The following is a 55840-nucleotide window of genomic DNA, read 5'->3' on the forward strand; positions in this document are numbered from 1 at the left end:
AACTCGCTTCGCTCAGACAGCGGACGCTTCTTTATCCGTTTCAGGCACTGGCGACGCGTCGCCATCTAACGGGGATTCACTGCAACGGCAACGGCAACGGCAACGGTAACGGCAACGGCAACGGCAACGGCAACGGCAACGGCAACTGTCGCTACGCGGAACGTCAACAGCAACGGCAACTGTCGCTACGCGCAACGTCAACGGCAACCACAACGGTCGCTGCGCGGAGCTAACTGCAACCGCAACTGTCGCTGCGCGCGCAAGAACGACGTAACGGTCGGCAGTCGTGCGCAGCAAGGTCCAACTAACCACGGGCAGGTGGACCGAAGCGGCCCCGCAGGCCCACTTCCAACACCCCCCGCGACCTAGGCGCGCCCCACCCACCACCCCCACAAAACCACCCCCCAGCACGCAAGCGAGAGCAGCACCGCCAGCATCACCGCCGCGCTGCCGAAATCCTTGGCATTCTTCGACAGCGGATGCCGCTCCAGCGAAACCCGATCCACCACCGCCTCGATCGCCGAGTTCAGCAACTCAACCACCAGCACCAGCACCATGCTCGCCAGCAGCAGCAGCCGCTCCATCCCCGTCACCGGCAGCAGCACCGCCACCACCGCCGCCGGCACGATCACCATCACTTCCTGCCGGAACGCATGCTCATGCTTCCATGCGCTGCGCAGGCCGGCCAGCGAATAACGCATCGCGCCGGCGATGCGCTGCAAGCCGCCGCGGCTCTTGAATGCGCTGAACGCCGGCTCGTCGGGATTCATCGGTAGGTGCCGGGCAGCAGGATATTCTTGTCGACGTTCTGCACGTCGGTCAGGCCGCACAGCGCCATCGTGATGTCCAGTTCCTTGCGGATGATTTCCAGCACGCGGGTCACGCCCTCCTCGCCCATCGCGCCCAGCCCGTACAGGAAGGCGCGGCCGATGTAGACGCCGCGCGCGCCCAGCGCCAGCGCCTTGATCACGTCCTGGCCGGAGCGGATGCCGCCGTCGAGGTGCACTTCCATCTGGCCGCCGACTGCGTCCATGATGGCCGGCAGCGCGCTGATCGACGACTCGGCGCCGTCGAGCTGGCGGCCGCCGTGGTTGGACACGATCAGCGCATCGGCGCCGCTCCGCGCAGCCATACGCGCATCCTCCGGGTCCATGATGCCCTTGATGATCAGCTTGCCGCCCCAGCGCTGGCGCAGCCATTCGACGTCGTCCCATGACAGCCTGGGGTCGAACTGCTCGGCGGTCCACGACGACAGCGAGGACATGTCGGACACGTTGTTCGCATGGCCGACGATGTTGCCGAAGCCGCGCCGCTTGGTGCCCAGCATGCCGAGGCACCAGGCCGGCTTGGTCGCCATGTTCATGATGTTCTTTAGGGTCAGCTTGGGCGGCGCGGTCAGGCCGTTGCGCAGGTCCTTGTGCCGCTGGCCGAGGATCTGCAGGTCCAGCGTCAGCACCAGCGCAGAGCAGTTCGCGGCGCGCGCCCGTTCGACCAGCCGGCTCATGAAGTCGCGGTCCTTCATAAAGTACACCTGGAACCAGAAAGGCGCGGTGGTGTTGGCCGCGATGTCCTCGATCGAGCAGATGCTCATCGTCGACAGCGTGAACGGCACGCCGAATTTCTCCGCCGCCTTGGCCGCCAGGATCTCGCCGTCCGCATGCTGCATGCCGGTCAGCCCGGTCGGCGCGATCGCCACCGGCATCGCCACCGGCAGGCCGACCATGGTGCTGGCCAGGCTGCGGTTTTCCATGTTTACCGCGACCCGCTGCCGCAGCTTGATCTTCGCGAAGTCGTCGCTGTTGGCACGGTAGGTGGATTCGGTCCAGGAACCCGAATCCGCATAGTCGTAGAACATGCGCGGCACGCGCCGCTCGGCCAGTATGCGCAGGTCTTCGATGTTGGTAATGACGCCCATAGTCTTCTTATCCTCTTGTCCGTTGCGATGCAGGCTGCATTATGGCTGTGAATGGTGCTTTCCCGACATGGCCGGCACATGAAAATAATTCGGGCGATCGATGCAGATGACAGCAGCCGCCACGTTTGATAAATTTTCACATTGTGATATAAAGCCTTATTGCATTGCACCAGTTTCCTATGAAAAACACCGACCAGCCGCAGGATTCCGAAAAGACCTCCATTCAGGTCATCGAACGCATGATAGGCCTGCTCGATGCGCTCGCGGAGTATCCCGATCCGGTGAGCCTGAAGCAGCTTTCGGCCGTCACGGGGCTGCATCCCTCCACCGCCCACCGCATCCTGAACGACATGGTGCTCAAGCGCTTCGTCGACCGTGCCGAGCCCGGCACCTACCGGCTCGGCATGCGGCTGCTGGAACTGGGCAATATCGTCAAGAGCCGGCTGAACGTGCGGGAAGCGTCGCTGGACTTCATGCGCGCGCTGCACCGCCGGACCCAGCAGACGGTCAACCTGTCCGTGCGCCAGGGCGATGAAATCGTCTACATCGACCGCTCGTTCTCCGAGCGGTCGGGCATGCAGGTGGTGCGCGCCATCGGCGGCCGGGCGCCGCTGCACCTGACGTCGACCGGCAAGCTGTTCCTGTCAGCCGACGACGCCAAGCTGGTGCGCGCGTATGCGACCCGCACCGGCCTGGCCGGCCACAACAAGAATTCGATCACCGACCTCGCCAAGCTCGAACGCGAACTGAGCCTGGTGCGCGCCCGCGGCTATGCCCGCGACAACGAGGAACTGGAACTGGGTGTGCGCTGCATGGCGGCCGGCATCCGCGACGACAGCGGCAAGCTGATTGCGGGCCTGTCGATTTCGGCGCCCGCCGACCGCCTGCAGGAAGAATGGATCAGCGACCTGCTGCATACCGTGCAGGAAATATCGACGGTGCTCGGCCACGTGCCGCCGGTCGAAGGCGACCCGGCCGCGCGTTAAGCTCAGGAGCTCTCAGGAGCTTTGAGCGGTGATTGCCCTGCTCAAAGCGGTAGGACGGACGTTTTCCAGCCACTTGCGTATCCGGCCGGCGTCGGCCAGGCGCGAGGTCTTGCCCTTGGAATCCAGGAACACCATCACGATGGGGCGGCCCTCGATCTGCGTCTGCATCACCAGGCAGCGGCCCGCCTCGGAAATGTAGCCGGTCTTCTGCAGGCCGATCTGCCAGTCCGGGTTATCGACCAGGTGGTTGGAATTACGGTACTGCAGCATCGGTCCGCCCGGCTCCACCGCGTACTTGCTGTCGGTCGAGTATTGCCTGATCAGCGGATGCTGGTGCGCGGCGACCACCAGCTTGGCGAGGTCGCGCGCCGTCGACACGTTGTTGCTCGACAGGCCGGTGGAATCCACGTAATGGGTATTGACCATGCCCAGCGCGCGCGCTTTCGCATTCATCGCCGCGACGAATGCCGGCAGCCCGCCCGGATAGCTGCGGCCCAGCGCCGACGCCGCCCGGTTTTCCGAACTCATCAGCGCGATGTGCAGCATGTTGGTGCGGGTCAGCTGCGAGCCGACGCGCAGGCGGGAATGGCTGAATTTCTCGCGGTCGATGTCCTCGTTGGTCACAGAGATCAGCTCATCCATGTTCTGGTTGGCCTCGACCACGACCAGGCTGGTCATCAGCTTGGTGATCGATGCGATCGGCAGCGCGACCTGCGAATTCTTTTCGAACAGCACTTCGGCGGTGGACTGGTCCAGCACCAGCGCGGCATTCGATTTCAGGTCCAGCGGGTCGCGCGTCAGGTTCAGGCCGGCCAGGTCGCCGGCGGTCATGACCGGCGGCACCACCGGCAGCGCCGGCATGGGCGCCACGCGCTGGTAGACAAGCTGGCGGCCGCGCCGGCCGCGCACGACCTTGGGCACCAGCCGTTCCTCGGCGACCAGGGGCGCGACACGGCCCCTTGCCTTGCCGATCACGCGCCCTGCCGGGCGGGCGGCCTGCTTCGCCGCCTGCTTTGCCGGCTGTTTCGCGGATGCGGCCGGCCGCTTGGCTGCCGGCGCCTTGGCGACGGCGGCTTTCTTGGCGACTTGCTTGGAGTTGGTTTTGGCCAGCGCTTGGGGCGTAGCAAACATGATCAACACAAAGGACAACATCATGGCTAGCGCTGTTCTGGCCATTGCAACTCCCGGGCTTTTGAAACGTGAAATTCCTTGCAGTGTAGCAAACTGAACAAATATCGCAAGATAATGAACAGCTTAGCGCACTACTTTAAGAAGTTTTCTAGCTTTTGGCAGCGGTTTGCTGCCTGGTCACCACAATCCGGCGGTGCGATCAGCGCATCACCGGATCGTGTTGAACTGGTCGACGAAGGGTTCCGCCTACGCAGCCGCAACCGCTTCGGCAATTGCGCGACCGAGGTCCGACGTACTGGCGGTGCCGCCCATGTCCGGCGTAAACGGCGCATTCTTCGGGCCTGCTTCCAGCACTTTCTCAATGGCCGTGAGCACAGCGGCGCCGGCTTCCGGATGGCCGAGATGCTCCAGCATCATCGAGCCGCACCAGATCTGGCCGATCGGGTTGGCCAGTCCGCGGCCGGCGATGTCGGGCGCCGAGCCGTGGACCGGTTCGAACAGCGATGGGAACAGCCGCTCCGGGTTGATGTTGGCGGACGGCGCGATCGCGATGGTGCCGGTGCAGGCGGGGCCGAGATCGGACAGGATGTCGCCGAACAGGTTGGAGGCGACCACCACGTCGAACCACTGCGGATTGCGCACGAACTGCGCGGTCAGGATGTCGATATGAAACTTGTCGACCTTGACGTCGCCATAGTTCTTCGCCATTTCGACCACGCGCTCGTCCCAGTAGGGCATCGTGATCGAGATGCCGTTCGACTTGGTGGCCGACGTCAGGTGCTTCTTCGGACGGCTCTGCGCAAGGTCGAACGCGAACTTCAGGATGCGGTCGGTGCCGGCGCGGGAAAACACGCTCTGCTGGAACACCACCTCGCGGTCGGTGCCTTCATACATCCGGCCGCCGACCGACGAATATTCGCCCTCGGTATTTTCGCGCACCACGTAGAAGTCGATGTCGCCGGGCTTGCGGCCGACCAGCGGCGACGGGATCCCGGGCATCAGCCGGCAGGGCCGCAGGTTGACGTACTGGTCGAATTCGCGCCGGAACTTCAGCAGCGAGCCCCACAGCGACACGTGGTCGGGCACCGTGTCGGGCCAGCCTACCGCGCCGAAGAAGATCGCGTCATGGCCGCCGATCTGGTCTTTCCAGTCGTCCGGCATCATCTGCCCATGCTTGGCGTAATAGTCGCAGGACGCGAAGTCGAAATGGTCCCACTGCAGATCGAGTGAAAACTTGCGCGCGGCCGCGTCCAGCACCCGCAGGCCTTCCGGGACGGTTTCCTTGCCGATGCCGTCGCCGGCGATGACTGCAATCTTGTTCATGACTTATTCCAGAAATTTGGCGAAGCCGGAGACCGGTTCGCGTTGGGTTACCAGGCTGTTCTCGATCTTGCCCGGGTCTGCATATCCCAGCGCCATGCCGCACACTACCTGCTCGTTGGCAGGCAGCTGCAGCTCGTCGCTGATGATCCGGTGAAACTGGGTGAAGGCCGCCTGCGGGCAGGTGTCCAGCCCGCGCCCGCGCGCCGCGACCATGATGTTCTGCAAAAACATGCCGTAGTCCAGCCAGGAGCCCCGCTCCATGATGCGGTCTATCGTGAAGATCATCCCGACCGGGGCGTCGAAGAACCCGTAGTTGCGCGCATGCTGGGCCTGCATGCCGGCCTTGTCCTCGCGCGTCAGGCCGAGCAGCGAATACAGGTCCCAGCCGACCTTGCGCCGCCGGTCGATGTACGGCGACACCCACTTGGTCGGGTAGTAGCTGTATTCCTCCGCATGGCCGCTGGCCGCCTGCGGGTCCAGGTAGGTGTTCACGATGGCGGCGGACAGGCGGTCGCGCGCGCTGCCGGTCAGCACATAGACCTTCCACGGCTGGGTATTGGTGCCGGACGGCGCCCGCGCCGCCACTTCCAGGATGCTTTCGATGTCCTCGCGGGCGACCGGGTCGGGCAGATAGGCCCGGATCGAGCGCCTGCTGGTGATGGCCTGGTCGACGTGGGCCTGCTGTTCGGTGCGGATCATGCTCATTCTCCTGCTTCGGTTGGCTCGGCTTCGACCAGCACGGTCCGCAGCAGGCGGCGCATCGGGTCGGGTATGCCGGCCGGGCGGCGGCTTTCGCGTCCGACATAGACATGGACCAGGTAGCCGCATGCCGCCGCCTGCTCGTCGTCGTCGCGGAATATCCCGATCTCATAGCGTACGCTCGCATTGCCCAGCTTGGTCACCCGCAATCCGGCGGTGACCCGGTCGGGAAAGGCGACCGAGGAAAAGTAATTGCAATGGGTTTCGACCACCAGGCCGATTACCGGGCTGCGTTCGATGTCCAGTACGTCGTTGACGATCAGGAACTGGTTAACGACCGTGTCGAACCAGCTGTAATACATGACGTTGTTGACATGCCCATACGCATCGTTGTCTGCCCAGCGCGTGGTGATCGGATGGAAATGGCGGTAATCGCTTCTGTTCTTTGTCTCTGGCTTCATTATTTTTTGACGACGAAATAAACACCGATCACGGCCAGCAGCATGCCGGCCGCACCCGTCAGGCTGAACGCCTCGCCGAACATCGCCCAGGCCATCAGCGCAGTCGTTGGCGGGGTCAGGTACAGCAGGCTGGTGACACTGGTCGCGGCGCTCTTTCGTATCAGCGCAAACAACAGGAAAATCGCACCGATCGACAGCGCCAGGATCGACCACATCAGGGCGCCGATAAAACGCGGCGTCCATTGTACTGTCTGCAGCGCGGGCGTGAGTTGCTCGAACGCGATCGCAAACGGCAGCACAACGACGAAGGACGCGGCAAACTGGATCAGTGTGCCGCTGCGCAGGTCGAACTGCGGGCAATGCCGCTTCTGGTACAGCGTGCCGACGGTGATCGACAGCAGCGCCATCAGGCAGAGCGCGATGCTCTGCCAGCTCAGCCCGATCAGCGAAATCTTGTTGGCGACCACCAGCCCGACGCCGGCAATGCCGAACGCCAGCCCCAGCCATTGCTTGCCATATACCCGCTCGCCGATCAGCGGCGCTGCAAACGCCGTCAGGATGGGCTGCATGCCGACGATCAGCGCCGACAGCCCGGCCGGCATGCCCAGCTTGATCGCGCACCAGACGCCGCCGAGGTAACCAGCCTGCACCAGCACGCCAGCCAGCGCGATATGGCCGACCCGCCCGCTGGGCCACGGCGCGCGCATCAGCAGCACGAGCGGGCCGAGCAGCAGCAGCACGCCGGCGAAGCGCAGCAGCAGGAAGGTCAGCGGCGGCGCATACGGCAGCCCGAACTTGGCGACGATGAAGCCCGTGCTCCAGATGATGACGAAAACGAACGGCATGGACGCGACCCACACACTGGCTGGCGCGGGCGCATTGGCAGGGCTTGCAACTTGGGGCATCTGGCGTTCCGTGGTATCTGCCGCATCCGCGCTGCCGGCGGCAACGGGCACGTTGCACCGTGGCAGCGATGACCGTCCGGGGGGCGGCAACAGCGAAGCGCGAGACAAAAAGCGTTCACTGCGGAGAGCGACTGCGAAGGAAAGCGCAGTTTACCATGCCGCCATGCATCCCTTATTGTGGGATTACCGCCTTATAGACCAGGCAGTAAACAGGAAATAGCAGGAATTCGCGATTTTTGACGTAGATCAGGCGCGTCACGAAAATGGTGCAGCGCGAGAGAATTCGCTTGACAAGCAATCTGTGCAAACTAGAATACGCCGTGTTGCAGTGCACAATGACTCGCAGTGATTCGTGGCGTTGCATCCAACACTGACAAATCTTAGGAGAAACATCCATGTCTTCGTTCCAGGAACAATTTTCAGCGGCAACCAAAGCCAATCTCGAAACCCAACTCGCACTGCTGACCGCGCTGACCGGCAAGGCTTTCGAAAGCGTCGAGAAAGTCGTGGAACTCAACATGAACGTCGCAAAGGCGGCGCTCGAGGAAAGCACCAGCAATGCCCGCCAGCTGCTGGCAGCCAAGGATGCACAGGAATTCATCGCGCTGAGCGCCACCCAGGCACAGCCGAATGCCGAGAAGGCCGCGTCCTATGGCCGCGAAGTGATGACCATCATGTCCGGCCTGCAAGCCGAAGTGACCAAGGCGGCCGAAAGCCAGATCGGCGAGCACAGCCGCAAGCTGGCCACGCTGGTCGATGAAGTCTCGAAATCGGCCCCTGCCGGTTCGGAAAACGTCGTCGCCTTCATGAAGACCGCCATTGCCAACGCCAATGCCGGCTACGAGCAGCTGAGCAAGAGCACCAAGCAGGCCGTCGATGCAATGGGCGCCAACATCAACACCGCCGCCGCCCAGATGTCGCAAGCCGCCAGCAAGGCCGGCGCCCGCGTTGCGACCGCTACCGTCGCCGCGAAGAAGTAAGCAAGGAAGCAGGTAGCCGGAGCGGCCCGCCGCTTCCGCAGCATGCTGCAAAAAGCCCCGCCAGTTCGCTGGCGGGGCTTTTTTTACGTCGGGCGGCGGCTGCTTGACCTGCGCCAGACACCTGCGCAACACCGTGCCCGCGTCATGGTTCGGTCACATTCCGTCGCTAGGCTCGGGCGCTTCCTGTCCAGGCGCCGACACCATGATTCCTCCAGTTGTCCACGATCCGGCGGCGATGTATCGCCGGTCCACGCCGTCCGGCGACATCGCCGCGGCGGAACCGTCTTCCCGGCCGTCCGTTTCGACATGGCGCAATGCCGGAACCGCGCTTGGCGCCGCGAAATGGGCAGCCGCGGCCGGGGCCCTGGCCGGCGCAGCGGGCCTGAGCGCCAGCGCGGCAATCGCCTGCGCGGCTGGCGCGGCCGCCTTGGGCGGCGTCGTGTGGACCGCGGAAGCAGTGAGCCTGCGCTACGGCTACCTGCTGCCGCATGCGACGCTGCAGCATGCGCTCTGCAATGAATTGCATACCCTCGCCGGCGGCCTGCTCGGCGCCGCGCCGGTCGCCGCCGGCCTGACGGCCCTGGCCGCCGCGCTGGCCACGCCCGACGCGGACGGCATTCCCCAGGCTGGATACAACGGCCTGGCTTTCCTGACAGCGACCGTCGCCTGCCCGGCCGTGGCGCTGCTGACGGCGGCATGCCGGGCAGCGCCGGTCGACCCCGCGTCCGGCCTGCGGCAGCTGATGGTTTATGGCCTGCCGCTGCTGGCAACCGGTGCGGTGCTGGTGACGCCGGCACTCGCGCTGCAGGCCGCCGTCTCGCCGGAGGCGGCAAGCCGGTTCGTCATCGCATTCGGCGCCGGCATGGCATGCGCGGCAGTCCGGGAAGGCTTGACGCAGGCCACCACCCGGGCCTGGGGCGGGCTGGAACGCGACGGTCATGGCGCCAGCTACGGGCTGAGCCAGGCGCAGGGAGCGGACCGGGCGGCGTCGACCGTGACGGCCACCGCCGCGTCCTGCCTGATGTTTGCCGCCACGACCGGCCTGCTGGTGCACCAGCTCGACGCCTGGTGCGGCCTCGGCATGGCGCCTGCCGGCCAGTCGGTGCTGGCAATGTCCGCCGGCGAAGCGGCGCGCCGGACCGCGCTCCGGTACCTGGTGATGGTGTCGACCAACGAGCTGCTGGAGGGCGTCGCCCGCTGCGTGCCGCTGGCCGTTTATGCAAGGGCGCGCGGCATTACGCTGCGCTACCGGGACAACGGCGCCGGCATCCGGGAAGCGCCGGCGCAGCTGCGGCGCAACCTGCCGGACGCCGGCACCCTGCGCCGCGCGGCCCTGTTCGCATCGGCACGCACGCTGGACGGCGCGCTGGTGAACCTGCTGAGCCAGCTTGCGGCCGCGGCCGCGCCCGGCGTGTTCTGGAACGGCTACCGGGTGGCGGCCGTGCTGGTGCAGGGCGCCACGATGGCGCGCACGCCCATCGTGGCCGCGTGGCTGCTGCCGTCCGCCCCCGGCGAGGGAACGGCGACGGAAGCCGACGTCGCCCGGCTGGCGGGACATGGCGGCGAGGTGACCGTCGTCGTGGCGAATGAGAGCGAAGCGGACAGCGGCAACGACGGCAGCGGCAGCGCCGCGTCCTCCCCCGACCCGCTGTCGGACCCTACCCTGCAGTGGGCTTGAAACGCTGGCCGCTGGCCCGGCTTCAGCGATGCTGGCGTGCGATCGCCCGCGCCAGCGCCAGCACCGGAACGAAGGCGATCATCACGATGGTGAAGGCCGGCAGCGCGGCTTCGCCCAGGCGTTCGTCGGCGGCCAGCTGGTAGGTGATCACCGCCAGGGTATCGAAATTGAACGGCCGGATGGTCAGCGTCGCCGGCAGTTCCTTGATCACGTCGACGAAGACCAGCAGCCCGGCCGTGAGCACGCTGCGCCACAGCATCGGCGCATGCACCCGCAGCAGCATCGAGGCCAGCCCGTGGCCGAGGCTGCGGGCGCTGGCGTCCATGGCGGGCGTGATCCGCGCCAGTCCTGCCTGCACGCCCTGGTAGGAGACGGCCAGGAAGCGCACCAGGTAGGCATAGACCAGCGCGACCAGGCTGCCGGCCAGCAGGAAGCGCAGGCCCTGCCCCGCCAGCCAGTTGTCCACCTGCGACAGCGGGATCAGGATGCCGACCGCGATGACCGCGCCGGGAATCGCATAGCCCATGCTGACGACCCGGTTGGCGGCATCCTGCAGCCGGCTGCGCGACACCCTGGCCGCATAGGCCAGCAGCAGGCAGATCGCGACCGCGAGCAGCGCCGTCACCGCGCCGATGGTGATGCTGTTCTGCAGCCAGCCGAGATAACGGCTGCCCATGTTCAGCGTCGCCTCCTGCCGCATCAGCCGCACCAGGATCGCCAGCGGCAGCACGAAGCCCAGCAGCACGGGCAGCGCGCAGAATGCCGACGCCATCCAGCCGGCGCCGCCCGTCAGCCGCTGCGCGGTGCGCGAACCGCGCGCGCCGACCGCGTAGTAGCGCGCGCGGCCGCGGCTGCGGTGCTCGACGATCATCAGCGCCGTGACCGACACCAGCAGCACCGCGGCGATCTGCGCCGCGCCGGTGCGGTCGGAAAACGCATACCACGACTTGTAGATGCCGGTGGTCAGCGTCGGCACGCCGAAGTACGCGACCGCGCCATAGTCGGCCAGCGTTTCCATCAGCACCAGCGCCAGGCCGGCGACCGCCGCGGGCCGGGCCAGCGGCAGGCTGACCTGGAAAAAGCTGGCCCAAGGCCCCGCGCCCAGCGTGCGCGCCGCGTCCCACATCCGCGGGCTGCGTTCGATGAAGGCGGTGCGCACCAGCAGGTAGACATACGGATAGAGCACCAGCGCAAACAGCAGGCCGGCGCCGCCGGCCGAGCGGATTTCCGGAAACCAGTACTCGCGGGCCTGCCAGCCGGTCAGCGCCCGCAGGCCCGTCTGAACCGGGCCGGCGAACTGCAGGAAATCGGTGTACGCATAGGCGACCACATAGGATGGCATCGCCAGCGGCAGCACCAGCGCCCATTCGAAGATGCGCTTGCCGGGAAAGTCGCAGGCCGCCACCAGCCATGCGCAGCCGATGCCGATGACCGCGGACAGCACGCCGACGATCACCACGATCAGCAGGCTGTTGCCCAGGTATTCGGGCAGCACGGTCGACCACAGGTGGGCGAAGTTGCCCGGCACGCCGCCGGCGCCGGCAAGGTTGGCCAGCACGCCCAGCACGGGCACGCCGACCGCGGCCGCGATGAGCAGCGAGACGAGCAGCAGGGGATGCGGCAGGCGCAGGCGCGGCCAGCGCCGCGGCGCCGGGGGGACGATCGGAGCGCTGACGTTCGAAGCGGGAACGGACATGGACGGGAACAGCCTGTACGGTGGTCTAGATGAGAATTATAATCATTAACTCAACTCTCCAGCATCTTTCCCGCCTACCGATGACTTCCATGCCCGCAGCGCAATCCGCCCAGACCCACCTGATCGTCGACGCGATCCGCGTCGGCTATCCGCTCGGCGGTGACTTCCACGAAATCGTCCATGGCCTGTCCTTTTCGCTGGACCGCGGCGAGATCGGCTGCCTGCTCGGGCCGTCCGGCTGCGGCAAGACCACCGTGCTGCGCGCGATCGCCGGGTTCGAGTCGGTGACGGCCGGCCGCATCGTGCTGGACGGCCGCGAGCTGAGCGGCGGCAGCCATACCGCGCCGCCGGAAACCCGGCAGGTCGGCGTGGTGTTCCAGGATTACGCGCTGTTCCCCCACCTGTCGGTGGCCGGCAATGTCGGCTTCGGCCTGCGCCGGATGAGCGCGGCGGCGAAACGGGCGCGGGTGGCCGAACTGCTGGACCTGGTCGGCCTGGCGGCGCAGGCGGACAAGTATCCGCACGAGCTGTCCGGCGGCCAGCAGCAGCGCATCGCGCTGGCCAGGGCGCTGGCGCCGCAGCCCGACCTGCTGCTGCTGGACGAGCCGTTTTCCAATCTCGATGTCGAACTGCGCGAGCGGCTGGCGCTGGAGGTGCGCGACATCCTGAAGGCGCTCGGCACGACCGCGGTGCTGGTCACCCATGACCAGCATGAAGCCTTTGCGATCGCCGACCAGATCGGCGTGATGCACAAGGGCGTCATCGTGCAATGGGACAATGCGTACAACCTCTACCACCGCCCCGCCGACCGCTTCGTCGCGGACTTCATCGGCCAGGGCGTCTTCACGCCCGGCACGGTCGACCTGCCCAACCAGCGGGTGCAGATCGAACTGGGCAGCCTGCCGCTATGGCAGGGCGTGAATGTCTGCGCCACCGGCGAGCGCGATGCGCGCCAGGTCGACGTGCTGCTGCGCGCCGACGACGTGATCCATGACGACGCCAGCCCGCTGCAGGCCGAAGTGGTGCGCAAGGCCTTCCGCGGGGCCGAGTTCCTGTACACGCTGAAGCTGCCCAGCGGCCAGTCGCTGCTGGCGCTGGTGCCGTCCCATCATGATCATGCGATCGGGGAAAAGATCGGCATACGGCTGGGCGCGGACCACGTGGTGACCTTCCCGGTCGAGGGATGAAGGGAGGCCGGGGTTCATGCGCGATGGCATGAACCCCGGCTTGTCACGACTGCGCCTGCCTGATCAGCCGCTCCACCCGCGCCGCCGCCGCATCGTCGAGCAGCGCCGGCTGCGCGCAGAGCTGCATCAGCATCTGCTGCGGCTCGACCGGCCGCTGGCCTGAACGCAGCGACGACTGCAGCACCTGTATCTGCTGCTTCAGGCGCTCCTGGGACAGCTCCGGCGGGCTTTCGACGCCGAGCCGGATCTCCATCTGCAGGATCTCTTCCATCACCAGGTCACGATTCCTGTGCAATGCATCGCGGCCGGCATCGGTGCCCGCGATCGCGGCCTCGAAGCGGGCGGCCATGATCCGCTCGTTGCCGCCGCCCAGCGCCGGCAGCGCGCGCCATGCTTCCTGCAACGCCTCGCGCCGCGCATCATCGAGCGCGCCGTCGACCAGCGCCTGCTCGGCCTGCCGGCACAACGCAAATTTCTGCTGCAGCAGCGCTGCCTGCGCATCCGCCGCGGCCTGGCGCGCCTGGTCGACGCGCTGGCGCAGCGCAGCGGTGGCCGCGTCGTAGCGGTCGTCGATCTGCTGCTGGGCGGCGCGCGGCACCGGCCCGATCTCCCGCCACGCGGCGGCGCTGTCGCGCAGCAGCTGGCCCAGCGTCGCCACCGGCGCGTCGACCGCCGCTTCCAGCGTCGCACACAATGCCTGGCGTCGTTCCAGGTGCTGCTGGCGCTCGGCGTCGAGCGTGCGGGCCGACTCCTTGCGCTCGGCGAACAGCGCGTCGCAGGCATGGCGGAAGCGCTGCCACAATGCCTGCTCGTCGGCGCGCGACAGCGGCAGCGCGCGCGCCTGCTCCTGCCAGCGTTCCTGGATGGCCTTCAGCGTATCGGTTACCCGCGGAGCGCCGGCGTCGAGCGCCTCGACTTCCGCGATCAGCGACTCGCGCCGCGCCACTTCGCGCTGCTGCTGCGCGGCCAGCGGCTTGCGCAGCAGGTCGAGCGCGGCGCCGAACGCCGCTTCGGCGGCCTTGCGCTCGCGCCGCTCGATCGGGCCCAGCTTCTGCCAGGACTGGGTCGCACGGCTGACATACGCGGCCACGCCCTTCCAGTCCACGGCCGACGGCTCGCCTTCCAGTCCCAGCGATTCGGCATGCGCGCTCACTTCCGCGGTCAGTGCCGCCGCATGGTCGAGGTTCTGCCTGCGCTCTTCGGCCAGCTGCCGGAAGTGCTCGGCCACCGGCGCGTAGGCCTCGGTGCAGGCCGCGTCGAAGCGCAGCCACGCATCGCGGCTGGCGGGACCGGCCGACGCATCGAGCGACTTCCAGCGCTCGCGCAGGCTGCCGACCTTGGTGGCCCGCTCGGCCACCGCCATCTCCTGCGTGGCAAGGTCCTGCGCGGCCTTCAGCAATTCCTCGCGGGACACGTTGCCGCCCCAGCGCGCCCAGCCCTGCAGCCTCGCCAGTTCGGCGCGCAGGCGTGACAGGCGCGACAGCGCTTCCTCGCCCGGCCGCATGGTCTTGAAGTCCATCGCGCGCAATGCGCGGTCCTGTTCGGCGGCCGCCTGCAGCGAGCCCTCTTCCAACGCTGACTCCATGGCGCCCAGCGCGGCATCCATCGCCGCCCTTGCTTCGGCCTGATCCTGCGCCGACACCGGCGCCGGCGCCGGCGTCTTCATGCTGGCAGGCGCCGGCCGCTCGGCTTCGGCCGGGCGACGCGCGGCCCGCACCGTGGCGGCCAGCGCATCGAAGCGCTGGTCGAGTTCCGGCGCGTCCGATACGCCGGGCAGCGATTGCCATGTGACGCGCAGTGCCGCATCGTCCAGCTGCGCCGCATCCTGCCCGGCCTGGGCTTCCCATGCGTCCAGCGCGGCAAGACGTGCCTGCAGCGCTTCCTCGCGCTGCGCCTGCGCGGCCAGCTGCTTCCCGAGCTGCGCCTTCAACTGCGCCGCCTGCTCCTGCACGGCCTGCACGCGCGCCTTCGGCAGCGACCCGGCTTCCGGCGACGCCAGGTGCGTTGCGATAGATGCCTCCAGCGTCTCGAGCTGCTGGCTGGCCTCGGCGGCCGGCATCGCGGGCGCGGCCTCGATCAGGCGGGTCAGCGCAGTGCCGGCGTCCAGCAGCGCGCGCTGCAGTTCGGTCTGCGCCTGCAGCCGCTGGCGCAGCTGCTCGCGGCTGGCGTCGAAGCGTTCGCGCTGCGGGGCCGGCGCATCGCCGATGCGGCGCCATGCATGGTCCAGCTCGGTGACCTGGTTGACCATCAGCAGCGGCAGCTGCACCAGGCGCTCGGCTTGCGCGATCGCGTCGTCGGCCTGCGCGGCGCGCTTCTCTTCCTGGTCCAGCGCATCGAGCCGCTGCTGCATCAGCCTGGCGACGCGGCGGTCGGTGTTGCGCATCGCCTGCAGGACCTGCTCGAGGCAGGCCCGGCTGTGCAGGTGCTGGGCCGCCTGCCGGCGCGCGTCCGGATAGTCGCTCTGCAATATGAACGCGGTGGCGGCGGTTTCATCGTGGGCCAGCGCGATGGCCTGCTCCAGCGCGGCCTGCCTGGCCTGGCGCTGCTGTTCGGCGCGGTCGGCTTGTTCCGCCTTCACGGACTCGGTGACGACGGGTGCTTCGGAAACGGGTTCGCGCTTGAAGACGCGCTTGAGGAAACGAAACATAGGGTGGCTTGGCGATCAGCGGGAAAGCGCCATCATAACAACACTGGTCCATGCTGGCCGGAGTCACCATCATCAGGCAGAAAAGCGCCTCCGCGACACACTTCTGCACCGGCATGAGCCGGTTTTTCTTGTTCGCGATCAAGCAGCACCAAAGACAGCCATCCCCGCACCAAAAGGCAGCACGCGGCTGATAACAGTCCGTCCATACGTCATCTGGCGTATGGCACGCATTCTGCTAACACAGCTATTGCAGCCGAACACCGAAGCAAAACAGTCGATTCACCCTATTCACTTATCCACCCAAATTAGGAGTAGTAACCATGTCACGTCGCAACCTCTTGAAGGCGACCGCAGCCGGCGCGCTGGCGCTGATGGCGTCGTCCTGGATGCAGAATGCGCTCGCCGCCGACACCATCAAGGTCGGCATCCTGCACTCGCTGTCCGGCACCATGGCCATTTCCGAGACCTCGCTGAAAGACGTGGCCCTGATGACCATCGAGGAAATCAATGCCAAGGGCGGCGTAATGGGCAAGATGCTCGAGCCGGTCATCGTCGACCCGGCGTCCAACTGGCCGCTGTTTGCCGAGAAGGCCCGCCAGCTGGTGAGCCAGGACAAGGTCGCCGTGGTCTTCGGCTGCTGGACCTCGGTGTCGCGCAAGTCGGTGCTGCCGGTCTTCAAGGAACTGAACAGCCTGCTGTTCTACCCGGTGCAGTACGAAGGCGAAGAGCTGGAAAAGAACGTGTTCTACACCGGCGCCGCGCCTAACCAGCAGGCCATCCCGGCAACCGAGTACCTGATGTCGAAGGAAGGCGGCGGCGCCAAGCGCTTCGTGCTGCTGGGCACCGACTATGTCTACCCGCGCACTACCAACAAGATCTTGCGCGCCTTCCTGAAGTCCAAGGGCGTGAAGGACAGCGACATCGACGAGGTCTACACGCCGTTCGGCCATTCCGACTACCAGACCATCGTTGCCAACATCAAGAAGTTCTCCGCCGGCGGCAAGACCGCCGTCATCTCCACCATCAACGGCGACTCCAACGTGCCCTTCTACAAGGAGCTCGGCAATGCGGGCCTGAAGGCGACCGACGTGCCGGTGGTGGCCTTCTCGGTGGGCGAGGAAGAACTGCGCGGCGTCGACACCAAGCCGCTGGTGGGCCACCTGGCCGCATGGAACTACTTCCAGTCGGTGAAGAACCCGGTCAACACCGCCTTCATCAAGCAGTGGAAAGAGTATGCGGTCGCCAAGAAGCTGCCGAACGCGAACACCGTCGTCACCAACGACCCGATGGAAGCGACCTACGTCGGCATCCACATGTGGAAGCAGGCGGTCGAGAAAGCCAAGTCGACCGACACCGACAAGGTGATCGCGGCGATGGGCGGCCAGACCTTCAAGGCGCCGTCCGGCTATGAACTGACGATGGACAAGACCAACCATCACCTGCACAAGCCGGTCATGATCGGCGAGATCAAGGGTGACGGCCAGTTCAGCGTGGTCTGGAAAACCAAGGGCCCGATCCGCGCCCAGCCGTGGAGCCCGTACATCGAAGGCAACGAAGCCAAGCAGAAGATGTAAGGACGCGGCAGCGCAGGCTGCAATCGGTAAGCAGTAATCAGTAACCGCGCCGGGGCATGACGCCGCCGTCATGCCCCGGCTCTCATTTATGTCAGCCTGCCGCGCCGTGCAGCGCAGGCAGGAATCCAGGATCATGAACAAATTCATCAAGCTCACAGCAACGGCGCTCCTGTGCTTGCATGCCGCGCTCGCCCATGCGGCGATCGACCCGGCGCTGCTGGCCCCGCTGGCCGGCGACGACCCGGACGCCCGCATCGAAGCGGTCGGCAAGATTGCGGCACTGGCCAATGACGATGCATACAAGGTGCTGTCCGCACTGAAGAACGACACCCTGTATGCAACGCCCGACGGAAAGGTGCTGATCGTCGACGGCGCCAATGCGCTGGACCCGGCGACCGGCGCGACCGCGCCGGCGCCGGAAGGCATCGACAACATCACCGTCAACAACCGGCTGCGCGGCGTGGTCGAAGCCTCGATGGCCGGCCTCAAGCTGTTTTCGCAGGACCGGGACGAACGCCTGGGCGCCGCGCGCGAACTGCAGAAAGGCGCGGACGCCGCGCAGGCGCCGCTGATCGTCAAGGCGCTGGCCGCCGAACAAGACCCCGAGATCCGCCCGCTGCTGGAAAAGGCCGCGGCGACCGCCAACCTGCAGTCGCCCGACCCGGCCATCCGCCGCGGCGCGGTGCAGGCGCTGGCCAGCAGCAGCAACGCCAGCCTGGTGCCGGTATTGCGCGGCATGGTCGACAAGGGCGTCGACGGCAGCTACAGCGAGCCGGATGAAACCGTGCGCGCCGCCGCTACCGCCACGCTGCAGAAGCTGGAACGCCGGCTGGCGCTGACCGAGATCGTCGGCAACCTGTTCTACGGCGTGTCGCTCGGCAGCGTGCTGCTGCTCGCGGCGCTGGGCCTGGCCATCACCTTCGGCCTGATGGGCATCATCAACATGGCCCACGGCGAGCTGCTGATGATAGGCGCCTATGCCACCTACGTCTGCCAGCTGATGTTCCGCAAATATTTTCCCGAGGCGCTCGACGCCTACCTGCTTGTCGCGCTGCCGGCCGCCTTCCTGGCGTCGGCGCTGGTGGGCATCGTGCTCGAGCGCACGGTCATCCGCTGGCTGTACGGCCGGCCGCTGGAAACCCTGCTCGCGACCTGGGGCATCAGCCTGATCCTGATGCAGGCGGTGCGCAGCATCTTCGGCGCGCAGAACGTCGAGGTCGCCAACCCGAGCTGGATGTCGGGCGGCATCACGGTGCTGGGCTCGCTGGTGCTGTCCTGGAACCGCATCGTGATCATCTTCTTTTCGCTGGTGGTGGTGGCCGCGGTCTGGCTGATCCTGAACAAGACCCGGCTCGGCCTGTTCGTGCGCGCCGTCACGCAGAACCGGCGCATGGCCGACTGCGCCGGCGTCTCCACCGGACGCGTCGACATGATGACCTTCGGCCTCGGCTCCGGCATCGCCGGCCTCGGCGGCGTCGCGCTGTCGCAGCTCGGCAATGTCGGCCCCGACCTCGGCCAGAACTACATCGTCGACTCCTTCATGGTGGTGGTGCTGGGCGGCGTCGGCCAGCTGGCCGGCACAGTGATCGCCGCCTTCGGGCTGGGCGAGATCAACAAGTTCCTGGAGCCGTTCTCGGGCGCGGTGCTGGCCAAGATCGCGATCCTGGTGTTCATCATCATCTTCATACAGAAACGTCCGCAGGGACTGTTCGCACTGAAAGGCAGGAGCGTCGAATGAAGACCACCCTGTTCACGCGCCCGGCCTGGGCCGGCATCATCGTCTGCGCGGCGCTGCTGGCGCTGCTGCCCGTCCTCAACCTCTCCTTCCCCGCCAGCCACCCGCTGCACGTGTCGAGCTACATGGTGGCGCTGGTCGGCAAGTTCATGTGCTACGCGATGGCGGCGCTGGCGCTGGACCTGGTCTGGGGCTACACCGGCATTCTGTCGCTGGGCCACGGCGTGTTCTTCGCGCTCGGCGGCTATGCGCACGGCATGTACCTGATGCGCGCCATCGGCCGCGAAGGCGTCTACCAGAGCGACCTGCCCGACTTCATGGTCTTCCTCGACTGGAAGACCTACCCGTGGTTCTGGTCGATGACGGACAACTTCTGGTACAGCATGCTGCTGGTGGTCGCGGTGCCGGGCGTGCTGGCCTTCGTGTTCGGCTACTTCGCCTTCCGCTCGCGGATCAAGGGCGTCTACTTCTCCATCATCACCCAGGCGATGACCTTCGCGTTCATGCTGCTGTTCTTCCGCAACAACACCGGTTTCGGCGGCAACAACGGCTTCACCGACTTCAAGCGCATCGTCGGCCATACCATCACCGCGCCGTCGACCAAGGCGGCGCTCTACCTGATCACGCTGGCCATGCTGCTGGGCGCGCTGCTGCTGTGCCGCTGGATCGTGCGCTCCAAGCTGGGCCGGGTGCTGCAGGCGGTGCGCGACTCCGAGTCGCGGCTGATGTTCATCGGCTACAACCCGCTGTGGTTCAAGCTCTTCGTCTGGACCCTGTCGGCGGTGCTGTGCGGGATCGCCGGCGCGCTGTACGTGCCGCAGGTCGGCATCATCAACCCGTCCGAAATGTCGCCGGCCAACTCGATCGAGATGGTGATCTGGGCCGCGGTCGGCGGGCGCGGCACGCTGCTCGGGCCCATCATCGGCGCATTCTCGGTCAACGGCCTGAAAAGCTGGTTTACCGGCGCTTTCCCGGACCTGTGGCTGTATGCGCTGGGCCTGATGTTCATCCTGGTCACGCTCTTCATGCCGCAGGGCATACTGGGCCTGGCTGCGAAGCTGCGCCGGCAGAAGGAGGCAGCATGAGCGAAGTCCTGAAACCCGGCCAGCGCTACGCCAGCGAGCCCGGCGACGCCGCCACCGCCTACGGCAGGCACAAGCCCGAGGGCGTGGACACGAGCCACGGCGCCATCCTCTACCTGGAAGACATCACCGTGTCCTTCGACGGCTTTCGCGCGCTCAACAAGCTGAACCTCGACATCTCGGTCGGCGAGCTGCGCTGCATCATCGGTCCCAACGGCGCCGGCAAGACCACGATGATGGATGTCATCACCGGCAAGACCCGGCCGACCACGGGCGGCGCCTGGTTCGGCCAGACCATCGACCTGACCCGGATGACCGAGTACGACATCGCGCATGCAGGCATCGGCCGCAAGTTCCAGCGCCCCACCGTGTTCGAGCAGCACACGGTGTTCGAGAACCTCGAGCTGGCGATGAAGATGAACAAGCGGGTCAAGCCCACGCTGTTCTTCCGGCTCAGCTCGGAGCAGAAGGGCAAGATCGACGAGATCCTGAAGCTGATCCGGCTGAACGGGCAGGAACACCGCCCGGCCGGGCTGCTGTCGCACGGGCAGAAGCAGTGGCTGGAAATCGGCATGCTGCTGATGCAGGAGCCGCAGCTGCTGCTGCTCGACGAGCCGGTGGCAGGCATGTCCGACGCCGAGACCGCGCGCACCGCCGAGCTGCTCAACGAGCTGCGCGGCCTGCATTCCATCGTCGTGGTCGAGCATGACATGGCCTTCGTCGAGGAGATCGCGCAGCAGGGCGTGGTCACCGTGCTGCATGAAGGATCGGTACTGGCCCAGGGCACCATGCAGCAGGTGCAGTCCGACGACAGGGTCATTGAAGTGTATCTGGGACGCTAAGGAACAAGCATGCTGCAGGTCGAGAAACTGAACCAGTATTACGGCGCGGCGCACACGCTGCGCGGCGTCTCGCTCAATGTCGAGAAAGGCCAGTGCGTGGCGCTGCTGGGCCGCAACGGCGTCGGCAAGACCACGCTGCTCAAATGCCTGATGGGCGTGCTGCCGGTCGCCAGCGGCAAGGTCATGCTGGAAGGCCGGGAGATCACCCGTCTCAAGCCGCACGAGCGGGCGCGGCTGGGCATCGCCTACGTGCCGCAGGGCCGCGAGATCTTCGCCCGGCTGACCGTGGAAGAAAACCTGCTGATGGGCATGGCGACCAGGCCGGCGCGCCGGGCGGGCGGCATACGCGCCGAAATCTACGAGCTGTTCCCGGTGCTCAAGGACATGCTGGGCCGGCGCGGCGGCGACCTGTCCGGCGGCCAGCAGCAGCAGCTTGCGATTGCCCGCGCGCTGCTGGCCGACCCCAAGCTGATCATCTTCGATGAGCCGACCGAGGGCATACAGCCGTCCATCATCAAGGACATCGAACGGGTGATCCGGCTGCTGCGCGAACGTGGCGACATGGGCATCCTGCTGTGCGAGCAGTACTTCGACTTCGCCCATGCGCTGGCCGACCGGTTCGTCGTGCTGTCGCGCGGCGAAGTGGTCGCGTCGGGCGTGCAGGAAGTCATGCAGGGCGAGGACGTCAAGCGTCACCTCGCGGTATAGTGCCGGGCATGAGACTGCTGGAACATGCTCCCGCCAACGACACCGTCAAGGCCGCCCGCGACCACTGGCGCGCGACGCTGGCGCTGGGCTTCGCCGACGACCGCGGCACGACACGGCTGGTCGAGCGCAGCCACTTCGGCCCGCTGCGGGTGCAGAAGCCGCTCTATCCCGAGCAACCTTCGGTCTGCCATGCGATCGTGGTCCATCCGCCCGGCGGCGTGGTCGGCGGCGACCAGCTCGCCATCGGCGCGAACGTCGGCGCAAACGCGCATGCCTTCATCACCACGCCGGGCGCGGCCAAGTGGTACCGCGCCAACGGCCATGTCTCGCGGCAGGCGCTGAAGCTCGACATCGGCGCCGGCGCCGCCCTCGAATGGCTGCCGCAGGAGACCATCTTTTTCAATGGCGCCGACGTCCAGCTCGACACCGAGGTCAGCATGGATGCCGACGCCAGCTTCATCGCGGCCGACATCCTGTGCTTCGGCCGCACCGCGTCCGGCGAGTCCTTCGACCACGGCCGCGTCACGCAGCGCATGCAGGTCAGGCGCGGCGGCAGGCTGGTGTGGTTCGAACAAGGCGCGCTGCTCGGCGCCGGCGCCGGCATGACCGGCCCGCTCGGCCTGCATGGCCACACGGTCTGCGCCACGCTGCTGGCGGTAGGCCGCCCGGCCGGCGCCGCCTGCGTGCAGGCTTTGCGCGAGGAAGCCGGTCCGCAGTTTGGCGTGACGCAGATGAAGTCGGTGCTGGTCGCCCGCTATATCGGCGACTCCAGCCAGGAGGCGCGGCGGCTGATGCACCGCGCCTGGCGGCTGCTGCGGCCCGCCCTGCTGGACCGCGAGGCCGTGACGCCGCGCATATGGAACACATGAACCAATCCACTCCAGGAACAGGCAAGGAACATACATGGAACTGACCCCAAGGGAAAAAGACAAGCTGCTGATCTTCACCGCCGCGCTGCTGGCCGAGCGCCGCCGCGCGCGCGGCCTGAAGCTCAACTACCCGGAAGCGGTGGCGCTGATCAGCGCGGCGATCATGGAAGGCGCGCGCGACGGACGCACCGTGGCCGAGCTGATGTCCGAGGGCGCGAAGATCCTGAGCCGCGACGACGTGATGGACGGCATCCCAGAAATGATCCCCGACATCCAGGTCGAGGCCACCTTCCCCGACGGCACCAAGCTGGTGACCGTGCATCATCCCATCCCATAGGAGCAGTGCCGTGATTCCAGGTGAAATGCTGATCGAAGAAGGCGAGATCGAAATCAACGTGGGCCGCGCAGGCGCCACCGTCACGGTGGCCAACAGCGGCGACCGGCCGGTGCAGGTCGGCTCCCATTTCCACTTCTACGAGGTGAACCCGGCGCTGACGTTCGAGCGCGAGCAGGCCTACGGCATGCGGCTGGACATCGCCGCAGGCACCGCGGTGCGCTTCGAGCCGGGACAGGAACGCACGGTGCAGCTGGTGGCGCTTGCAGGCGAGCGCATCGTGTATGGCTTCAACGGCCGCGTGATGGGAAAGCTCAAATGACGACCATCACCCGCACGGCGTATGCCGAAATGTACGGCCCGACCACGGGCGACCGGATCCGCCTGGCCGACACCGGCCTTTTCATCGAGATCGAGAAGGATTACGCGATCTACGGCGAGGAAGTGAAGTTCGGCGGCGGCAAGGTGATCCGCGACGGCATGGGCCAGTCGCAGCGCGGCCATGCCGACGTGATGGACACCGTGATCACGAACGCGGTGATCCTCGACCACTGGGGCGTCGTCAAGGCCGACATCGGCCTGAAGGACGGCCGCATCGCCGGCATCGGCAAGGCCGGCAATCCGGACATACAGCCCGGCGTGACGATGGCCATCGGCGGCGCGACCGAGATCATCGCCGGCGAGGGCATGATCGTCACGGCCGGCGGCATCGACAGCCACATCCATTTCATCTGCCCGCAGCAGATCGAGGAAGCGCTGATGTCGGGCGTGACCACGATGCTGGGCGGCGGCACCGGCCCCGCCGTGGGCACCGCCGCCACCACCTGCACGCCGGGGCCATGGCACATCCACTCGATGCTGTCGGCCACCGACGCGTTCCCGATGAACATCGGCCTGTTCGGCAAGGGCAACGTCAGCCTGCCCGGCCCGCTCGAAGAGCAGGTCCGCGCCGGCGCCATCGGCCTGAAGCTGCACGAGGACTGGGGCACCACGCCGGCCGCCATCGACAACTGCCTGTCGGTCGCGGAGAACATGGACGTGCAGGTCGCCATCCACTCCGACACGCTGAACGAAGGCGGCTTCCTCGAACACACGCTGGCCGCCTTCAAGGACCGCACCATCCACACCTTCCACACCGAAGGCGCGGGCGGCGGCCATGCGCCGGACATCATCGCCGCCGTCGGCGAGTCCAACGTGCTGCCCTCCTCCACCAACCCGACCCGGCCGTACACGGTCAACACGCTGGACGAGCATCTCGACATGCTGATGGTCTGCCATCACCTGGACCCGGCAATCGCCGAGGACATTGCGTTCGCCGAGTCGCGCATCCGGCGCGAGACCATTGCGGCCGAGGACATCCTGCATGACATCGGCGCGATCTCGATGATGTCGTCGGACTCGCAGGCGATGGGCCGGGTCGGCGAAGTCATCATGCGCACCTGGCAGACCGCCGACAAGATGAAGTCGCAGCGCGGTTCGCTGGCCGAAGACAACGCCCGCAACGACAACTTCCGCGCCAGGCGCTACATCGCCAAGTACACGATCAACCCGGCGATCACGCACGGCATCTCGCACGTGGTCGGCTCGATCGAGCCGGGCAAGATCGCAGACCTGGTCTTGTGGAAACCGGCGTTCTTCGGCGTCAAGCCGTCGATGATCCTGAAGAGCGGCATGATCGCGGCGGCGCAGATGGGCGATCCGAATGCGTCGATACCGACGCCGCAGCCGGTGCATTTCCGTCACATGTTCGGGGCCTACGGGCGGGCGCTGAAGACGTCGATAACCTTTGTGTCGCAGGCGGCCTTCGATGCGGGCGTCGGGCAGATGCTGGGGCTGCAGAAGACCGTGGTCGCGGTGCGTGGGATGCGCGGGCTGCGGAAGCAGGACATGATCCTCAACGGGGCGACGCCGAAGATGGAGGTGGATCCGGAGACCTATGAGGTCCGTGCAAACGGGGAGTTGCTGGTGTGCGAGCCGGCGAAGGTGCTGCCGATGGCGCAACGGTATTTCCTTTTCTAGAATGGAGGATTGTTAACTGTGGCGGTTCGGATACCGCAGCGGTGGCTGTTATTGTCGTTCCGCGTAGCGACAGTTGCTGTTGCTGTTGCTGTTAGCCCGCGCAGCGACCGTTGTTGTTGACGTTCCGCGAAGCGACAGTTGCAGTTGCTTGTGAAGTGGCAGTTGCCGTTGAAGTGGCTGTTGCCGTTGCTTGTGAAGTGGCTGTTGCCGTTGTTTGTGAAGTGGCCGTTGCCGTTGTAGTGGGTCCCCGTTGATGACGCCACGTCGCTGGTGCCGAAATCGGATAAAGAAGCGTCCGCTGTCTGAGCGAAGCGAGTTTCGGACGCTTCCCGATTTCGGTGCCAGCGGCGTGGGCACCCCGCGCAGCGGGGCGGCATCTCCGGGGTCGCCTTCTCTTGCCTACTTCTCTTGGCGAAGCAAGAGAAGTAGGTCGGCTGCCGGGCCGAAACCCGGCTAGGTCGTCCGGCAGGCCAGCCGGTATTGCTTCACCCGCCAGCAGGCGTACCGTCGCGAAGCCGCTTTTGCAGTTTGCGACGGCTGCACGTTACGAGAACGCGCCACAACGCAAGGCGACAATGCTGCGTCTGCTGGCGGGTGAAACATTGAGGATTCACTGCCGTGGGGAGTAGCCGGGTGTTCGGCCCGGCAGCCGACCCGCTTTTTTGCTTCGCCAAAAAAGTGGGGCAAAAAAGGCGACCCCTACGATGGCGGTCCGCTACGCGGACTGCACGCGCCGCCAGCACCTGAAACGGGAAGCGTCCGAAACTCGCTTCGCTCAGACAGCGGACGCTTCTTTATCCGTTTCAGGCGCTGGCGACGCGTCGCCATCTAACGGGGATTCACTGCAACGGCAACGGCCACTTCAAAGGCAACTGCAACTGCAACTGCAACTGCAACTGCAACTGCAACTGCAACTGCAACTGCAACTGCAACTGCAACTGCAACTGCAACTGCAACTGCAACTGCAACTGCAACTGCAACTGCAACTGTCGCTGCGCGGGCTAACAGCAACAGCAACGGCAACTGTCGCTACGCGGAACGTCAACGTCAACTGTCGCTGCGCGGACAAAAAATATTACTGATCGATAAATCGAACCAACCTTTACTGTCAACCATGCTGACCCTACATACCCGCATCGACACCGCCGATCACACCGACGGTGAACTCATCCTCCCCTACGAACTCCGCGAGAAGAGCCGCCTGCGCGCCACCCTCACCTCCGGCGAGGAAGTCGCCGTCTTCACCGTCCGCGGCACCGTCCTGCGCCACGGCGACCTGCTCCGCGGCGACGACGGCCGCATCGTCCGCATCCGCGCCGCCACCGAAGCCACCTACCGCGTCGATTGCGCCAGCCCCCGCGACCTGCTGCGCTGCGCCTTCCACCTCGGCAACCGCCACACCCAAGCCCAGGTCGGCGACGGCTTCCTCCGCATCCGCCGCGACAGCGTGCTCAGGGACATGCTGCGCGGACTGGGCGCGACAGTGACCGAGGAAGACGCACCGTTCGAACCGGAATCCGGCGCATACGGCGGCGGCCACGGCCACCACGGCGACGATGGCGGCCACCATCCGCTCGCCCCGATTCCGCTGCGCCAGCGCATCCACCGCCCCGGCGACAAGGCGTCCTGACAAGATGAACGCCAGCGCCTTGCTGCACCTGCTGCAGTTCTCCAGCCCGTCCCTGCCCATCGGCGCCTACAGCTACTCGCAGGGGCTCGAGGCAGCGCTCGAATCCGGCTTGGTGCGGGACGAGGCCAGCGCGCGCGGATGGATCGTCGAGGCGCTGCACCAGGTCGTCGCACGCTTCGAAGGCCCGGTGCTGTGGCGGCTCCTGCAGGCATTCGACCGCGTCGACACGGACGCGGTGCAGCTCTGGACCGAACGCTTCCTGGCCGCGCGCGACACCGCCGAGTTCCGCGCCGAGACCGTGCAGATGGGCTACTCGCTGGGCAAGCTGCTGGCGGAGCTGAAGCTGCCGCGGCCCGAACTGCTGGCGCTGCTGCAGACCATGCCCGAGGTGCCCCTGCCCACCGCCCTCGCCTGCGCGGCGGTAGCGCTCGACGTGCCGCATGACGCGGCGCTGCTGGGCATGCTGTTCTCGTGGGCTGAAAACCAGGTGCTCGTCTGCGTGAAGTCCGTCCCGCTGGGACAGGTCGCAGGACAGCGCCTGCTGCTGTCGCTGCGGCCGGCGATCGAGGAAGCGGCGCACACCGCGCAGACGCTGGCTGACGATGAACTCTCCAACTGGTCGCCTGGACTGTCGCTGCTGTCGATGCGGCATGAAGTACAGTACAGCCGGCTCTACCGCTCATGAAACCAGACAAGGAAACACCATGACATCACCTTCCAATCCATTGCGCGTCGGCATAGGCGGCCCGGTCGGCTCCGGCAAGACCGCGCTCTGCGAAATGCTGTGCAAGAGCATGCGCGACCGCTATGAAATGGCGGTCATCACCAACGACATCTATACCAAGGAGGACATGGAGATCCTGATGCGGGCCGAAGCCCTGCCGGCCGAACGCCTGATGGGCGTGGAAACCGGCGGCTGCCCGCATACCGCGATCCGCGAGGACGCGTCGATCAACCTCGAGGCCATCGCCCGCATGAGCGCCGACTTCCCCGACCTCGACCTGATCCTGGTCGAGTCCGGCGGCGACAATCTGGCGGCCACGTTCAGCCCCGAACTGTCGGACCTGACCATCTACGTGATCGACGTCGCCGGCGGCGAAAAGATTCCGCGCAAGGGCGGCCCGGGCATCACCCGCTCGGACCTGCTGATCATCAACAAGACCGACCTGGCGCCGCATGTGGGCGCCAACCTGGACATCATGGCGCAGGACGCCAAGCGCATGCGCGGCGAGCGGCCTTTCCTGTTCACCAACCTGCGCAGCGGCGACGGCGTCGAACAGGTCGTGGCCTTCATCCGCAAGCAGGGCTTGCTGGACGCGGCCCGGCCAGCCTGATCAGACCGGCTTGTACTCGGCCCGGAAGCCGTCCAGGCCGAGCAGCAGCTGCTCGAAGGCCGGCGCCACCTGCGCCGGATCGCCCTTGACGCCCAGCTCGATATGCCGGCGGGTCTGCGCGTCGCCGACGCTGGGCAGGCTGAACACCTTCACCGACGGGAATGCGGCTTCCACCGCTTCCATCAGCGGCGTCAGCGTCGACTCCATCGACTCGTACACGTAGACCGACTTTTCCTGCCAGGCCACCTGGTGGAACAGGTGCGGGTACAGCGTGTCGAGCACCCATTCGACCATCGGGTGCGCCATCACCGGGAAACCTGGCACGAAATGGTGGCCGCCGGCGCCATGCCGGACCGAGAAGCCGGGGATCTTGTTGTAAGGATTGGGGATAATGTCCGCGCCTTGCGGGAACTCGCCCATCTTCAGCCGGTGCTGGTTTTCCGGCGCGTCCAGCCTCGGGTCCTGGCCGGACGCCGCCGCCATCTCGACGATGCGCTGCTCGATCAGGATCCTGGCTTCGGGATGCAGCGCCAGCGGCACGCCCATCGCCGCCGCCGCGCATTGCCGCGTGTGGTCGTCCGGCGTGGCGCCGATGCCGCCGAAGGAAAACACGATGTCGTCGCTGTCCATCGTGCGCTTGAGCGCCGCGGTGATGCGGGCCGGGTCATCGCCCAGGTATTCCGCCCAGCCTAGCTGCATGCCGCGCGCCGACAGCAGTTCGACCGCCTTTGAAAAATGCTTGTCGATGCGTTTGCCGGAAAGAATTTCGTCGCCGATGATGATCAGACCGATAGCCATTTTTGTGCCCGTGATGTGATTGTTGAGTGGTCAGGAAAGCCAGGCCCGCATTATCGCCCAGCCACGACTTCCGCGCGGCCGGCGGCCTGTTCCTGGCGCAGCCGGGCCAGCGCTTCCAGCGCGTAATGCTGGAACCAGAGGCCCGAGAACGTGAAGACCAGCACATAGAGCCAGATCGACACGCCGGCCAGCAGCGGGAACAGGATCACGGACAGCGCGCCGCCCAGCCACAGCAGGGTCGGCGCCGCGCCCATGGCCCCGGCCGCGATGCCGATCGCCATCAGCGGCCAGCGATGCGCGCGCAGCAGCGCGCGCCGTTCGGTGGCGCTGGCATGCTCGGACAGCGCGTCGTAGGCCATGACCCGGTAGGTCAGCCAGCCCCATAGCGCCGGCTGGACCACGAAGGCCAGGAGCGGCACGGCGTTGAGCGGCAGCGTCACCAGCCAGAGCGCCGCGAAGACGGCGAACGCGCCCAGCGATGTCGACAGGCTCCCGGCCAGCGAACCGCCGCGCAGGCGGGCAAGCTGCGGAAAATGGCGGCTCGACACATGATTGACGATGGCCGGCATCGCGATCAGGCCGACGAACACCAGCGCGGTGACCACCATCAGCGGCAGCAAAAGCCACATCGCCACCAGCGGCACCAGCACGGTCTTGATCGCGCCAAGGCCGAACCAGCCCAGCACCGACGCCGCTGACTGGAACAGGTTGTTGTCGACGAAGTAGCCATGCAGCCAGTCGATCATGGGCTGCAGTCCCAGCCACAGCACCACGCCCCACAGCAGCAGCGACAGCACGAAGGGCAGTACGGTCAGCATCAGCATCCGGAAGTGCAGCTGGGACAGCAGCGCCCGGCCGAAGGAGGTCATGACGAGTTGCATGGTTCTGGCTGCAGGCAGCGGGGAACGGAAGGGACGATCATTCTAACCGCTGCCCGCGGCCTGACCCGCGGAACGATTTCCGGCGCGCCGGGTCTGAATTCATGCCTGCCCGCCGCAGGCATGACCGAACTGCCCTTCCTTCCGACGACACCAGCATGCTCCTCTCGCAAGTATCCACTCGGCGCATTGCGCACTGGCTGCGCCAGCGCCTGCGCCTGTTCCTCGTCGCGCTGCTGTCGCTGCCGCTGTTCTTCGCCGGCTGCAGCCAGCTGGTGCAGAAGGAGCGCGAACTGCTGTTTCGCGTCGTGCCAGGCGAAGCCAGCTGGTATGACGGCATGCCGGACGGCGTGGTCGAGGCCAGCCTGCCGGTGCGGGCCGGCAAGGCGACCCAGCATGTCAATTCCTGGTGGTGGCCGGCGGACGACCCGAAGGCGCCGGCCGTGCTCTACCTGCACGGCGCGCGCTGGAACCTGACCGGCCAGCTGTTCCGGATCCAGCAGCTGCATGATTTCGGCTTCTCGGTGCTGGCCATCGACTACCGCGGCTTCGGCAAGAGCGACGGCGACCTGCCGTCCGAAGAGACCGTGTATGAGGATGCCCGGGTCGCATGGCAGGCGCTGGCCCAGCGCCAGCCCGACCCGAAGCGGCGTTTCATCTACGGCCATTCGCTGGGCGGAGCGATCGCGATCGACCTGGCGTCGCACCTCGACCGCAGCGGCGCGGCGCAGGCGCGCGGCCTGATCGTCGAGTCGTCGTTCACCACGCTGGCCGACATCGCCAAGTCGCTCAGCACGCCGTGGCTGCCGCTGCAGCTGATCCTGTCGCAGAAGTTCGACGCGGTCGACAAGATAGCCCAGGTCGGCATGCCGGTGCTGATCGTGCACGGCACCGACGACCGCTACGTGCCGTCGCGTTTCAGCGAGCGCCTGTTCGAGGCGGCGCCGGGGCGCAAGAAACTGCTGCTGATCGAGGGCGGCACCCACAACAACAGCATGCGCATCGGCGCCTCCGCCTACCGTCGGGCGTTCGCGGAACTGTTCGGCCTCAATCCCCGGCCAGCCTAGTGCGCATAGCCTGCTACAATCCCGCATCCCCTTTCACCCCTAGATTGCGAAGGTTCAACCATGTCCACAGTGATGACAGCTTCCGGGCTGCAGTATGAAGATACACAGGTCGGCACCGGCGAAGAAGCCAAGGCCGGCCAGCATGTGACGGTGCATTACACCGGCTGGCTGCAAAACCCCGACGGCAGCGCCGGCAAGAAGTTCGACTCCAGCAAGGACCGCAACGACCCGTTCCAGTTTCCGCTGGGCGCCGGCAATGTGATCCAGGGCTGGGACCAGGGCGTGCAGGGCATGAAGGTCGGCGGCGTGCGCAAGCTGATCATCCCGTCGGCGCTGGGCTACGGCGCGCGCGGCGCGGGCGGCGTGATCCCGCCGAATGCAACGCTGATCTTCGAAGTCGAGCTGCTGGGCGTCTGAGCGTGCTGCGCGTTCTTGCCGTCGTGGCGGCCGCAGCCACCCTGCTCTCGTCCTGCAGCGTGATCTCGACCACCGCATCGGTCGGCGCCGCCGCGGTGTCGGTGGCGGGCACCGCGGTCAATGTCGGCATCGGCGTCGGCAGCGCCGCGGTCAGCGCGGTCGGGACGGTGGCCGGCGCGGCGTTCTAGCACGGTTTCACCGCATGGCCATGGCGCCGGCATCCGCGAGGATGCCGGCGCTTTTCATTCGAATGCCGGGATCAGGCTGCAATGAGGCCAAAATCAGGCGCCGAACACCTTCTGCATCTTGCGCGCGAGCTTGTCCTGCACCATCGGCGCAAATGCCTTCATCATCAGGCCGAGCCTGATTTCCAGCCTGGCGTCGCGCTCGCCGACGACCAGCGTGCCGTCCACGCCGCTGCGCTCGAAGCGCAGCACCGGGCCGTCCCATGCGCATTCCATGCCGAAGTCGGCGGCCATCTTGTCGGCCACCTGCTGCGCCGCGGCGCGGGCTGCGTCCGGCGTCATGTTGTGCGGCTGGGTGATATCGATATCCGCCATGCTCAGGCCCCCGCCCGGACTGCCGGGTTCAGCAGGTTGGGCGGCTCCTGCTGCGTCAGCGCCGCGATCAGGTTGTCGGCGGCGCAATTGGCCATCGCCAGCCGGGTCGCAATCGATGCGCTGGCGATATGCGGGGTCAGCACCACGTTGGACAGCGACAGGAAGTCGGGGTTGAAGGCCGGCTCGTTTTCATAGACATCCAGCCCGGCCCCGGCAATGCGCCGCTCCCGCAGCGCCCGGATCAGCGCGGCGTCGTCGACGATGCCGCCGCGCGCGATATTGACCAGGATCGCGGTCGGCTTCATCAATGCGATCTCGGCCTCGCCTATCGTGTGATGCAGCGCCGGGCTGTACGGCATCACCAGCACGACATGGTCTGCCTGCCGCAGCAGTTCCTCGCGGCCGACGTAGCGGGCATTGTTGGCGCCGGCTTCCAGTTCGGGGGCCAGGCGCGAGCGATTGTGATAGATCACCTGCATGCCGAAGCCGGTCGAACGCCTGGCAATCGCCTGGCCGATGCGGCCCATGCCGATGACGCCCAGCGTCGAGCCGTGCAGGTCGGCGCCGACGAAGCTGTCGTAGCGCCACTTCTGCCACTGGCCGGCGCGCAGCCAGTGCTCGGACTCGGTGATGCGGCGGGCCGCCGCCATCAGCAGCGCCCAGCCGAAGTCGGCGGTGGTTTCATTGAGCACGTCGGGCGTGTTGGTGACCATCACGCCGGCGCCGGTGGCGGCATCGACGTCGATATTGTTGTAGCCCACCGCCATGTTGGCGACCGCCTTCAGGCGCGGGCAGGCGGCGAGCAGCTGCGGGTCCACCCGCTCGCTCATGGTGGCGAACAGGCCGTCCTTGTCCTTCAGCCGCTCGCGCAGCTGGGCCGGGCTGAAGGCGTCGTCGTTCGGATTGTCCTCGACGTCGAAGTGCTGGCGCAGGCGTTCGATCACTTCGGGAAAGATGGCGCGCGCCACGAGTATGCTGGGCTTCATGATGGATAATTTTCAGCGAAAGAAGATGAATGTCATCAGGATGAACAAGGGTACGAGGATAGCGCCCGACCATGCCATGTAACCGAAGAAGGACGGCATGCGGATGCCGCGTTCCTCGGCGATTGCCTTGACCATCATGTTGGGCGCATTGCCAATATAACTGTTTGCGCCCATGAACACAGCACCGCAGGAAATCGCGGCAAGCGTGGTCGCCAGCGTGGTCATCAGCTGCTGCGCGTCGCCGCCGGCGGTGTTGAAGAACACCAGGTAGGTCGGCGCATTGTCGAGGAAGGACGACAGCAGGCCGGTCGCCCAGAAATACATCGCGTCGACAGGCTGGCCGGACGGGCTGGTCACCGCGCGCACCACCGCGCCGAATGCGCCGGCCTCGCCGGCCCGCAACATCGCGATGACCGGGATGATGGTGATGAAGATGCCGGCGAACAGCTTGCCCACTTCGAGTATCGGCCCCCATGAGAAATCATTGCCGGCGCGCGCCGACGCCGGCGTGATCTTCAGCGACAGCCCGATCACGACCAGCAGCAGGAGGTCGCGCAGCAGGTTCTGCAGCTCCACGGGCGTGCCCATCACGTCGAACGCAATGCCCGGCTTCCAGAAGCCGCTCATCAGCACCAGGCCGACGACCGCCGCCAGCAGCGCGAAATTGGCCTTGCCCTCGAACCAGATGCGGCTGTCGGGCGTCGGGTCGACCGGCAGGATCTCTTCGCGCCGGTGATAGTAATAGCTGTCGAGCCCATAAAAAATCAGCAGCAGCGCGGTGCAAAGGAACAGGGTCTCGGGGAAAATATGGCGCACGGTCCAGAAGAAGTCGACGCCCTTCAGGAAGCCGAGGAACAGCGGCGGGTCGCCCAGCGGCGTCAGCGAGCCGCCCGCATTGGCGACCAGGAAAATGAAGAAGACCACGATATGCGCAGCATGCTTGCGGTTGTCGTTGGCGCGGATCATTGGCCTGATCATCAGCATGGCCGCGCCGGTGGTGCCCATGAAGCTCGCCAGCACCGTGCCGATCGCCAGGATGCCGGTGTTGAGCGCCGGCGTGCCATGCAGGTTGCCGCGCACGCAGATGCCGCCCGCCACCACGAACAGCGCAGTGATCAGGATGATGAAGGGGATGAACTCCGCCAGGAACGCATGCACCGCGCCGGAGGCGGCGACCGGCAGGCCGAAAAACAGCGCGCACGGGACCAGGAAAGCGAGGCTCCAGGCCGCCGCGGCCTTGCCGTAGTGATGGTGCCAGAACTGCGGCGTGAGCAGCGGGCACAGCGCAATCGACAGCAGCAGCCCGGCGAACGGTATGCCCCACCAGGCCGACAGGCCTTCGCCCGCGAGTTCCGCAGCCGTGGCCAGTCCAGGCGCGAGGATGGCCAACAGCGCGGCGCCGGCCCGTATTTTTATTTGCACTGCCATCTCCCTGTCTAAGAAAAGCGCCGCCATTCTATCGTGTAAAGAGCGGATCGCCGCACTCTCCCGCGGCCCGCAGCCGGCGTACCGCGCAACGCCGGACGAATTTGCTTATGCCTATTTCGTCTAACCCTGGTTTGTGATAAAGGCGCATTTGTCTTAAAATACAAGGCTTTTTCACCGGTCATGCCAGGTTGCACCGCCGTCCTTGCCACCTTCCACGCATGCCCAGCACGCCCCGATTTTTTACAGATAGGACTGTTATGACCCACGTTGTGACCGAATCCTGCATCCGCTGCCGTTACACGGACTGCGTCGATGTATGCCCGGTAGACTGCTTCCGCGAAGGCCCGAATTTCCTCGCGATCGACCCGGATGAATGCATCGACTGCGCTGTCTGCGTCGCCGAATGCCCGGTCAATGCGATCTACGCCGAGGAAGATGTCCCGGCGGACCAGCAGCAATTCATCAAGCTCAATGTCGAGCTGTCGCGCAAGTGGCCGTCCATCACCAAGACCAAGGCCGCGCTGCCTGAAGCCGAGGAGTTCAAGGACGTGGCTGACAAGCTGAAGTACCTGGAGCAGTAAGCTGCCGCTGCGTCCGCTGCAGGCCGCAGCCCGCCCGTCCGCCTCCCCTACTCTATATAGACAAGAAACAGGAACCTGATTTCGTATGGAAAACACCGCTGCCCCAACCGTCCCCGGCGCCGCTGCCGCGCAAGGCGGAACGCGCGAACCTATCGTTGCCGATGCCGTCATCATCGGCGCCGGCCCGGTCGGCCTGTTCCAGGTATTCGAGCTCGGCCTTCTCGAGATCAAGGCCCACGTCATCGATTCGCTGGCGGAAGTCGGCGGCCAGTGCGTCGAGCTCTACCCGGACAAGCCGATTTACGACATCCCGGCCGTGCCTGTCTGCACCGGCCAGGAACTGACCGACAACCTGCTCAAGCAGATCGAGCCGTTCGACCCGACGTTCCACCTGGGCCAGGAAGTCACCGTGGTGGAACGCCGCGACGACCAGCGCTTCAACGTGGAAACCACGGCCGGCACCCGGTTCATCACCAAGACCATCTTCATCGCGGCCGGCGTCGGCTCGTTCCAGCCGCGCACGCTGAAGGTCGACGGCATCGAGCAGTTCGAGGGTTCGCAGCTGAACTACCGCGTCAAGGACCCGGCGAAGTTTGCCGGCAAGAACCTGGTGATCTGCGGCGGCGGCGACTCCGCGCTGGACTGGGCGCTGAACCTGGCCGGCACGGCCGAATCGGTGGTGCTGCTGCATCGCCGCGACGAGTTCCGCGCTGCGCCGGCATCGGTCGCGAAAATGAAAGACATGTGCGACAAGTATGAGATGCAATTGCTGATCGGCCAGGTTACCGGCTACGAAAGCGAAGGCGACACGCTCTCGGGCATCAAGGTGACCGGCGCCGACGGCGTCACCCGCCGCCTGCCGCTCGATCACCTGCTGGTGTTCTTCGGCCTCTCGCCCAAGCTCGGGCCCATCGCCGAGTGGGGCCTGGACATCGAGCGCAAGCAGCTGAAGGTTGGCACCGAGCGCTTCGAAACCAACGTCCCCGGCATTTTCGCGGTCGGCGACATCAACACCTACCCGGGCAAGAAGAAGCTGATCCTTTCCGGTTTCCACGAGGCAGCACTTGCCGCATTCGCGGCAGCGCCCTATATCTTCCCGGACAAGAAGATCCACATGCAGTACACGACGACATCGCCGAAACTGCACAAGATCCTTGGCGTGGAGACACCCGTCTTCGACTAAAAAGCCGGTTTTCGGGCCTGGAATCATTGAACACCCTTTGCAGAAATGCAAAGGGTGTTTTGTTTTTACGACAGCGAATTAACAGGTTTGTAGTTACTCAACTGTCATCGCGATAATCGTAATAGCGTTGTTCCAATGCTCATCGCAACAACGCATGGTGTGGAAATTTGCGAACGGACGTGCGGCAACGAACCTAAGGAATCCTAATATGTTGGTTAGGATTAACGCAGGGTAGTGAAATTCGATAACAAAAATTGCGCTTTGGTTACAGATTTACCAATGCAAAGCGGCTAGCCCAGCGCCATATTGCAGGTAGGAGAAATATATTACATGCCTGCGACATTTTGGTTATGATGCACCGAGGAATTTACGACAGGAAATTGCTGTCCTGCGGCACCCGAAAGGAACACCATGCTTTATCAATTTCATGAAATGAACCGTACGTTGTTCAGCCCATTGGTTCAGTGGGCTGACGCTTCTTCCAAGCTGTTCAGCAATCCCGTATCGCCTTTCGCGCATACGCCGTTCGCTCAGCGCATCGCTGCCGGGTACGAGTTGATGTACCGCCTGGGCAAGGATTACGAAAAGCCGCCCTTCGGCATTACCACAACGACGGTAGAAGGCAAGACCGTGCCGCTGATCGAGCAGGTCGCGGTCGAAAAACCGTTCTGTCGACTGCTGCACTTCAAGAAAGACTTTGCCGCCGGCCAGGCCGTCGAGCAACCAACGGTGCTGCTGGTCGCCCCGCTGTCGGGCCACCATTCGACGCTGCTGCGCGAGACCGTGCGCGAGCTGGTCAAGCAGCATGATGTCTACATCACCGACTGGACCGACGCCCGCATGGTGCCGATGTCCGAAGGCCCGTTCCACCTGCATGACTATATTTACTACGTTCAGGAATTCATCCGCACGCTGGGCCCCGACCTGCATGTGATCTCGGTGTGCCAGCCGACCGTGCCGGTGCTGGCCGCGATCTCGCTGATGGCCAGCGATAAAGATCCGATGATGCCCAAGAGCATGACCATGATGGGCGGCCCGATCGACCCGCGCCGTTCGCCGACACAGGTGAACGACCTGGCTACCGAGAAGCCGTTTTCCTGGTTCGAGAACAATGTGATCTACTCGGTGCCGCCAACCTACCCGGCTTTCGGCCGCAAGGTGTATCCAGGCTTCCTGCAGCATGCCGGTTTCGTCGCGATGAATCCGCAGCGGCATGCGCAAAGCCACTGGGACTTCTACATGCACCTGCGCACCGGCGACAACGAGTCGGCCGAAGAGCATCGCAAGTTCTACGACGAGTACAACGCGGTGCTCGACATGCCGGCCGAGTACTACCTGGAAACCATCAAGACGGTGTTCCAGGAACACAGCCTGCCAAGAGGCATCTGGGAAGTCGAAGGCAAGCTGGTGCGGCCGCAGGACATCAAGAACGTGGCGCTCTTCACGATCGAGGGCGAACTGGACGATATTTCCGGTTCCGGCCAGACCGAGGCAGCGCAGGACCTGTGCAGCAGCATCCCGAAGGCGAAGAAGCAGCATTACGTCGCGCCAAAGTGCGGCCACTACGGCATATTCTCCGGACGCCGCTGGCGTGAAATGGTGGCGCCTAAAATCGCCGAATTCATCCGCGCCAATGCCTGATCCCGACTAGCATTGCCAGAAGCCGCCCGTCGCGAGACCGGCGGCTTTTTCATTTGTGGAGGCCGATGTTGTCCGGGATAATGGCGCCATGCCTGAATCCGATCTTTCCCAGAATTTCCAGACTCCCGCCTCCGCGCTTGCCGACCGCCTCGAAGACCTGCTGCCGCAGACCCAGTGCACCAAGTGCGGCTACCCGGACTGCCGCGCCTATGCCGAGGCGATGGCCGCCGGCGAGGCCGCGATCAACCAGTGCCCGCCCGGCGGCGCCGAGGGCATACGCCGGCTGGCGCGGCTGCTGGATGTGCCCGTCCTACCGCTCGACCCCGGGCATGGCGTCGAGCGGCCGCGCCCGGTCGCGGTCATCGACGAGGCGATCTGCATCGGCTGCACGCTGTGCATACAGGCCTGCCCGGTCGACGCCATCGTCGGCGCCGCCAAGCAGATGCATACCGTGGTGCCGTCGCTGTGCACCGGCTGCGACCTGTGCGTGGCGCCCTGCCCGGTCGACTGCATCGCCATGGTCGAGGTGACGCCCGGGCGCACCGGCTGGGACGCATGGTCGCAGGAACAGGCAGACGCGGCCCGCGCCCGCCATGCGGCGCGCGGCATACGGCTGCAGCGCGAGCGGGATGAGAACGACGCGCGGCTGGCGGCCAAGGCGGCCGCCAAGCTCAGGGAAGTGGAAGCGCAGACGGCGGCGACGCCGGACGAATTCGCCGAGCAGCAGCGCAAGAAGGCCATCATTGCCGCTGCAATCGAGAGGGCCCGCGTCAAGAAGGAAGAAATGGCTGCAAGGAGCAAGGCATGAACCGGGTGAAGCGGGACGAGATATTCCGGCGCTTCCAGCAGGCCAATCCGCATCCAACGACCGAACTCGAATACACGACGCCGTTCGAACTGCTGATCGCCGTCATCCTGTCGGCGCAGGCAACCGACGTCTCGGTCAACAAGGCGATGCGCAAGCTGTTCCCGGTCGCAAATACGCCGGCGCAGATCCATGCGCTCGGCGTCGATGGGCTGATCCCGTATATCCAGACCATAGGCCTGTACCGCAACAAGGCGAAGAACGTGGTCGAGACCTGCCGGATGCTGGTGGAACTGCACGGCGGCGAGGTGCCGCGCGACCGCGCCGCGCTGGAGGCATTGCCCGGCGTCGGCCGCAAGACCGCGAACGTCGTGCTCAACACGGCCTTCGGCGAGATTGCAATCGCGGTGGACACCCATATATTCAGGGTATCCAACCGCACCGGCATCGCGCCCGGCAAGAATGTCGACGAAGTCGAAAAGAAGCTGATGAAGTTCGTGTCGCCCGAATTCAGGATGGACGCGCATCACTGGCTGATCCTGCATGGCCGGTACACCTGCACCGCGCGCAGCCCGCAATGCTGGAACTGCATGATCGCCGACCTGTGCGAGTACAGGATGAAAACCCCGCGGCCCGACAAGGCGGTTTGACGCCGCTGGCCGCGCACTCCCCCAACCCGATATCACAGGCATAGCGCAAGACCATGTTCAATCCTTCACAACATGATGTGCGGCGCTTCTTCTGCGAGGCATTTCGCAAGGAGCGCACCCAGGAAATCCTGACGCCGCTGGAAGCGGTGGCGCGCGACTGGATCGTCCAGCATCCCGAGTATGCCGGCCAGCTGGACGATGTCGAGCAGGCGCTCGCCGCCGACTACGGCGTCGAGGGCGGGCAGGCCAATCCCTTCCTGCACTTGTCGATGCACCTGTCGATCGCCGAGCAGGTCTCGATCGACCAGCCGCCCGGCATCCGGGCCGCGACGCAGGCGCTGGCGCAAAGGCTGGGTTCCGAACACGACGCGCATCACCAGGTGATGGAATGCCTGGGCGAGATGATCTGGCATTCGCAGCGCAATGGCACGCCGCCGGACGGGGCCGCCTACCTGGACTGCGTGCGGCGCCGCGCCGGGCAGTAATTCCAGTCATTGCAGCGCACGGCAGTAGCGGCGCGCAATAAAAAAGCCACCTTGCGGTGGCTTCCTGAGTGATCGGTCCAGCGGGTTCAGCGGCGCAGCACCAGCGTGCCTGGCAGGCTGTTCAGGTACGCGGAGATGTTGACGATGTCCTGGTGCGAGAGCGGCTTCGCCTGCGCGGCCATGATCGCGTTACCGCGGCCGTTGGCGCCGTCGGCGCCGCGCTGGTAGGCCACCAGCGCATGGGTCAGGTAATCGCGATGCTGGCCAGCCAGCTTGGGATAGCTGGGGTCGATCGGCGTGTTGTAGTCCTTGCCGTGGCAGGCTGCGCAGTTGTATTTCTCTGCGGCGGCCTTGCCGGCGTTGATGTCGCCGGCGGCATGGGCGGAGACGGACAGGGAAGACAGGGCCAGCAGGGCCGATGCGGTCAGTAATTTCATGGTGGCTCCGGTCACTTCTGCTGCGAATAATACGCAGCGACGTCGGCGATGTCCTGGTCGGACAGGGTTGCTGCAATGCCGCGCATCGTCGGGTGCTTGCGCTCACCCTTCTTGTACGCATTCAACGCGTTTTCGATGTACTTGGCGGACTGGCCGCCCAGCATGGGCACCTGGTACACCTCGGGGAACGAAGCCTTGTAGCCTGGAATGCCATGGCAGCCGATACAGCTTTCAACCTTGTTTGCTGCCGACTTCGTATTGCCTGTCGCGTCCGCGGCTGCAGCGAACTGGGCAATACCCGCAAGCGCGAGAAATGCGAATAAGTTTTTCATGGTAGCTGGGGTAGTTAATGCGAAACTGGCCGGCGCTGGAGCAAGTCCTGGCTACGACGCACCGAGATGGCGACCTCATGTTGCCTGTCCTGCCAAAACCGCTCGATTCTACCCGAAGAGTATCAAAGCGTCCACGTTGTATCGCCATCCGGACCGGTTCATCCAAACCGGCCGGCCGCCGGTCGGGCGGGGCTTGCCATGGTCTTTTATAATGCACCGCATAAAACAATGATGGAGACAATGCGATGCAGCCAGCGACAATGCAGCGCCGGCCGTGGCGGGCAGCCGCCATGCCCGCGCCCGGCACTACCCTCGCTACCGGGATCACCCTGACCGCCGTTGCTGCCATGCCCGGCGCCAGCCTGTTCCGCCGGACGTCCGCATGACGACCAGGCCCTCCGCAGCGCTGCCCTCCTCCGCCAAAGCCTCGGGCATGCCCAACAGCCGGGGCTGGGCAATGGTCGCCGCCGGCGCGCTGGTCATCATGGTCGTGGTCGTATTCGCCCGGCTTTCCTACGGCTTCATCCTGCCCTTCATGCGCAGCGCGCTCGGCCTGAGCTACCAGCAGGCCGGCACGCTGGGCACCGCCAGCGCGCTCGGTTACCTTCTGCTGATCATGGTGGCCGGCATGGTCGCCTCGCGCTGGGGCGGCCGGCTCGCGGTGCTGTCGGGCGTGGCGATGACCATGGCCGGCTTCGGCGGGCTTGCGCTGGCCTCGGACTACCGGCTGCTGGTCGCGCTGATGGCGCTGCTCGGCTTCGGCACCGCGTTTTCCTATACCCCGGTGATCTCCCTGCTCGCCGCCTGGTTTCCCGAACGCCGCGGCGCCGTCATCGGCATCGCCAACAGCGGCGTCGGCCTGGGCCTGCTGCTCTCGGGTTCGCTGGTGCCCGCGCTGCATGCGTCCTATGCCGAACGCGGCTGGCGCATTGCGTGGGCCTTGTTTGCGCTGACCGCGCTGGTGGCGCTGGTCGCCGGCTTTTTCCTGCTGCGCAATCCGGTCGGCGCCGGCCCGACCGGCACGCACAAGGTTGACAAGGCCAAGGTCTTCCGCAACAGCCATGTGATCACCGTCGGCCTGCTGTACGGCATTGTCGGCATCACCTACATCGTCCAGGCGATCTTCATGTACAGCTTCGCGCTGGAGTCCGGCGTGCCGGCGCTCACAGCGGGCAGGCTGGCCGCGGTGACCGGCATCCTGTCGATCTTTTCCAGTCCGTGCTGGGGCTGGCTGTCAGACCGCTACGGCCGCGCGCTGGTGCTGCGCATCTGCGTCAGCATGACCTTGCTGGGCATACTGATCCCGGTCGTCACGCCGACGCTGGGCGGCTTCGCCGCACACTTCCTGATAGTGGGCTGCACGCTGTCGGGCATGTTCGGCGCGATCCTCGCGGCGTCGACCGAAACGGTTGGGCCGCACGAAGCGCCGCTCGCGGTCAGCTTCGTCACGCTGTTCTACGCGGTCGGCCAGTTCGCCGGCCCCGCCGCGGCCGGGCTGCTGATCGAGCATGCGGGAGGATTCCGCTCCGCGTTCGCCGCCTGCTGCATGGTGCTGGCGGCCGGCGTCGGCCTCACGCTGCGCCTGGGCCGCGCGCGCCGCTGACCGCATGTGCCCGATCAACATGCGGCCGGGATCTTTCGCCGCGCTGGCCGATCCAACGGGCATATCCTGCGGCGACAGCCGCCGCAATCAACCAGAAAGGACAGGCCGATGGCAATCAGCACCGCGCAACTTGATGAGATGCATGACAGGCTGCAGGCCCTGAAGCAAAGCCTGGCGGGCCGCGACCAGTCGCCGGACATGCCGATGGCGGAGGACGATCCTCTGGCGGCGATGGCGCTCGACTGCGAGTTCCCGCTGCCGTCGCCGCTGACGGCCCGCACCCTTGCCGCCGAAGTCGACCGCAAGCTCGACAACGTCGCGGTGCTGATGGACCGGGCGCAGCAGCATGAAGCGCTGCCGCCGGAAATGCGCGCCGCGGCCGACCAGGAGAACTCGATGCTGGTCGAGGACTACAAGGAAGGCGGCGTCGCCGACGGCGCCTGACCGCGGGCCGGCATGGCCGGCGCCGCCGAATACTTGCCGGGAATTTCTCGCTTATACTCGTGGCTATCTTTCTTCCATGACCACGGGACATCATGCGACCAGACCATCGCTTCACCGGCTCCGAGCAATACGTTGCGACCGACGACCTGAAACTTGCCGTCAATGCGGCAATGACATTGCAGCGGCCGCTGCTGATCAAGGGCGAGCCGGGCACCGGCAAGACCATGCTTGCCGAGGAAGTCGCGGCTGCGCTGAACATGCCGCTGATGCAGTGGCATATCAAGTCCACCACCAAGGCCCAGCAGGGCCTGTACGAATATGACGCGGTGTCGCGGCTGCGCGACTCGCAGCTCGGCGACGAGCGCGTCAAGGACATCCACAACTACATCGTCAAGGGCGTGCTGTGGCAGGCCTTCACCGCCGACGAACGCGTGGTGCTGCTGATCGACGAGATCGACAAGGCCGACATCGAATTCCCGAACGACCTGCTGCGCGAACTCGACCGGATGGAATTCTATGTCTACGAGACGCGCGAGATGGTCAAGGCCAAGCACCGGCCGCTGGTCATCATCACGTCCAACAATGAAAAGGAATTGCCGGACGCGTTCCTGCGCCGCTGCTTCTTCCATTACATCAAGTTCCCGGACAAGGACACGATGGCGCAGATCGTCGAGGTCCACTTCCCCGACCTGAAGAAGGAACTGCTGTCCAAGGCGCTGGAGACCTTTTACGAAGTGCGCGACGTCAATGGCCTGAAGAAGAAGCCTTCGACGTCCGAGCTGCTGGACTGGCTCAAGCTGCTGCTGGCCGAAGACATCCCGCCGGAGGCGCTGCGCGCCAAGGACCCGAAAAATGCGGTGCCGCCGCTGCATGGCGCGCTGCTGAAGAACGAGCAGGACGTGCACCTGTTCGAGCGCCTGGTCTTCATGTCCCGCAACAACCGCTGACACGCCGGGCATCGCATGGCATTCATTGAACCGGTGACGCTGACAGGCCGCCACGTGCAGCTCGAGCCGCTGGCGCCCGGGCATCACGATGCGCTGGTCGCCGCGGCATCCGACGGCGAACTGTGGAAGCTCTGGTACACGTCGGTGCCGTCGCCGCAGACGATGCGCAACTGGCTCGAAACGGCGCTGTCGATGCGCGCCCATGACGACCTGGCGTTTGCAATACGCGACATGCGCGACGGCAGCATCGTCGGCAGCACCCGCTATTTCCGGGTCGACGCGGCCAGCCGCCGGCTTGAGATCGGCCATACCTGGTATGCCCGGCGCGCGCAGCGCACCGGCATCAACACCGAGGCGAAGCTGCTGCTGCTGGGCCATGCGTTCGACGCGCTGCAGTGCATCGCGGTGGAATTCCGGACGCACTGGATGAACCACCAGTCGCGCGAGGCCATCGCCCGGCTCGGCGCCAGGCAGGACGGCGTATTGCGCAACCACCTGCGCATGCCGGACGGCACGCTGCGCGACACCGTGGTGTTTTCCATCATTGATTCGGAATGGCCGACCGTGAAGCGCCATCTGCAATTCAAACTCGAACGGTAGGACAGCATGCTGATCGACTTCTTTTTTACCCTCAAAGACGCAAAGATCCCGGTCTCCATCAAGGAGTACCTGATCCTGATGGAAGCCATGCAGAAGCAGGTGATCGCGCCTTCGCTGGACGAGTTCTATTACCTGTCGCGGATGACGCTGGTGAAGGACGAGGCCCATTACGACAAGTTCGACAAGGCGTTCGGCCTGTATTTCAAGGGCATCGACACGCTGTTCGAGAAGCATCCCGAGATTCCGCTGGAATGGTTGATGAAGCGCATCGAGCGCGAGCTGACCGACGAGCAGCGGGCCGCGATCGAGAAGTTCGGCTACGACAAGCTGATGGACCGCCTGAAGGAACTGCTGGCCGAGCAGAAGGAAAAGCACGAAGGCGGCAGCAAGTGGATAGGCACCGGCGGCACCTCGCCCTTCGGCAACGGCGGCGAGAACCCGGAAGGCATACGCATCGGCGGCGAAGGCGGCAAGCGCAGCGCGGTCAAGGTCTGGGAATCGCGCGCCTACCGCGACTACGACAGCGAGCGCGAGCTCGGCACCCGCAACATCAAGGTGGCCTTGCGCCGGCTGCGCAAGTTCGCGCGCGAAGGCGCCGAGGACGAACTCGCGCTCGATGACACCATCCGCGCCACCGCCAACAATGCCGGCTACCTCGACATCCGGATGCAGCCCGAGCGCAAGAACAACATCAAGGTGCTGATGCTGCTGGACGTCGGCGGCACGATGGACGACCACATCACGCGCACCGAGGAATTGTTTTCGGCCTCCAAGACCGAGTTCAAGAACATGGAGTTCTACTACTTCCACAACTGCGTCTACGACTACCTGTGGAAGAACAACCGCCGCCGCCATGCCGAGCGCTTTCCGACCTGGGACATCCTGCGCAAGTACACGCCGGACACCAAGCTGATCTTCGTCGGCGACGCCACGATGAGCCCGTACGAGATCCTGCAGCCGGGCGGCTCGGTCGAATACAACAACGAGGAAGCCGGCGCCGAATGGCTGCAGCGCTTCACCCGCCAGTTCCCCAAGTTCGTCTGGCTCAACCCGGAGCCGGAGGGCCTGTGGCAATACAGGCAGTCGATCGCGGTGATCCGCCAGATCATGAACAACCGGATGTTCCCGCTGACGATAGAGGGGCTGGAACGCGGGATGCGGCTGCTGAGCAAGTAGGTTCTCCCCTTCGCGCACCCGACCGCGTGCCCGACCACCGGGGCGCGCGGGCCGGTACGGTACGGTGTACCGGCCGCGCTGGATACACCGGGCAGACTGCCCACCGAGCAGGCGGTTCCGGCACCCGCTGCCGGCGTCGCCTCATAGCTGACGCGCTCCCGGACAGCGGATTTTAACTGTATTTTTATACAGTATTTTGGTACAATCCTTTCTTGCCTGCCAGTACCGGCACACTTGAAGTTCGCCTCCGACGCCGCATTTTCATTAGAATGCATGCACTTTGGCCCGCCGAACTCCCGTCGCCGGCGAGGCATTCCACGGTCTTCCACCTGTTTTACATCGTATGGCAACCAAAAAGAATCAAATCTCCGACTACAGCGAGTCATCGATCCGTGTTCTCAAGGGCCTGGAGCCGGTCAAACAGCGGCCAGGCATGTACACCCGCACCGAGAACCCGCTGCACATCATCCAGGAAGTCATCGACAATGCGTCCGACGAGGCGCTCGGCGGCCACTGCCGCAACATCGTCGTCACGCTGCGCACCGATGGCGGCGTCAGCGTCGACGACGACGGCCGCGGCATCCCGGTCGGGCTGCACCCGGAAGAAAAGATACCGACGGTGGAAATCGTGTTTACCCGGCTGCATGCCGGCGGCAAGTTCGACAAGGGCAGCGGCGGCGCATATGCGTTCTCCGGCGGCCTGCATGGCGTCGGCGTGTCGGTCACCAATGCGCTCGCATCGCGGCTGGAAATCACGGTCTGGCGCGAGGGCCGCGTGCACCAGCTGGCCTTCGCCGACGGCGACCTGATCGAGCCGCTCAGCTCGCGCCCGATCGCCCGCGACGACAAGAAGTCCGGCACCCGGGTCACCGCCTGGCCCAATCCCAAGTACTTCGACTCGTCGGCCATCCCGCAGGCCGACCTGCAGCGGCTGCTGCGTTCGAAGGCCGTGCTGCTGCCCGGCGTCAAGGTCACGCTGGTGCACGAGCGCACCGGCGAAACCCAGACCTGGCAATACGAGCAGGGCCTGCGCGGCTACCTGACCGAGTCCCTCGCCCAGGGCTCGAACGCCGACCTGGTGATCCCGCTGTTCGAAGGCGAGCAATATGCCGGCCGCGACGCCGAAGGCTTTGCCGAAGGCGAAGGCGCGGCCTGGGTGGTCGCCTGGACCGAGGACGGCAACGTGGTCCGCGAGTCGTATGTGAACCTGATCCCGACGCCGGCCGGCGGCACCCACGAGTCCGGCCTGCGCGAGGGCCTGTTCGGCGCGGTGAAGAACTTCGTCGAGATGCATGCGCTCCTGCCCAAGGGCGTCAAGCTGCTGCCGGAAGACGTGTTCGCCCGCACCTCCTTCGTGCTGTCGGCCAAGGTGCTGGACCCGCAGTTCCAGGGCCAGATCAAGGAAAGGCTGAACTCGCGGGACGCGGTGCGCCTGGTCGGCGGTTTCTGCCGGCCGCCGCTGGAACTGTGGCTGAACCAGCACGTGGACTACGGCAAGCGGCTGGCCGAGCTGGTGATACGCCAGGCCCAGACCCGTCTGCGCTCGGCGCAGAAGGTCGAAAAGAAGAAATCCTCGGGCGTCGCGGTGCTGCCCGGCAAGCTGACCGACTGCGAGTCCAGCGACGTCAGCCGCAACGAGATCTTCCTGGTCGAGGGCGACTCGGCCGGCGGCTCGGCCAAGATGGGCCGCGACAAGGAATTCCAGGCCATCCTGCCGCTGCGCGGCAAGGTGCTCAATGCGTGGGAAACCGAGCGCGACCGGCTCTTCGCCAACAATGAAATCCACGACATCGCGGTCGCGATCGGCGTCGACCCGCACGGCAAGAACGACAGCCCCGACCTGTCCGGCCTGCGCTATGGCCGCATCTGCATCCTGTCGGACGCCGACGTCGACGGCTCGCACATCCAGGTGCTGCTGCTGACGCTGTTCTTCCGCCATTTTCCGAAGCTGCTGGACAACGGCCATATCTGCATCGCGCGCCCGCCGCTGTACCGCGTGGACGCGCCGGCGCGCGGCAAGAAGCCGGTGCAGAAGCTGTATGCGCTCGACGACGGCGAACTCGTCGCCATCGAGGACAAGCTGCGCAAGGACGGCATCAAGGACGGCGGCTGGGCCATCTCCCGCTTCAAGGGCCTGGGCGAGATGAATGCCGAACAGCTGTGGGAAACCACGATGAACCCGGACACCCGGCGCCTGCTGCCGGTCACGCTGGGCGACTTCGACCTGGCGGCGTCCGAGGCGCGCTTCAACATGCTGATGGGCAAGGGCGAGGCGTCTGCCCGCCGGCTGTGGCTGGAAGAGCACGGCAATGAAGCGGAGGCCGACATCTGATGCGACTCGCCGTGCTTCTTGCGGGAATGGCGCTGGCCTGTGCGGCAACCGTCGCGCGGGCCGATATCTACGGCTACATCGACGCCGAGGGCAATGCGCATTTCTCCGCCGAGAAGCTCGACGAGCGTTACCAGCTGTTCCTGCGCGGCGACGGCGCATTCGACTCGGCCGAACTCAAGGCGCCGGCCGCACCTGCAGCTGCGGCGCCGCAGGGCGCGATCCAGCAATACCTGGCCCGGCATCCGAACCTGAAAAAGTACGAGCCGCTGATGACGCAGGCCGCGCACGACTATGCGGTCGAGCTGCCCCTGCTGAAGGCGGTGATGGCCGCGGAATCCGGCTTCAACCCGGGCGCGGTGTCGCCGAAAGGCGCGGTCGGCCTGATGCAGGTGATGCCCGCCACCGCCGAGCGCTACGGGCTGCAGGCCGACAAGCGCAACAGCGTCAGCGAAAAGCTGGCCGACCCGAAGACCAACATCCGTCTCGGCGCGCGCTACCTGCGCGACCTGATGCGCATGTTCCCCGACCAGATGGCGCTGGTGCTGGCGTCGTACAACGCCGGCGAAGGCGCGGTGCAGAAATACCGCAACCGGGTGCCGCCCTACCCCGAGACCCAGAATTACGTGAAGCTGGTGACCCAGTTCTACCATCTCTACAAGCCGGCGCAGCCGGCCAGCCCGGCGCAGGCGGCATCCGCCAGCGGCCGGGTCTACCTGACCATACCTGGCCGCGGCAACATGCCGACGCGGTCCGTAATCGAACAATGACCCTGATCTTTTCATGACTGAACAAGCCACCCTGTTTGATGCCGTGCCTTCCGGCGACGGCGAATCGCTGACCCTGGCCACCTTTGCCGAGCGCGCCTACCTCGACTATGCGGTCTCGGTGGTCAAGGGCCGCGCGCTGCCCGACGTCTGCGATGGCCAGAAGCCGGTGCAGCGCCGCATCCTGTATGCAATGAGCGAACTCGGTCTGACCGCGACGGCCAAGCCGCGCAAGTCGGCGGCCGTGGTCGGCGACGTGCTGGGCAAGCTGCATCCGCACGGCGACCAGTCGGTCTACGACGCGCTGGTGCGCATGGCCCAGGATTTCTCGCTGCGCTACCCGCTGATCGACGGCCAGGGCAATTTCGGTTCGCGCGACGGCGACGGCGCCGCGGCGATGCGCTACACCGAAGCCCGGCTGACGCCGATCTCGCGGCTGCTGCTCGACGAGATCGGCATGGGCACCGTGGACTTCCAGCCCAACTACGACGGCTCGACCGAAGAGCCGCGGCTGCTGCCGGCCCGCCTGCCCTTCCTCCTGCTCAATGGCGCATCCGGCATCGCGGTCGGCATGGCCACCGAAATACCGTCGCACAACCTGCGCGAAGTCGCGCAGGCGGCCGTCGCGCTGATACGCAATCCCAAGCTCAGCCACGAGGAACTGATGGCGCTGATGCCCGGTCCCGATTATCCGGGCGGCGGCCAGATCATCAGCTCGCCGGCAGCCATCTCCGACATCTATTCCAGCGGCCGCGGCAGCCTGAAAGTGCGGGCGCGCTGGAAGATCGAGGAACTGGCGCGCGGCCAGTGGCAGGCGGTGGTCACCGAGCTGCCGCCCGGCGCGTCGACGCAGCGGGTGCTGGAAGAGATCGAGGAGCTGACCAATCCCAAGGTCAAGCTGGGCAAGAAGGCGCTGTCGCCCGAGCAGCTGGCCATGAAGCAGACCGTGCTTGCGATGCTGGACACGGTGCGCGACGAGTCAGGACGCGACGCGCCGGTGCGGCTGGTGTTCGAGCCCAAGTCCAAGAACCAGGACCAGGCCGAATTCATGCAGACGCTGCTCGCGCACACGTCGCTGGAGTCGGGCGCGGCGATCAACCTGGTGATGATAGGCGGCGATGGAAGGCCAAGGCAGAAGTCGCTGCTGCAGATCCTCTCCGAGTGGATCGCGTTCCGCTTCACCACCATTACCCGCCGCTCCAGCTTCCGGCTGCAGAAGGTCGAGGACCGCATCCACATCCTCGAAGGCCGCGAGGCGGTGCTGCTGAACATCGACGAGGTCATCCGCATCATCCGCCAGTCCGACGAGCCCAAGCCGGCGCTGATGACCGCGTTCAGCCTGTCGGAGCGCCAGGCCGACGACATCCTTGAAATCCGGCTGCGCCAGCTGGCGCGGCTGGAAGCGATCAAGATCCAGCAGGAGCTGGCCGAACTGCGCAAGGAAAAATCCTCGCTGCAGGACCTGCTGGAAAACCCGTCGTCGATGAAGCGGCTCGTCATCCGCGAGATCGAAGCCGACGGCAAGCAGTTCGGCGACCCGCGCCGCACGCTGGTCGAGGAAGCCGAACGGGCAAGCGCCGAGCAGAAAGTGATCGACGAGCCGGTCACGGTGATCATCTCGCAGCGCGGCTGGGTGCGCGCCCGCGGCGGCCATGGACACGACGCCGCGCAGTTCACGTTCAAGTCAGGCGACGCGCTGTATGCCACCTTCGAATGCCGGACGGTGGACAACATGGTGGCGATGGGCTCCAACGGCCGCGCCTATTCGGTCCCGGTGGCCGCGCTGCCCAACGCGCGCGGCGACGGCGTGCCGGTCACCACGCTGGTCGATGTCGCCAGCGGCAGCCGCCTGCTGCATTACTTCGCGGGACCGGGCAACACGCCGCTGCTGGTGGCGTCGACCGCGGGCTACGGCTTCATCGCCAAGGCCGGCGACCTGGTCAGCCGCAACCGCAACGGCAAGGCCTTCATGACGCTGGAGGAAGGCGACGAGCCGCTGCCGCCGAAAGTCATCGCCGAAAAGGCCAGCGCGCTGGCCTGCCTGTCGGGACAAGGGCGCTTGCTGGTGTTCGGCCTCGACGAACTCAAGGTGCTGTCCGCGGGCCGCGGCGTGATCCTGATGGAACTCGAACCCAAGGAAAAGCTGCTGGCGGCGCAACCGGTCAGCCAGCGCGGCGTCATCGTGACCGGCATCGGCCGCGGTGGCAAGGCCCAGGAAGTGGCGCTGTCGGCCAGCGGCCTGGCGCCGCACATCGGCAAGCGCGCGCGCAAGGGCAAGGCGCTGGAGTCGCGGGTGAAGGCGGCGGCGCTGCTGGCGCAATAGGCCTTGTAGCGTGACGCGGGACTGTGCAGGTGCAAATGCCCTGCAAGTCCCTCTTGTGCATGGATTAAAGACCGTTCACATGCGCCGACAACTTGGCGCGTTGTCTGGAGCGGATGCAGGAAATCAGCGTCTCCGGCTGCTTTGGTCAAGATTTCAGCGGCACAAGGCGAGTCCGTGCCGACGCAGCGCGCCTGCCGTCGGCAGGCGCGCTGCCTGATTACATCCGTGCTGCGATCAGCTTGCCCAGCTTTTCCACGCCAATGCGTATCTGCTCCGGCGGCACGGTGACGAAGCTCAGGCGCAGCGTATTCGGCTCCGGCGTATTCGCATAGAACGGCGCGCCCGGCACGAAGGCCACGTTCTGCGCGACCGCCGCCTCCAGCAGCTCCATGCTGTTGATGTGCTTGGGCAGCGTGACCCAGATGAACATGCCGCCCTGCGGCCGGGTCCAGCTCGCGCCAGCCGGGAAGAATTCCTGCAGCGCGTCCAGCATGGACTGGCACTGGGCCGCGTACAGCTTGCGTATGGTCGGGATATGCTCGGTCAGGAAGCCGTCCTTGACCACTTCATGCACCACCATCTGCGTCAGCTGCGCGGTGTGCAGGTCGGTCGCCTGCTTGGCCTGCTCCATCTTGCGCGCCAGCGGCACCGGCGCGACCGCGTAGCCCAGCCGGATGCCCGGTGTCAGCACCTTGGAGAACGAACCCATGTAGACCACGCCGGACGGATTCATGTTCAGCAGCTTGGGCAGCGGCTCGCCGTTGTAGCTGAGCGCGCCATACGGGTCGTCCTCGATCAGCGGCACGCGCAGGCGGGCGCAGGCTTCGACCAGCGCGATCCGGCGGGCCAGCGTCATGCTGCGGCCGGTCGGGTTCTGGAAGTTGGGCAGCGAATACAGCAGGCGCGCGCCCTGCCCGACCGCATCCAGCGCTTCCGGCACCAGGCCGTCGTCGTCGGTCGCAACGGAAACGAACTCCGGACGGTAGACGGAGAACGCCTGCAGCGCGCCCAGGTAGCTGGGCGTCTCCACCAGGATCTTGCTGCCTTCGTCGATCAGCACCTTGCCAAGCAAGTCCAGCCCCTGCTGCGAGCCGGACAGCATCAGCACCTGTTCCGGGACGATCGGGCAATCGGACGTCGACAGCGAGTCGGCGATCCATTCGCGCAGTGGCGCATAGCCATCGCTCGGTCCGTACTGCAGCGCCACCTTGCCGGCGCGGCTGAGCACCGCGTCATAGGCCTCGCGCATGCGCTCGACCGGGAAAGTCTGCGGCGACGGCAGGCCGCCTGCGAAGGAAATGATCTCCGGGCGCATCGTGATCTTCAGGATTTCACGGATGGCGGAGCTTTGCAGCTGCTCGGCGCGTTGCGAGAACTGCCACTGTATGGGGTTGGGGTTTTCTATTTTCATGCTATGGACGTTGGAATGCGGTAGAGGACCGGGAAGCCGGGGTCAGGCGATCTCGGCGATCAGTTCGATTTCGACGCAGGCGCCCAGCGGGATCTGCGCAACGCCGAAGGCGGAACGGGCATGGCGCCCGGCGTCGCCGAAGACCTCGACCAGCAGCTCGGACGCGCCATTGGTGACGAGGTGCTGCTCGGTATAGTCGGGCGTCGAATTGACAAGGCTCATGACCTTCACGATGCGCCTCACGCGGCCGAGGTCGCCGCCGCAGGCGGCCTTCAGGGTCGCGAGCAGGTCGATTGCGACCGCGCGCGCCGCGGTCATGCCCTGCTCGGTGCCAAGGTCGCGCCCCAGTTGGCCGACCCATGGCTTGCCGTCCCGCTTTGCAATATGCCCGGACAGGAATACCAGGTTGCCGCTCTGCGCATACATCACATAGGCCGCGGCCGGCGCGGCGGCGGATGGCAAGTTAATACCGAGGGCAAGCAATTTTTCTTCGATGGACATGCGTGGCTCCGGAAAAATGGCGCCCGGCGCTGGCGAGAGGCAGGATGCGCCGGGGAAACGTGCAATTTTACTCCTAAGCCTGCGTCCCCGGGACGGCAACATGCTTGAATTGCAGCCTTGAAATGGCCGATTCGGTGCCCATATCTCCGACACCTTGCCGTACCCGGCAGTAAGCACTATTTACTTGTGGTCGCGCGCCGTCCTGGCGCTGGCCTTGTCCAACCCACTTCCGAGGAACAAAATGGCCGTAACCGAAAAGCAAACCCTGGGCTTTCAGGCAGAAGTCAAGCAGCTGCTGCAGCTGATGATTCATTCCCTGTACTCCAACAAGGAAATCTTCCTGCGCGAGCTGATCTCGAACGCGTCCGACGCCGCCGACAAGCTGCGGTTCGAAGCGATCAACAACGGTGCGCTGTTCGAGAACGACCCCGACCTCAAGATCCGCGTCGACTTCGACAAGGACGCGCGCACGATCACCATCGCCGACAACGGCATCGGCATGAGCCGCGACGACGCGGTCGAGCACCTCGGCACGATTGCCAAGTCCGGCACCCGCGAATTCTTTTCCAAGCTTTCCGGCGACCAGCAGAAGGATGCTGCGCTGATTGGCCAGTTCGGCGTCGGCTTCTACTCGGCCTTCATCATCGCCGACCGCATCACCGTCGAATCCCGCCGCGCCGGCCTGCCGGCCAGCGAAGGCGTGCGCTGGGAGTCCGGCGGCGAAGGCGACTTCACCGTGGAAGCGATCGACAAGGCCGACCGCGGCACCCGCATCACGCTGCACCTGCGGGAAGGCGAGGACGAGTTCCTGTCGTCGTGGAAGCTGAAGTCGGTGATCCGCAAGTACTCCGACCATATCTCGCTGCCGATCCAGATGAAAAAGGAAGAATGGAGCGAGGAAAAGAAGGAGATGGTCGTCAGCGACGAACTGGAGACGATCAACCAGGCCAGCGCGCTGTGGGCCCGCAACCGCGCCGACATCACGCCCGAGCAGTACGCCGAGTTCTACAAGCATGTGTCGCACGACTTCCAGGAACCGCTGACCTTCACCCATAACCGGGTCGAAGGCCGCAGCGAATACACGCAGCTGCTCTACATCCCGTCGCATGCGCCGTTCGACCTGTGGGACCGCAACAAGCGCGGCGGCATCAAGCTGTATGTGAAGCGCGTCTTCATCATGGACGATGCCGAACAGCTGATGCCGGTCTACCTGCGCTTCGTCAAGGGCGTGATCGATTCCAGCGACCTGCCGCTCAACGTGTCCCGCGAGATCCTGCAGGAGTCGCGCGATGTCAAGGTCATCCGCGAAGGCTCGACCAAGCGCGTGCTGGGCATGCTGGAAGAACTGGCCAACGGCGACGAGCAGGACCAGAAGGACAAGTACGCCACCTTCTGGAAGGAGTTTGGCCAGGTGCTGAAGGAAGGCATCGGCGAGGACAGCAACAACAAGGAACGCATCGCCAAGCTGCTGCGCTTCGCGTCGACCCAGAATGACAACGACGCGCAAACCGTGTCCTTCGAAGAGTACGTGTCGCGCATGAAGGAAGGCCAGGACAAGATCTACTACGTCACGGCCGACAGCTATGCGGCCGCCAAGAACAGCCCGCACCTCGAAATCTTCCGCAAGAAGGGCGTCGAAGTGCTGCTGCTGACCGACCGCGTCGACGAGTGGATGCTGTCCTTCCTGCAGGATTTCGACGGCAAGGAACTGGTGTCGGTGGCCAAGGGCGACCTCGACCTCGGCAAGCTGGAAGACGAGGCCGAGAAGAAGCAGCACGAGGAAACGGAGGTCCAGTACAAGGACCTGGTCGAGAAGATGAAGACCGCGCTGGCCGACAAGGCCAAGGAAGTGCGCGTGACCTTCCGGCTGACCGACTCTCCGGCCTGCCTGGTGGCGGACGAGAACGAGCTGTCCGGCAACCTGGTGCGCATGCTGAAGGCGGCCGGGCAGAACGCGCCGGAGTCCAAGCCCATCCTGGAAATCAACCCGGACCACCCGCTGGTGCAGCGCCTGAAGTACGAGGACGGCAAGTTCGACGACTGGGCCAACATCCTGTTCGACCAGGCTGCGCTGGCCGAAGGCGGCACGCTGGCGGACCCGGCCGGGTTCGTGAAGCGGCTCAATGAAATGCTGCTGGGTATGGCGTCGCGCTAAGTCCCGATAGAAGATGGTGGGATGGCGGGTACGGTTTGCAGTGATACCAACCCAAGTCATGGCGTACCGGTTGAGGCCGATAGTTCCGATTCGCCAGCGTGGTCGTAGGGTGTAATGTGCGCAGCGCATTACACCACTCGCCAACCAACCGCCATCGCCTGTTCGCAACGAATGGTGTAATGCGCTTTCGCTTATTACACCCTACGGAGCTTCATGGCCCCGCGTGAACCGGGATTGGCATAACACGCCGGACCCGGCATCCATGCAGTTCAAAGGGAGTGCCAAGCGCTCCTGCATTGCACGCGCGGCGGCCTTGGCTGGCGCGCGCGAGATGTGGATTGTGCGGGTCAGGCAAGCGCCAATGAAGCAAGGCGTCGACCGGGCACAGCGCCTTGCTGCCGCACCCTGCGCATCGTTCGCACGCTGCGCATCGTTATTTCTCAAGCAGTCTTTACTTCAGGCATGCAACGCCGCCAGCAGGTCCCGGCTGCGTATCCCCCCGTCCTTGCCCTGCTGCGCCTGATGCACCAGCGCGACGATGCGCCGGTTCGCCGGCGCATCCAGCCCAAACTTTTCCGCCAGCGCCACCACCGCGCCATTGAGGTAATCGATCTCGGTGCGCCGCCCTGCCTGCAGGTCTTCCCACATCGACGACCGCGCTTCCGAGTCGATGCGCAGCGCTGACGCGGCGACACGGGTGAACAGCCAGTTCGGCAGGCGCATCAGGCGTGACAGGCGCGTTGGCGGCACCTTGCCGATCTGCGCCGGCGCGATGCCGGCCGCCGCCAGCGCATGCAACGCTTCGTCGATCAGCAGCGCCAGGCAGCGCCGGTAATCACGGTCGGACAGCTGCGCCTTCAGCGGCAGGCCGGACAGCGCATTGACCGGGTTGTTCAGGTTCATCAGCAGCTTGCCCCACTGGACCGCGACAAAATCGGTCCGCTGCACCAGCGGCAGCCCGGCGACCTCGAACATCGGCAGCCATGGCGCCAGCGCCGGCGACGCCTCGACCATCAGGCTGCCTTCGGTGCCGCGGTGAAAACGGCTGCCCGGAAGCTGGACCACGTTGAACGGCACCATCCCGGCCAATACCGTGCGTCCCGGCAGCGCGCGCCGCAGAACATCCGCATTGCCGATGCCGTTTTGCAGGCTGACGACCAGCGCATCCGGCGCCGCATATTGGGCCAGCAGATGCGCGACGCCCTCGGTATCGGCGCTTTTCACGGTGACCAGCACGAGTGCGGCGCCGGCAAGCACGGCCGGGTCCTCGCCGCAATGGACCTGCGCAGCGGACAGCGAGCTGTTGCGCCCGTCCATGTCGCTGATCGTCAATCCATGCAATGCGACCTGCTCGCACATGCGCGCACGGCCGATCAGCGTGACATCGGCCCCGGCGGCGATCAGCGCGCCGCCAACGTAGGCGCCGATGGAGCCGGCGCCAAGAACAGCAATGCGGGTAGCGCTCATGTCTCGCTCCTCAAGGGTTTTTCCGCAACAGGCGCATCGCTCGGGTCCATGCGTCCCATTGTCAGTTCGGATTCGGTTGGCAAAGCGGCGAGTATAGCGAAAGCCGTTGAGCGCGTGCATGGGCAGGATGGCTG

The 55840-nt window shown here is 65.5% G+C and carries 55 protein-coding genes and 1 pseudogene; 37 read left to right on the forward strand and 19 right to left on the reverse strand.

Annotation, left to right across the window (positions count from 1 at the left end):
* Positions 1–233, forward strand: a pseudogene (locus QOL82_RS24970) (hypothetical protein); the annotation flags it as partial.
* 132 nt (positions 234–365) lie between these two features.
* Here the strand turns inward: QOL82_RS24970 and QOL82_RS24975 are convergent.
* Together QOL82_RS24975 and QOL82_RS24980 are read right to left on the reverse strand one after the other, a co-directional pair.
* The gene (locus tag QOL82_RS24975) at positions 366–770 is read right to left on the reverse strand and encodes a diacylglycerol kinase (RefSeq protein ID WP_283445032.1); all 405 of its coding nucleotides are present in this window, start codon (positions 768–770) and stop codon (positions 366–368) included.
* Positions 767–1915 (reverse strand): alpha-hydroxy acid oxidase, encoded by a 1149-nt coding sequence (locus tag QOL82_RS24980; protein ID WP_283445033.1) that lies wholly within the window; start codon positions 1913–1915, stop codon positions 767–769. The genes QOL82_RS24975 and QOL82_RS24980 overlap by 4 nt, the downstream gene beginning before the upstream one ends.
* 179 nt (positions 1916–2094) lie before the next feature.
* Between QOL82_RS24980 and QOL82_RS24985 the strand changes: the two genes are divergently transcribed.
* Positions 2095–2901 (forward strand): IclR family transcriptional regulator, encoded by an 807-nt coding sequence (locus tag QOL82_RS24985; protein ID WP_283445034.1) that lies wholly within the window; start codon positions 2095–2097, stop codon positions 2899–2901.
* A gap of 12 nt (positions 2902–2913) precedes the next feature.
* Here QOL82_RS24985 and pbpG read toward each other — a convergent pair whose 3' ends face one another.
* The 5 genes from pbpG to QOL82_RS25010 form a co-directional block, all read right to left on the reverse strand.
* Positions 2914–4077, reverse strand: coding sequence for a D-alanyl-D-alanine endopeptidase (gene pbpG, locus QOL82_RS24990; protein WP_430438543.1), 1164 nt, complete (start codon positions 4075–4077; stop codon positions 2914–2916).
* 201 nt (positions 4078–4278) lie between these two features.
* The gene (locus QOL82_RS24995; protein WP_283445036.1) at positions 4279–5355 is read right to left on the reverse strand and encodes a tartrate dehydrogenase; all 1077 of its coding nucleotides are present in this window, start codon (positions 5353–5355) and stop codon (positions 4279–4281) included.
* Between the two features lie 3 nt (positions 5356–5358).
* Positions 5359–6054, reverse strand: coding sequence for a nitroreductase (locus QOL82_RS25000; RefSeq protein WP_283445037.1), 696 nt, complete (start codon positions 6052–6054; stop codon positions 5359–5361).
* Positions 6055–6056: 2 nt separating this feature from the next.
* Positions 6057–6515 (reverse strand): acyl-CoA thioesterase, encoded by a 459-nt coding sequence (locus QOL82_RS25005; protein WP_283445038.1) that lies wholly within the window; start codon positions 6513–6515, stop codon positions 6057–6059.
* Positions 6515–7360: a DMT family transporter gene (locus QOL82_RS25010; protein ID WP_430438547.1), complete on the reverse strand. Its 846-nt coding sequence runs from the start codon at positions 7358–7360 to the stop codon at positions 6515–6517. Before QOL82_RS25010 ends, QOL82_RS25005 begins: the two co-directional genes overlap by 1 nt.
* A 455-nt stretch (positions 7361–7815) precedes the next feature.
* Here QOL82_RS25010 and phaP point away from each other — a divergent pair, with 455 nt between their 5' ends.
* On the forward strand, positions 7816–8400 hold the full coding sequence (phaP, locus tag QOL82_RS25015; RefSeq protein WP_283445040.1) for a TIGR01841 family phasin: 585 nt from the start codon (positions 7816–7818) through the stop codon (positions 8398–8400).
* A 202-nt stretch (positions 8401–8602) separates the two neighbouring features.
* A complete protein-coding gene (locus tag QOL82_RS25020) occupies positions 8603–10078 on the forward strand; it encodes a hypothetical protein (RefSeq protein ID WP_283445041.1) in 1476 nt (491 codons plus the stop codon).
* Positions 10079–10100: 22 nt separating this feature from the next.
* Here QOL82_RS25020 and QOL82_RS25025 read toward each other — a convergent pair whose 3' ends face one another.
* Positions 10101–11774 (reverse strand): ABC transporter permease, encoded by a 1674-nt coding sequence (locus tag QOL82_RS25025; protein ID WP_283445042.1) that lies wholly within the window; start codon positions 11772–11774, stop codon positions 10101–10103.
* An 89-nt stretch (positions 11775–11863) separates the two neighbouring features.
* On the opposite strand from QOL82_RS25025, the gene QOL82_RS25030 reads away from it, so the two are divergent.
* Positions 11864–12961, forward strand: a complete 1098-nt coding sequence (locus QOL82_RS25030) for an ABC transporter ATP-binding protein (RefSeq protein ID WP_430438544.1) — start codon at positions 11864–11866, stop codon at positions 12959–12961.
* Between the two features lie 43 nt (positions 12962–13004).
* On the opposite strand, the gene QOL82_RS25035 is transcribed toward QOL82_RS25030, so the two are convergent.
* Entirely contained in the window at positions 13005–15608 is a 2604-nt protein-coding gene (locus QOL82_RS25035; protein WP_283445044.1) for a DUF349 domain-containing protein, read from the reverse strand.
* Between the two features lie 320 nt (positions 15609–15928).
* Between QOL82_RS25035 and urtA the strand changes: the two genes are divergently transcribed.
* The 13 genes from urtA to ureG all read left to right on the forward strand — a co-directional run bounded on the left by urtA (position 15929) and on the right by ureG (position 27735).
* The gene (urtA, locus tag QOL82_RS25040) at positions 15929–17182 is read left to right on the forward strand and encodes an urea ABC transporter substrate-binding protein (RefSeq protein ID WP_283445045.1); all 1254 of its coding nucleotides are present in this window, start codon (positions 15929–15931) and stop codon (positions 17180–17182) included.
* Positions 17183–17315: 133 nt separating this feature from the next.
* On the forward strand, positions 17316–18920 hold the full coding sequence (urtB, locus tag QOL82_RS25045; RefSeq protein WP_283445046.1) for an urea ABC transporter permease subunit UrtB: 1605 nt from the start codon (positions 17316–17318) through the stop codon (positions 18918–18920).
* A complete protein-coding gene (urtC, locus tag QOL82_RS25050; protein WP_283445047.1) occupies positions 18917–20002 on the forward strand; it encodes an urea ABC transporter permease subunit UrtC in 1086 nt (361 codons plus the stop codon). Before urtB ends, urtC begins: the two co-directional genes overlap by 4 nt.
* Positions 19999–20841 carry an urea ABC transporter ATP-binding protein UrtD gene (urtD, locus tag QOL82_RS25055; protein ID WP_283445048.1) on the forward strand — a complete coding sequence of 281 codons (843 nt, stop codon included), beginning with the start codon at positions 19999–20001 and terminating at the stop codon, positions 20839–20841. The genes urtC and urtD overlap by 4 nt, the downstream gene beginning before the upstream one ends.
* A gap of 9 nt (positions 20842–20850) precedes the next feature.
* Entirely contained in the window at positions 20851–21549 is a 699-nt protein-coding gene (gene urtE, locus QOL82_RS25060; RefSeq protein ID WP_283445049.1) for an urea ABC transporter ATP-binding subunit UrtE, read from the forward strand.
* An 8-nt stretch (positions 21550–21557) separates the two neighbouring features.
* A complete protein-coding gene (locus QOL82_RS25065) occupies positions 21558–22418 on the forward strand; it encodes an urease accessory protein UreD (protein ID WP_283445050.1) in 861 nt (286 codons plus the stop codon).
* 34 nt (positions 22419–22452) lie between these two features.
* Positions 22453–22755, forward strand: a complete 303-nt coding sequence (locus tag QOL82_RS25070; RefSeq protein WP_283445051.1) for an urease subunit gamma — start codon at positions 22453–22455, stop codon at positions 22753–22755.
* A gap of 10 nt (positions 22756–22765) precedes the next feature.
* Positions 22766–23074 (forward strand): urease subunit beta, encoded by a 309-nt coding sequence (locus QOL82_RS25075; RefSeq protein ID WP_283445052.1) that lies wholly within the window; start codon positions 22766–22768, stop codon positions 23072–23074.
* Entirely contained in the window at positions 23071–24771 is a 1701-nt protein-coding gene (ureC, locus tag QOL82_RS25080; protein ID WP_283445053.1) for an urease subunit alpha, read from the forward strand. Before QOL82_RS25075 ends, ureC begins: the two co-directional genes overlap by 4 nt.
* A gap of 704 nt (positions 24772–25475) precedes the next feature.
* A complete protein-coding gene (locus QOL82_RS25085; protein ID WP_283445054.1) occupies positions 25476–25853 on the forward strand; it encodes a hypothetical protein in 378 nt (125 codons plus the stop codon).
* Positions 25854–25885: 32 nt separating this feature from the next.
* Positions 25886–26401, forward strand: coding sequence for an urease accessory protein UreE (gene ureE / locus QOL82_RS25090; protein ID WP_283445055.1), 516 nt, complete (start codon positions 25886–25888; stop codon positions 26399–26401).
* Positions 26402–26405: 4 nt separating this feature from the next.
* A complete protein-coding gene (locus tag QOL82_RS25095; protein ID WP_283445056.1) occupies positions 26406–27086 on the forward strand; it encodes an urease accessory protein UreF in 681 nt (226 codons plus the stop codon).
* A 19-nt stretch (positions 27087–27105) separates the two neighbouring features.
* Positions 27106–27735 carry an urease accessory protein UreG gene (gene ureG / locus QOL82_RS25100; protein ID WP_283445057.1) on the forward strand — a complete coding sequence of 210 codons (630 nt, stop codon included), beginning with the start codon at positions 27106–27108 and terminating at the stop codon, positions 27733–27735.
* Here ureG and QOL82_RS25105 read toward each other — a convergent pair whose 3' ends face one another.
* Together QOL82_RS25105 and QOL82_RS25110 are read right to left on the reverse strand one after the other, a co-directional pair.
* The gene (locus tag QOL82_RS25105) at positions 27736–28533 is read right to left on the reverse strand and encodes a competence/damage-inducible protein A (protein ID WP_283445058.1); all 798 of its coding nucleotides are present in this window, start codon (positions 28531–28533) and stop codon (positions 27736–27738) included.
* A 50-nt stretch (positions 28534–28583) separates the two neighbouring features.
* Positions 28584–29414 carry an EI24 domain-containing protein gene (locus tag QOL82_RS25110; protein ID WP_283445059.1) on the reverse strand — a complete coding sequence of 277 codons (831 nt, stop codon included), beginning with the start codon at positions 29412–29414 and terminating at the stop codon, positions 28584–28586.
* Positions 29415–29569: 155 nt separating this feature from the next.
* Between QOL82_RS25110 and QOL82_RS25115 the strand changes: the two genes are divergently transcribed.
* Genes QOL82_RS25115 through QOL82_RS25125 form a run of 3 tightly spaced genes read left to right on the forward strand, consistent with a single transcriptional unit; the run spans position 29570 to position 31083 of the window.
* On the forward strand, positions 29570–30478 hold the full coding sequence (locus QOL82_RS25115) for an alpha/beta hydrolase (protein ID WP_283445060.1): 909 nt from the start codon (positions 29570–29572) through the stop codon (positions 30476–30478).
* 60 nt (positions 30479–30538) lie between these two features.
* Entirely contained in the window at positions 30539–30895 is a 357-nt protein-coding gene (locus tag QOL82_RS25120; protein ID WP_283445061.1) for an FKBP-type peptidyl-prolyl cis-trans isomerase, read from the forward strand.
* A 2-nt stretch (positions 30896–30897) separates the two neighbouring features.
* On the forward strand, positions 30898–31083 hold the full coding sequence (locus tag QOL82_RS25125; protein WP_283445062.1) for a hypothetical protein: 186 nt from the start codon (positions 30898–30900) through the stop codon (positions 31081–31083).
* Between the two features lie 93 nt (positions 31084–31176).
* Here QOL82_RS25125 and QOL82_RS25130 read toward each other — a convergent pair whose 3' ends face one another.
* The 3 genes from QOL82_RS25130 to QOL82_RS25140 are packed head-to-tail and all read right to left on the reverse strand — an operon-like array spanning position 31177 to position 33869.
* Complete coding sequence (locus tag QOL82_RS25130; protein WP_283445063.1) at positions 31177–31455, reverse strand: polyhydroxyalkanoic acid system family protein; 279 nt, start codon at positions 31453–31455, stop codon at positions 31177–31179.
* 2 nt (positions 31456–31457) lie between these two features.
* Positions 31458–32441, reverse strand: a complete 984-nt coding sequence (locus QOL82_RS25135; RefSeq protein ID WP_283445064.1) for a 2-hydroxyacid dehydrogenase — start codon at positions 32439–32441, stop codon at positions 31458–31460.
* 12 nt (positions 32442–32453) lie between these two features.
* On the reverse strand, positions 32454–33869 hold the full coding sequence (locus QOL82_RS25140) for a sodium:proton antiporter (RefSeq protein WP_430438545.1): 1416 nt from the start codon (positions 33867–33869) through the stop codon (positions 32454–32456).
* A 257-nt stretch (positions 33870–34126) separates the two neighbouring features.
* Between QOL82_RS25140 and fdxA the strand changes: the two genes are divergently transcribed.
* The 6 genes from fdxA (at position 34127) to QOL82_RS25170 (ending at position 39214) form a co-directional block, all read left to right on the forward strand.
* Positions 34127–34450, forward strand: a complete 324-nt coding sequence (fdxA, locus tag QOL82_RS25145) for a ferredoxin FdxA (protein WP_283445065.1) — start codon at positions 34127–34129, stop codon at positions 34448–34450.
* Between the two features lie 85 nt (positions 34451–34535).
* The gene (locus QOL82_RS25150) at positions 34536–35633 is read left to right on the forward strand and encodes an NAD(P)/FAD-dependent oxidoreductase (RefSeq protein WP_283445066.1); all 1098 of its coding nucleotides are present in this window, start codon (positions 34536–34538) and stop codon (positions 35631–35633) included.
* Positions 35634–36044: 411 nt separating this feature from the next.
* Positions 36045–37274 (forward strand): polyhydroxyalkanoate depolymerase, encoded by a 1230-nt coding sequence (locus QOL82_RS25155; protein WP_283445067.1) that lies wholly within the window; start codon positions 36045–36047, stop codon positions 37272–37274.
* Positions 37275–37362: 88 nt separating this feature from the next.
* Positions 37363–38082, forward strand: coding sequence for an electron transport complex subunit RsxB (rsxB, locus tag QOL82_RS25160; RefSeq protein ID WP_283445068.1), 720 nt, complete (start codon positions 37363–37365; stop codon positions 38080–38082).
* Positions 38079–38729: an endonuclease III gene (gene nth / locus QOL82_RS25165; protein ID WP_283445069.1), complete on the forward strand. Its 651-nt coding sequence runs from the start codon at positions 38079–38081 to the stop codon at positions 38727–38729. The genes rsxB and nth overlap by 4 nt, the downstream gene beginning before the upstream one ends.
* 53 nt (positions 38730–38782) lie before the next feature.
* Positions 38783–39214 carry a DUF1841 family protein gene (locus QOL82_RS25170; protein WP_283445070.1) on the forward strand — a complete coding sequence of 144 codons (432 nt, stop codon included), beginning with the start codon at positions 38783–38785 and terminating at the stop codon, positions 39212–39214.
* An 86-nt stretch (positions 39215–39300) separates the two neighbouring features.
* Here QOL82_RS25170 and QOL82_RS25175 read toward each other — a convergent pair whose 3' ends face one another.
* Positions 39301–39651 (reverse strand): c-type cytochrome, encoded by a 351-nt coding sequence (locus QOL82_RS25175; RefSeq protein WP_283445071.1) that lies wholly within the window; start codon positions 39649–39651, stop codon positions 39301–39303.
* Between the two features lie 11 nt (positions 39652–39662).
* Positions 39663–39983, reverse strand: coding sequence for a c-type cytochrome (locus QOL82_RS25180; protein WP_283445072.1), 321 nt, complete (start codon positions 39981–39983; stop codon positions 39663–39665).
* A 245-nt stretch (positions 39984–40228) separates the two neighbouring features.
* Between QOL82_RS25180 and QOL82_RS25185 the strand changes: the two genes are divergently transcribed.
* From QOL82_RS25185 to parC, 9 genes are all read left to right on the forward strand, one after another.
* Positions 40229–40369, forward strand: a complete 141-nt coding sequence (locus QOL82_RS25185; protein ID WP_283445073.1) for a hypothetical protein — start codon at positions 40229–40231, stop codon at positions 40367–40369.
* Positions 40366–41586, forward strand: coding sequence for an MFS transporter (locus tag QOL82_RS25190; protein WP_283445074.1), 1221 nt, complete (start codon positions 40366–40368; stop codon positions 41584–41586). Before QOL82_RS25185 ends, QOL82_RS25190 begins: the two co-directional genes overlap by 4 nt.
* Positions 41587–41694: 108 nt before the next feature.
* Positions 41695–42030, forward strand: coding sequence for a hypothetical protein (locus tag QOL82_RS25195; protein WP_283445075.1), 336 nt, complete (start codon positions 41695–41697; stop codon positions 42028–42030).
* Between the two features lie 92 nt (positions 42031–42122).
* Positions 42123–42977, forward strand: a complete 855-nt coding sequence (locus QOL82_RS25200; RefSeq protein WP_283445076.1) for an AAA family ATPase — start codon at positions 42123–42125, stop codon at positions 42975–42977.
* A 15-nt stretch (positions 42978–42992) separates the two neighbouring features.
* On the forward strand, positions 42993–43577 hold the full coding sequence (locus QOL82_RS25205; protein WP_283445077.1) for a GNAT family N-acetyltransferase: 585 nt from the start codon (positions 42993–42995) through the stop codon (positions 43575–43577).
* A gap of 6 nt (positions 43578–43583) precedes the next feature.
* Positions 43584–44753 (forward strand): vWA domain-containing protein, encoded by a 1170-nt coding sequence (locus tag QOL82_RS25210; protein WP_283445078.1) that lies wholly within the window; start codon positions 43584–43586, stop codon positions 44751–44753.
* Between the two features lie 343 nt (positions 44754–45096).
* Positions 45097–47085 (forward strand): DNA topoisomerase IV subunit B, encoded by a 1989-nt coding sequence (locus QOL82_RS25215; protein WP_283445079.1) that lies wholly within the window; start codon positions 45097–45099, stop codon positions 47083–47085.
* A complete protein-coding gene (locus QOL82_RS25220) occupies positions 47085–47852 on the forward strand; it encodes a lytic transglycosylase domain-containing protein (protein ID WP_283445080.1) in 768 nt (255 codons plus the stop codon). The genes QOL82_RS25215 and QOL82_RS25220 overlap by 1 nt, the downstream gene beginning before the upstream one ends.
* A gap of 13 nt (positions 47853–47865) precedes the next feature.
* Positions 47866–50172 (forward strand): DNA topoisomerase IV subunit A, encoded by a 2307-nt coding sequence (gene parC, locus QOL82_RS25225; protein ID WP_283445081.1) that lies wholly within the window; start codon positions 47866–47868, stop codon positions 50170–50172.
* A 217-nt stretch (positions 50173–50389) separates the two neighbouring features.
* Here parC and QOL82_RS25230 read toward each other — a convergent pair whose 3' ends face one another.
* Positions 50390–51583: an aminotransferase-like domain-containing protein gene (locus tag QOL82_RS25230; RefSeq protein WP_283445082.1), complete on the reverse strand. Its 1194-nt coding sequence runs from the start codon at positions 51581–51583 to the stop codon at positions 50390–50392.
* A gap of 42 nt (positions 51584–51625) precedes the next feature.
* Positions 51626–52084: a RidA family protein gene (locus QOL82_RS25235; RefSeq protein ID WP_283445083.1), complete on the reverse strand. Its 459-nt coding sequence runs from the start codon at positions 52082–52084 to the stop codon at positions 51626–51628.
* A 241-nt stretch (positions 52085–52325) separates the two neighbouring features.
* Between QOL82_RS25235 and htpG the strand changes: the two genes are divergently transcribed.
* Positions 52326–54239, forward strand: a complete 1914-nt coding sequence (htpG, locus tag QOL82_RS25240; protein WP_283445084.1) for a molecular chaperone HtpG — start codon at positions 52326–52328, stop codon at positions 54237–54239.
* Positions 54240–54695: 456 nt separating this feature from the next.
* Here htpG and QOL82_RS25245 read toward each other — a convergent pair whose 3' ends face one another.
* Positions 54696–55706, reverse strand: coding sequence for a 2-dehydropantoate 2-reductase (locus QOL82_RS25245; RefSeq protein ID WP_283445085.1), 1011 nt, complete (start codon positions 55704–55706; stop codon positions 54696–54698).
* Positions 55707–55840: the final 134 nt, after the last annotated feature.

This window comes from Noviherbaspirillum suwonense, from assembly GCF_900182955.1.
Taxonomy (GTDB): domain Bacteria; phylum Pseudomonadota; class Gammaproteobacteria; order Burkholderiales; family Burkholderiaceae_D; genus Noviherbaspirillum_A; species Noviherbaspirillum_A suwonense.

Coding starts and splice junctions, on each gene's coding strand:
- QOL82_RS24975 (WP_283445032.1), bottom strand. CDS start 770: ATGAATCCCGACGAGCCGGCGTTCAGCGCATTCAAGAGCCGCGGCGGC.
- QOL82_RS24980 (WP_283445033.1), bottom strand. CDS start 1,915: ATGGGCGTCATTACCAACATCGAAGACCTGCGCATACTGGCCGAGCGG.
- QOL82_RS24985 (WP_283445034.1), top strand. CDS start 2,095: ATGAAAAACACCGACCAGCCGCAGGATTCCGAAAAGACCTCCATTCAG.
- pbpG (WP_430438543.1), bottom strand. CDS start 4,077: ATGGCCAGAACAGCGCTAGCCATGATGTTGTCCTTTGTGTTGATCATG.
- QOL82_RS24995 (WP_283445036.1), bottom strand. CDS start 5,355: ATGAACAAGATTGCAGTCATCGCCGGCGACGGCATCGGCAAGGAAACC.
- QOL82_RS25000 (WP_283445037.1), bottom strand. CDS start 6,054: ATGATCCGCACCGAACAGCAGGCCCACGTCGACCAGGCCATCACCAGC.
- QOL82_RS25005 (WP_283445038.1), bottom strand. CDS start 6,515: ATGAAGCCAGAGACAAAGAACAGAAGCGATTACCGCCATTTCCATCCG.
- QOL82_RS25010 (WP_430438547.1), bottom strand. CDS start 7,360: ATGCCGTTCGTTTTCGTCATCATCTGGAGCACGGGCTTCATCGTCGCC.
- phaP (WP_283445040.1), top strand. CDS start 7,816: ATGTCTTCGTTCCAGGAACAATTTTCAGCGGCAACCAAAGCCAATCTC.
- QOL82_RS25020 (WP_283445041.1), top strand. CDS start 8,603: ATGATTCCTCCAGTTGTCCACGATCCGGCGGCGATGTATCGCCGGTCC.
- QOL82_RS25025 (WP_283445042.1), bottom strand. CDS start 11,774: ATGTCCGTTCCCGCTTCGAACGTCAGCGCTCCGATCGTCCCCCCGGCG.
- QOL82_RS25030 (WP_430438544.1), top strand. CDS start 11,864: ATGCCCGCAGCGCAATCCGCCCAGACCCACCTGATCGTCGACGCGATC.
- QOL82_RS25035 (WP_283445044.1), bottom strand. CDS start 15,608: ATGTTTCGTTTCCTCAAGCGCGTCTTCAAGCGCGAACCCGTTTCCGAA.
- urtA (WP_283445045.1), top strand. CDS start 15,929: ATGTCACGTCGCAACCTCTTGAAGGCGACCGCAGCCGGCGCGCTGGCG.
- urtB (WP_283445046.1), top strand. CDS start 17,316: ATGAACAAATTCATCAAGCTCACAGCAACGGCGCTCCTGTGCTTGCAT.
- urtC (WP_283445047.1), top strand. CDS start 18,917: ATGAAGACCACCCTGTTCACGCGCCCGGCCTGGGCCGGCATCATCGTC.
- urtD (WP_283445048.1), top strand. CDS start 19,999: ATGAGCGAAGTCCTGAAACCCGGCCAGCGCTACGCCAGCGAGCCCGGC.
- urtE (WP_283445049.1), top strand. CDS start 20,851: ATGCTGCAGGTCGAGAAACTGAACCAGTATTACGGCGCGGCGCACACG.
- QOL82_RS25065 (WP_283445050.1), top strand. CDS start 21,558: ATGAGACTGCTGGAACATGCTCCCGCCAACGACACCGTCAAGGCCGCC.
- QOL82_RS25070 (WP_283445051.1), top strand. CDS start 22,453: ATGGAACTGACCCCAAGGGAAAAAGACAAGCTGCTGATCTTCACCGCC.
- ureC (WP_283445053.1), top strand. CDS start 23,071: ATGACGACCATCACCCGCACGGCGTATGCCGAAATGTACGGCCCGACC.
- QOL82_RS25085 (WP_283445054.1), top strand. CDS start 25,476: ATGGCGGTCCGCTACGCGGACTGCACGCGCCGCCAGCACCTGAAACGG.
- ureE (WP_283445055.1), top strand. CDS start 25,886: ATGCTGACCCTACATACCCGCATCGACACCGCCGATCACACCGACGGT.
- QOL82_RS25095 (WP_283445056.1), top strand. CDS start 26,406: ATGAACGCCAGCGCCTTGCTGCACCTGCTGCAGTTCTCCAGCCCGTCC.
- ureG (WP_283445057.1), top strand. CDS start 27,106: ATGACATCACCTTCCAATCCATTGCGCGTCGGCATAGGCGGCCCGGTC.
- QOL82_RS25105 (WP_283445058.1), bottom strand. CDS start 28,533: ATGGCTATCGGTCTGATCATCATCGGCGACGAAATTCTTTCCGGCAAA.
- QOL82_RS25110 (WP_283445059.1), bottom strand. CDS start 29,414: ATGCAACTCGTCATGACCTCCTTCGGCCGGGCGCTGCTGTCCCAGCTG.
- QOL82_RS25115 (WP_283445060.1), top strand. CDS start 29,570: ATGCTCCTCTCGCAAGTATCCACTCGGCGCATTGCGCACTGGCTGCGC.
- QOL82_RS25120 (WP_283445061.1), top strand. CDS start 30,539: ATGTCCACAGTGATGACAGCTTCCGGGCTGCAGTATGAAGATACACAG.
- QOL82_RS25130 (WP_283445063.1), bottom strand. CDS start 31,455: ATGGCGGATATCGATATCACCCAGCCGCACAACATGACGCCGGACGCA.
- QOL82_RS25135 (WP_283445064.1), bottom strand. CDS start 32,441: ATGAAGCCCAGCATACTCGTGGCGCGCGCCATCTTTCCCGAAGTGATC.
- QOL82_RS25140 (WP_430438545.1), bottom strand. CDS start 33,869: ATGGCAGTGCAAATAAAAATACGGGCCGGCGCCGCGCTGTTGGCCATC.
- fdxA (WP_283445065.1), top strand. CDS start 34,127: ATGACCCACGTTGTGACCGAATCCTGCATCCGCTGCCGTTACACGGAC.
- QOL82_RS25150 (WP_283445066.1), top strand. CDS start 34,536: ATGGAAAACACCGCTGCCCCAACCGTCCCCGGCGCCGCTGCCGCGCAA.
- QOL82_RS25155 (WP_283445067.1), top strand. CDS start 36,045: ATGCTTTATCAATTTCATGAAATGAACCGTACGTTGTTCAGCCCATTG.
- rsxB (WP_283445068.1), top strand. CDS start 37,363: ATGCCTGAATCCGATCTTTCCCAGAATTTCCAGACTCCCGCCTCCGCG.
- nth (WP_283445069.1), top strand. CDS start 38,079: ATGAACCGGGTGAAGCGGGACGAGATATTCCGGCGCTTCCAGCAGGCC.
- QOL82_RS25170 (WP_283445070.1), top strand. CDS start 38,783: ATGTTCAATCCTTCACAACATGATGTGCGGCGCTTCTTCTGCGAGGCA.
- QOL82_RS25175 (WP_283445071.1), bottom strand. CDS start 39,651: ATGAAATTACTGACCGCATCGGCCCTGCTGGCCCTGTCTTCCCTGTCC.
- QOL82_RS25180 (WP_283445072.1), bottom strand. CDS start 39,983: ATGAAAAACTTATTCGCATTTCTCGCGCTTGCGGGTATTGCCCAGTTC.
- QOL82_RS25185 (WP_283445073.1), top strand. CDS start 40,229: ATGCAGCCAGCGACAATGCAGCGCCGGCCGTGGCGGGCAGCCGCCATG.
- QOL82_RS25190 (WP_283445074.1), top strand. CDS start 40,366: ATGACGACCAGGCCCTCCGCAGCGCTGCCCTCCTCCGCCAAAGCCTCG.
- QOL82_RS25195 (WP_283445075.1), top strand. CDS start 41,695: ATGGCAATCAGCACCGCGCAACTTGATGAGATGCATGACAGGCTGCAG.
- QOL82_RS25200 (WP_283445076.1), top strand. CDS start 42,123: ATGCGACCAGACCATCGCTTCACCGGCTCCGAGCAATACGTTGCGACC.
- QOL82_RS25205 (WP_283445077.1), top strand. CDS start 42,993: ATGGCATTCATTGAACCGGTGACGCTGACAGGCCGCCACGTGCAGCTC.
- QOL82_RS25210 (WP_283445078.1), top strand. CDS start 43,584: ATGCTGATCGACTTCTTTTTTACCCTCAAAGACGCAAAGATCCCGGTC.
- QOL82_RS25215 (WP_283445079.1), top strand. CDS start 45,097: ATGGCAACCAAAAAGAATCAAATCTCCGACTACAGCGAGTCATCGATC.
- QOL82_RS25220 (WP_283445080.1), top strand. CDS start 47,085: ATGCGACTCGCCGTGCTTCTTGCGGGAATGGCGCTGGCCTGTGCGGCA.
- parC (WP_283445081.1), top strand. CDS start 47,866: ATGACTGAACAAGCCACCCTGTTTGATGCCGTGCCTTCCGGCGACGGC.
- QOL82_RS25230 (WP_283445082.1), bottom strand. CDS start 51,583: ATGAAAATAGAAAACCCCAACCCCATACAGTGGCAGTTCTCGCAACGC.
- QOL82_RS25235 (WP_283445083.1), bottom strand. CDS start 52,084: ATGTCCATCGAAGAAAAATTGCTTGCCCTCGGTATTAACTTGCCATCC.
- htpG (WP_283445084.1), top strand. CDS start 52,326: ATGGCCGTAACCGAAAAGCAAACCCTGGGCTTTCAGGCAGAAGTCAAG.
- QOL82_RS25245 (WP_283445085.1), bottom strand. CDS start 55,706: ATGAGCGCTACCCGCATTGCTGTTCTTGGCGCCGGCTCCATCGGCGCC.